The sequence below is a fragment of the Nonomuraea endophytica genome, from assembly GCF_014203235.1.
Lineage (GTDB): Bacteria > Actinomycetota > Actinomycetes > Streptosporangiales > Streptosporangiaceae > Nonomuraea > Nonomuraea endophytica.
Map to the genome: position 1 here is coordinate 1 of NZ_JACHIN010000023.1, position 57,671 is coordinate 57,671.

General features: G+C 71.3%; 42 protein-coding genes (1 of these 42 running past the window's edge). 27 read left to right on the forward strand and 15 right to left on the reverse strand.

The features are described from left to right. The first annotated feature begins 962 nt into the window (after nt 1-962). Together aceE and HNR40_RS48900 are read left to right on the forward strand one after the other, a co-directional pair. Nucleotides 963-3,710, forward strand: coding sequence for a pyruvate dehydrogenase (acetyl-transferring), homodimeric type (gene aceE / locus HNR40_RS48895; RefSeq protein ID WP_184974331.1), 2,748 nt, complete (start codon nt 963-965; stop codon nt 3,708-3,710). Nucleotides 3,711-3,880: 170 nt separating this feature from the next. Beyond that, nucleotides 3,881-5,368, forward strand: a complete 1,488-nt coding sequence (locus HNR40_RS48900) for an alpha/beta hydrolase (RefSeq protein WP_184974332.1) — start codon at nt 3,881-3,883, stop codon at nt 5,366-5,368. A gap of 120 nt (nt 5,369-5,488) precedes the next feature. On the opposite strand, the gene HNR40_RS48905 is transcribed toward HNR40_RS48900, so the two are convergent. The 3 genes from HNR40_RS48905 to HNR40_RS48915 all read right to left on the reverse strand — a co-directional run bounded on the left by HNR40_RS48905 (nt 5,489) and on the right by HNR40_RS48915 (nt 7,745). Further along, complete coding sequence (locus HNR40_RS48905) at nt 5,489-5,851, reverse strand: VOC family protein (protein WP_221341756.1); 363 nt, start codon at nt 5,849-5,851, stop codon at nt 5,489-5,491. 77 nt (nt 5,852-5,928) lie between these two features. Then, a complete protein-coding gene (locus tag HNR40_RS48910; RefSeq protein ID WP_184974336.1) occupies nt 5,929-6,657 on the reverse strand; it encodes a helix-turn-helix transcriptional regulator in 729 nt (242 codons plus the stop codon). Between the two features lie 68 nt (nt 6,658-6,725). Further along, entirely contained in the window at nt 6,726-7,745 is a 1,020-nt protein-coding gene (locus HNR40_RS48915; protein ID WP_184974338.1) for a PHP domain-containing protein, read from the reverse strand. 157 nt (nt 7,746-7,902) lie between these two features. Between HNR40_RS48915 and HNR40_RS48920 the strand changes: the two genes are divergently transcribed. From HNR40_RS48920 to HNR40_RS48965, 10 genes are all read left to right on the forward strand, one after another. Next, complete coding sequence (locus HNR40_RS48920) at nt 7,903-8,235, forward strand: hypothetical protein (RefSeq protein WP_312896823.1); 333 nt, start codon at nt 7,903-7,905, stop codon at nt 8,233-8,235. Nucleotide 8,236: 1 nt separating this feature from the next. Then, nucleotides 8,237-8,419, forward strand: a complete 183-nt coding sequence (locus HNR40_RS48925) for a hypothetical protein (protein WP_184974342.1) — start codon at nt 8,237-8,239, stop codon at nt 8,417-8,419. Between the two features lie 4 nt (nt 8,420-8,423). Then, nucleotides 8,424-9,569, forward strand: a complete 1,146-nt coding sequence (locus tag HNR40_RS48930) for a glutathionylspermidine synthase family protein (protein ID WP_184974344.1) — start codon at nt 8,424-8,426, stop codon at nt 9,567-9,569. A 1-nt stretch (nt 9,570) separates the two neighbouring features. Continuing rightward, the gene (locus tag HNR40_RS57695; protein ID WP_184974346.1) at nt 9,571-10,002 is read left to right on the forward strand and encodes a DUF350 domain-containing protein; all 432 of its coding nucleotides are present in this window, start codon (nt 9,571-9,573) and stop codon (nt 10,000-10,002) included. A gap of 64 nt (nt 10,003-10,066) precedes the next feature. Further along, nucleotides 10,067-11,191 carry a PucR family transcriptional regulator gene (locus HNR40_RS48940; RefSeq protein WP_184974587.1) on the forward strand — a complete coding sequence of 375 codons (1,125 nt, stop codon included), beginning with the start codon at nt 10,067-10,069 and terminating at the stop codon, nt 11,189-11,191. A gap of 103 nt (nt 11,192-11,294) precedes the next feature. Beyond that, a complete protein-coding gene (locus tag HNR40_RS55775) occupies nt 11,295-12,191 on the forward strand; it encodes an ACP S-malonyltransferase (protein WP_184974348.1) in 897 nt (298 codons plus the stop codon). Beyond that, the gene (locus HNR40_RS48950) at nt 12,188-13,144 is read left to right on the forward strand and encodes a beta-ketoacyl-ACP synthase III (RefSeq protein WP_184974350.1); all 957 of its coding nucleotides are present in this window, start codon (nt 12,188-12,190) and stop codon (nt 13,142-13,144) included. The genes HNR40_RS55775 and HNR40_RS48950 overlap by 4 nt, the downstream gene beginning before the upstream one ends. Nucleotides 13,145-13,236: 92 nt before the next feature. Beyond that, nucleotides 13,237-13,473, forward strand: coding sequence for an acyl carrier protein (locus tag HNR40_RS48955; protein WP_184974352.1), 237 nt, complete (start codon nt 13,237-13,239; stop codon nt 13,471-13,473). A 38-nt stretch (nt 13,474-13,511) separates the two neighbouring features. Beyond that, nucleotides 13,512-14,744, forward strand: coding sequence for a beta-ketoacyl-ACP synthase II (fabF, locus tag HNR40_RS48960; RefSeq protein ID WP_184974354.1), 1,233 nt, complete (start codon nt 13,512-13,514; stop codon nt 14,742-14,744). 10 nt (nt 14,745-14,754) lie between these two features. After that, the gene (locus tag HNR40_RS48965) at nt 14,755-16,179 is read left to right on the forward strand and encodes an acyl-CoA carboxylase subunit beta (RefSeq protein WP_184974356.1); all 1,425 of its coding nucleotides are present in this window, start codon (nt 14,755-14,757) and stop codon (nt 16,177-16,179) included. Between the two features lie 211 nt (nt 16,180-16,390). Here the strand turns inward: HNR40_RS48965 and HNR40_RS48970 are convergent, their stop codons facing one another. After that, nucleotides 16,391-16,885, reverse strand: a complete 495-nt coding sequence (locus tag HNR40_RS48970) for a DUF3145 domain-containing protein (RefSeq protein WP_184974358.1) — start codon at nt 16,883-16,885, stop codon at nt 16,391-16,393. Nucleotides 16,886-17,060: 175 nt separating this feature from the next. On the opposite strand from HNR40_RS48970, the gene HNR40_RS48975 reads away from it, so the two are divergent. The 4 genes from HNR40_RS48975 (at nt 17,061) to HNR40_RS57700 (ending at nt 21,877) form a co-directional block, all read left to right on the forward strand. After that, nucleotides 17,061-18,065: a S8 family peptidase gene (locus tag HNR40_RS48975; RefSeq protein WP_184974360.1), complete on the forward strand. Its 1,005-nt coding sequence runs from the start codon at nt 17,061-17,063 to the stop codon at nt 18,063-18,065. An 82-nt stretch (nt 18,066-18,147) separates the two neighbouring features. Continuing rightward, a complete protein-coding gene (locus HNR40_RS48980) occupies nt 18,148-18,681 on the forward strand; it encodes an RNA polymerase sigma factor (RefSeq protein ID WP_184974362.1) in 534 nt (177 codons plus the stop codon). Continuing rightward, nucleotides 18,678-19,124, forward strand: a complete 447-nt coding sequence (locus HNR40_RS48985) for a hypothetical protein (protein ID WP_184974364.1) — start codon at nt 18,678-18,680, stop codon at nt 19,122-19,124. The genes HNR40_RS48980 and HNR40_RS48985 overlap by 4 nt, the downstream gene beginning before the upstream one ends. A gap of 179 nt (nt 19,125-19,303) precedes the next feature. Beyond that, the gene (locus tag HNR40_RS57700) at nt 19,304-21,877 is read left to right on the forward strand and encodes a CHAT domain-containing protein (RefSeq protein ID WP_184974366.1); all 2,574 of its coding nucleotides are present in this window, start codon (nt 19,304-19,306) and stop codon (nt 21,875-21,877) included. Between the two features lie 196 nt (nt 21,878-22,073). Here the strand turns inward: HNR40_RS57700 and HNR40_RS48995 are convergent, their stop codons facing one another. The 4 genes from HNR40_RS48995 to HNR40_RS55785 form a co-directional block, all read right to left on the reverse strand. Beyond that, on the reverse strand, nt 22,074-22,889 hold the full coding sequence (locus HNR40_RS48995; protein WP_184974368.1) for a sulfurtransferase: 816 nt from the start codon (nt 22,887-22,889) through the stop codon (nt 22,074-22,076). Then, on the reverse strand, nt 22,886-24,013 hold the full coding sequence (locus HNR40_RS49000) for an alkaline phosphatase family protein (protein ID WP_184974370.1): 1,128 nt from the start codon (nt 24,011-24,013) through the stop codon (nt 22,886-22,888). Before HNR40_RS49000 ends, HNR40_RS48995 begins: the two co-directional genes overlap by 4 nt. Before the next feature lie 399 nt (nt 24,014-24,412). Continuing rightward, a complete protein-coding gene (locus tag HNR40_RS49005; RefSeq protein ID WP_184974372.1) occupies nt 24,413-25,003 on the reverse strand; it encodes a DUF5998 family protein in 591 nt (196 codons plus the stop codon). A gap of 313 nt (nt 25,004-25,316) precedes the next feature. Beyond that, nucleotides 25,317-28,244: a GNAT family N-acetyltransferase gene (locus tag HNR40_RS55785; RefSeq protein WP_312896824.1), complete on the reverse strand. Its 2,928-nt coding sequence runs from the start codon at nt 28,242-28,244 to the stop codon at nt 25,317-25,319. A gap of 156 nt (nt 28,245-28,400) precedes the next feature. Between HNR40_RS55785 and HNR40_RS49015 the strand changes: the two genes are divergently transcribed. The 7 genes from HNR40_RS49015 (at nt 28,401) to HNR40_RS49045 (ending at nt 41,129) form a co-directional block, all read left to right on the forward strand. Beyond that, nucleotides 28,401-29,294 (forward strand): carbohydrate kinase family protein, encoded by an 894-nt coding sequence (locus tag HNR40_RS49015; protein ID WP_184974375.1) that lies wholly within the window; start codon nt 28,401-28,403, stop codon nt 29,292-29,294. Nucleotides 29,295-29,684: 390 nt separating this feature from the next. Then, on the forward strand, nt 29,685-31,694 hold the full coding sequence (locus HNR40_RS49020; RefSeq protein WP_184974378.1) for a hypothetical protein: 2,010 nt from the start codon (nt 29,685-29,687) through the stop codon (nt 31,692-31,694). A gap of 8 nt (nt 31,695-31,702) precedes the next feature. Continuing rightward, entirely contained in the window at nt 31,703-33,757 is a 2,055-nt protein-coding gene (locus HNR40_RS49025) for a hypothetical protein (protein WP_184974380.1), read from the forward strand. An 11-nt stretch (nt 33,758-33,768) separates the two neighbouring features. Continuing rightward, nucleotides 33,769-35,916 carry a hypothetical protein gene (locus HNR40_RS49030; protein ID WP_184974382.1) on the forward strand — a complete coding sequence of 716 codons (2,148 nt, stop codon included), beginning with the start codon at nt 33,769-33,771 and terminating at the stop codon, nt 35,914-35,916. Beyond that, entirely contained in the window at nt 35,913-38,084 is a 2,172-nt protein-coding gene (locus tag HNR40_RS49035) for a hypothetical protein (protein ID WP_184974384.1), read from the forward strand. The genes HNR40_RS49030 and HNR40_RS49035 overlap by 4 nt, the downstream gene beginning before the upstream one ends. A 13-nt stretch (nt 38,085-38,097) precedes the next feature. Then, nucleotides 38,098-40,332, forward strand: coding sequence for a hypothetical protein (locus HNR40_RS56905; protein ID WP_184974386.1), 2,235 nt, complete (start codon nt 38,098-38,100; stop codon nt 40,330-40,332). After that, nucleotides 40,329-41,129, forward strand: a complete 801-nt coding sequence (locus tag HNR40_RS49045) for a hypothetical protein (protein WP_184974389.1) — start codon at nt 40,329-40,331, stop codon at nt 41,127-41,129. The genes HNR40_RS56905 and HNR40_RS49045 overlap by 4 nt, the downstream gene beginning before the upstream one ends. On the opposite strand, the gene HNR40_RS49050 is transcribed toward HNR40_RS49045, so the two are convergent. Together HNR40_RS49050 and HNR40_RS49055 are read right to left on the reverse strand one after the other, a co-directional pair. Beyond that, nucleotides 41,080-42,297, reverse strand: coding sequence for a hypothetical protein (locus HNR40_RS49050; RefSeq protein ID WP_221341758.1), 1,218 nt, complete (start codon nt 42,295-42,297; stop codon nt 41,080-41,082). The two genes, HNR40_RS49045 and HNR40_RS49050, sit on opposite strands and share 50 nt — an antisense overlap. After that, a complete protein-coding gene (locus HNR40_RS49055) occupies nt 42,294-43,394 on the reverse strand; it encodes a HesA/MoeB/ThiF family protein (RefSeq protein WP_184974391.1) in 1,101 nt (366 codons plus the stop codon). Before HNR40_RS49055 ends, HNR40_RS49050 begins: the two co-directional genes overlap by 4 nt. 228 nt (nt 43,395-43,622) lie before the next feature. Here HNR40_RS49055 and HNR40_RS49060 point away from each other — a divergent pair, with 228 nt between their 5' ends. Further along, nucleotides 43,623-46,448, forward strand: a complete 2,826-nt coding sequence (locus tag HNR40_RS49060) for an AfsR/SARP family transcriptional regulator (protein WP_184974393.1) — start codon at nt 43,623-43,625, stop codon at nt 46,446-46,448. Nucleotides 46,449-46,511: 63 nt separating this feature from the next. Here the strand turns inward: HNR40_RS49060 and HNR40_RS49065 are convergent, their stop codons facing one another. The 3 genes from HNR40_RS49065 to HNR40_RS49075 form a co-directional block, all read right to left on the reverse strand. After that, a complete protein-coding gene (locus tag HNR40_RS49065) occupies nt 46,512-48,596 on the reverse strand; it encodes a RecQ family ATP-dependent DNA helicase (RefSeq protein ID WP_184974395.1) in 2,085 nt (694 codons plus the stop codon). Nucleotides 48,597-48,763: 167 nt separating this feature from the next. Next, nucleotides 48,764-49,669: a glycerophosphodiester phosphodiesterase gene (locus HNR40_RS49070; RefSeq protein WP_184974397.1), complete on the reverse strand. Its 906-nt coding sequence runs from the start codon at nt 49,667-49,669 to the stop codon at nt 48,764-48,766. A 77-nt stretch (nt 49,670-49,746) separates the two neighbouring features. Continuing rightward, nucleotides 49,747-50,241: a beta-class carbonic anhydrase gene (locus tag HNR40_RS49075; protein ID WP_184974399.1), complete on the reverse strand. Its 495-nt coding sequence runs from the start codon at nt 50,239-50,241 to the stop codon at nt 49,747-49,749. A 138-nt stretch (nt 50,242-50,379) separates the two neighbouring features. On the opposite strand from HNR40_RS49075, the gene HNR40_RS49080 reads away from it, so the two are divergent. Together HNR40_RS49080 and HNR40_RS49085 are read left to right on the forward strand one after the other, a co-directional pair. Next, nucleotides 50,380-50,688 carry a hypothetical protein gene (locus tag HNR40_RS49080; protein ID WP_184974401.1) on the forward strand — a complete coding sequence of 103 codons (309 nt, stop codon included), beginning with the start codon at nt 50,380-50,382 and terminating at the stop codon, nt 50,686-50,688. 40 nt (nt 50,689-50,728) lie between these two features. Next, a complete protein-coding gene (locus HNR40_RS49085) occupies nt 50,729-51,115 on the forward strand; it encodes a VOC family protein (RefSeq protein ID WP_184974403.1) in 387 nt (128 codons plus the stop codon). Here the strand turns inward: HNR40_RS49085 and HNR40_RS49090 are convergent. Both HNR40_RS49090 and HNR40_RS49095 read right to left on the reverse strand, forming a co-directional pair. Continuing rightward, the gene (locus HNR40_RS49090) at nt 51,112-54,147 is read right to left on the reverse strand and encodes a glycoside hydrolase family 3 N-terminal domain-containing protein (RefSeq protein ID WP_312896825.1); all 3,036 of its coding nucleotides are present in this window, start codon (nt 54,145-54,147) and stop codon (nt 51,112-51,114) included. The two genes, HNR40_RS49085 and HNR40_RS49090, sit on opposite strands and share 4 nt — an antisense overlap. A 120-nt stretch (nt 54,148-54,267) precedes the next feature. After that, the gene (locus HNR40_RS49095; protein ID WP_221341759.1) at nt 54,268-56,778 is read right to left on the reverse strand and encodes a DNA gyrase/topoisomerase IV subunit A; all 2,511 of its coding nucleotides are present in this window, start codon (nt 56,776-56,778) and stop codon (nt 54,268-54,270) included. An 85-nt stretch (nt 56,779-56,863) separates the two neighbouring features. Between HNR40_RS49095 and HNR40_RS49100 the strand changes: the two genes are divergently transcribed. Then, a protein-coding gene (locus HNR40_RS49100; RefSeq protein ID WP_184974407.1) for a TauD/TfdA dioxygenase family protein crosses the window boundary here: on the forward strand, nt 56,864-57,671 show its 5' portion. It continues 17 nt past the right edge of the window; the window shows 808 of its 825 coding nt (coding positions 1-808); its start codon is at nt 56,864-56,866; the stop codon falls past the right edge of the window.

Here is a 57,671-nt window from a genome sequence, read left to right on the forward strand (position 1 = left end):
GTTCAGTTCTGTCGTCACAAACAGATCTTGGACACCCTCACTGCATGCCCGCAGCCGATCAACGAACCTCAGCCCTTGGAATCAACCATCTAGCTGCCCAAGCTGGCTCCCGGGGCTTCGGTGGGCCGACTGGGCGCCGTACAGGGGCGCCGGGCTCCGCCGTACCCCATCTCACCGACGCGGCGCCTGACAAGCGCAGGGGTGGCGCGACGCGCCTCGCCCGCCGCGCACGTGGGGGTGGCGGGCCCTGCGCGCGGCGCCCAGCCCGCACGTGGGGTCGCGCCCGGCGCACAGCGCCCGCAGGGGCTCGGCGCGTGGGCCCGCCCCGCGCGTGGGAGCGCGGCGGACGCGGGGAGCGCGGCGAGCGGGAGGCGCGGCACGTGCCGGAGGAGCGCCGCGTGCGGGGGCGCTGGGATCGCGCGGGGGCGCGGGTTCGCGCGGAGGGCGCGGCGCGCGCGGGGGCGGGGTGCGCGCGGGGGCGGGGTGCGCGCGGGGGCGGGGTGCGTGGGGGCGCGGTGCGTGCGGGGGGTTGGGGTGGGACGTCGGACCGGTTGTGGGGGTTCGAGGGGGGGCCTGATCGGGGCACCAGTGGTTCCCCAGGCTCGCGCTATCTCCCAGGGGTAGACAGGAAGGGTGCGTCCACCACCACGGTGTTGGTTTTGGGCGGGCGGCGGACCGGAAAGGGGGTGTTCTAAGCTCTGCGCGGATACCCGGTGAGGGCCATACCGAATCGGGGTGGCAAATCGGGAAATCTCGTAGCTTTTCTAGTCTTGTTAAATTGGCATGCCGATGTAACCTGTGGTGGCGATTCGTCCTACCATCGGTGGTCTAGGCCACCCCTTGGGTCCCTGCCAGCAGGGACGTCCTGGTTACTCGTGAGTAGAGATGCACTTTCTACGGCAAGCGACCAGGATGGAAGGCGACCCACGACCCAGACATCAGACCTCGGAAGGCGAGACCCAGTGGCTTCCGGACGCCAGCGTTTCTCGATCATCAGCGACGGCCTACCCAGCCAGCTGCCTGATGTCGACCCCAGCGAGACCAACGAGTGGCTCGAGTCGCTCGACAACGTCGTCAAGGCGGAGGGCCGCACCCGCGCCCGCTACCTGATGCTCCGCATGCTGGAGCGCGCCCGCGAGCACCAGGTCGGCGTGCCGGGCCTGCGCAGCACCGACTACCTCAACACGATCCCGCCGGAGCGCGAACCCTGGTTCCCCGGCGACGAGCACGTCGAGCGCCGCATCCGGGCTTACATCCGGTGGAACGCGGCGGTCATGGTCTCCCGTGCCAACGCGCGCACCAACGTGGGCGGCCACATCGCCACCTACGCCTCGGCCGCCTCCCTGTACGAGGTGGGCTTCAACCACTTCTTCCGCGGCAAGGACCACGGCGAGTCGGGCGACCAGGTCTTCTTCCAGGGACACGCCGCGCCGGGCATCTACGCCCGCGCCTTCCTGGAGGGCCGGCTCAACGAGGCCCAGCTCGACGCGTTCCGCCAGGAGCTGAGCCACGGCTTCCACGGCCTGCCCTCCTACCCGCACCCGCGGCTCATGCCGGACTTCTGGGAGTTCCCGACGGTCTCCATGGGTCTGGGCCCGATCAGCGCGATCTACCAGGCACGGTTCAACCGCTACCTGCTCAACCGCCAGATCAAGGACACCAGCCGCAGCCACGTCTGGGCCTTCCTGGGCGACGGCGAGATGGACGAGCCCGAGTCGCTCGGCGCGATCGGCCTGGCCGCGCGCGAGGAGCTCGACAACCTCACGTTCGTCATCAACTGCAACCTGCAGCGCCTCGACGGCCCGGTACGCGGCAACGGCAAGATCATCCAGGAGCTGGAGTCGTACTTCCGCGGCGCCGGCTGGAACGTCATCAAGGTCGTCTGGGGCCGCGACTGGGACCCGCTGCTGGCCGCCGACGTCGACGGCGTGCTGGTCAACCAGATGAACACGACGCCTGACGGCCAGTTCCAGACGTACTCGGTCGAGTCGGGCGAGTACATCCGCGAGCACTTCTTCGGCGGCGACCCGCGCCTGCGCAAGATGGTCGAGCACCTGACCGACGACGACATCCGCAAGCTGTCGCGCGGCGGCCACGACTACCGCAAGGTCTACGCGGCGTTCAAGGCGGCCCGCGAGCACGTCGGCCAGCCGACGGTCATCCTGGCCCAGACCATCAAGGGCTGGACTCTCGGCAAGGACTTCGAGGCGCGCAACGCCACGCACCAGATGAAGAAGATGACCAAGGCCGAGCTCAAGGAGTTCCGGGATCGGCTGTATCTGCCGATCCCGGACTCGGCCCTGGAAGGCGACCTGCCGCCGTACTTCCACCCGGGCGAGAACGACCCGGAGATCGAGTACATGAAGGAGCGCCGCGCGGCGCTCGGCGGGGTGCTGCCCAAGCGGGTCCTGCGCGCCAAGCCGGTCAGGCTGCCCGGCGACGAGGTCTACCAGCAGTTCTCCAAGGGTTCGGGCAAGCAGCAGGTGGCCACCACGATGGCCTTCGTCCGCCTGCTCAAGGACCTCATGCGCGACAAGGAGATCGGCAAGCGGTTCGTGCCGATCATCCCGGACGAGGCGCGCACGTTCGGCATGGACGCCATGTTCCCGAGCGCCAAGATCTACAACCCGCACGGCCAGACCTACGAGGCCGTGGACCGGGAGCTGCTGCTGTCCTACAAGGAGTCGGAGCAGGGCCAGATCCTGCACGAGGGCATCAACGAGGCCGGTTCGATGGCCTCGGCCACGGCGGTCGGCACGTCGTACGCCACGCACGGCGAGCACATGATCCCGATCTACATCTTCTACTCCATGTTCGGCTGGCAGCGCACCGGCGACCAGATGTGGCAGATGGCCGACCAGATGACGCGCGGCTTCCTGCTGGGCGCCACCGCCGGCCGCACCACGCTGAACGGCGAGGGCCTGCAGCACGAGGACGGCCACACGCCGCTCATCGCCTCGACGAACCCGGCCGCCGTCTCCTACGACCCGAGCTGGGCCTACGAGACCGCGTACATCGTCAAGGAGGGTCTGCGCCGGATGTACGGCGAGGAGCAGGAGAACGTCTTCTACTACCTCACCGTCTACAACGAGCCCTACATCCAGCCCGCCGAGCCGGCGAACCTCGACATCGAGGGGCTGCTCAAGGGGCTTTACAAGTTCGCCGAGGGGCCGCAGACGCAGGGGCCGAAGGCCAACATCCTGTCCTCGGGCGTGGCGGGGCCGTGGGCCATGGAGGCCCAGCGCCTGCTGGCCGAGGAGTGGGGCGTGTCGGCCGACGTCTGGTCGGCGACCTCCTGGACGGAGCTACGCCGCGACGCGCTGGCCTGCGAGGAGCACAACCTGCTCAACCCGGACGCCGAGCAGCGCGTGCCGTACGTCACGCAGAAGCTGTCCGGGGCGCAGGGGCCGTTCGTGGGCGTCAGCGACTACATGAAGGCCGTGCAGGACCAGATCGCGCAGTGGGTGCCGGGTGACTGGAGCTCGCTGGGCACCGACGGGTTCGGGCTGTCCGACACGCGCTCGGCGCTGCGCCGCCACTTCCACGTGGACGCGGCCTCGATCACGCTGGCCGTGCTCACGCGGCTCGTCAAGCGCGGCGAGCTCGACGGCGAGGTGCTGCGCGAGGCGATCGCCCGCTACCACCTGAAGAACGGCGTCACCGAGGCCGGTGGCGCGGAGAGCAACGACGCCGAGTCCATGGGCGTCTGACGACGATCTGGCGCTCCCGGGAAATTTTTTCCCGGGAGCGCCGTCATATTCGGCCGTCACCTTCGTGAGAGAAGATGAGGCGGCACGTTCAGGAGGGGTGCGTGCCGCCTCTCCTTTTTCGCGTATTGTGGGCTCTACTTCCCCCTTGCGACACGAGGGGAATGCCTTATATGCGCCGTGTTCTTGCCGTCGTCACGTTCTCCGTGCTGGCCACGTCCTGTACCAGCACCGCGGAACCGCAGGCCGTCGCGCCCCCGGAGAAGATCAACTGGGGTGCCTGCACGGACATCGTCCGTCCCGATGGCCAGCCGCCCGCCAAGGAAGACGCCACCCAGCAGTGCGGCAAACTGTCCGTCCCGCTCGACTACGCCAAGCCGGACGGCGACAAGCTGGACATCGCGATGATCCGCGTCCCGGCCACCGACAAAGCCAACCGGATCGGCTCGCTCCTGTTCAACTTCGGCGGCCCCGGCGGCTCCGGCGTCGACACGCTGGCCCAGGCGGCCAAGTCGTTCGGCACCCTGAGCGCCCGCTACGACCTGGTCAGCTTCGATCCCCGCGGCGTCGAGCGCAGCTCCGGCGTGCGCTGCGGCGACAGCGCGGAGATGGACACGTTCACCTCCATGAACACGCTGCCCGCCAACGCGGAGACGACCGCGGCCAGCCAGAAGGCCAACAAGAAGTTCGCCAGCCTGTGCGAACAGGACTCCGGCAAGATCCTGCCGTTCGTCGGCACCGTCAGCGCCGCCCGCGACATGGACCGCATGCGCGCCTCGCTCGGCGACGCGCAGCTCAACTACCTCGGCATGTCGTACGGCACGCTCCTCGGCGGCGTCTACGCCACCCTGTTCCCCAAGAACGTCGGCCGGATGGTCCTGGACGCGCCCCTCGACCCGACCGTCACCTTCGAACAGCGCACCCTCGTGCAGACCGCCGGATTCCAGAAGGCGTACGAGAGCTTCCTGAAGGCGTGCGTGAAGGAGGGCTGCGAGATCGGCGGCAGCGTCGAGGCGGGCAACAAGAACGTGGACCGGCTCATGACCGAGCTGTCGGAGAAGCCGATCAAGGTCGGCGACCGCGACCTCACCCAGGGCCTGGCCTCGACCGGCGTGGCCGCGGCGCTCTACTCCGAGCTGACCTGGCCCTTCCTGGAGACCGCGGTCAGCCAGGCCATGAAGGGCGAGGGCGAGGCGCTCATGTACCTCGCCGACTCCTACACGGGCCGCACGCCCGACGGCAAGTACACCACCCAGATGACCAGCTTCCCCGCCATCACCTGCGTCGACAGCGCGGAGCGCCCGGACGCGGCGACGCTGGACCGGACCGAGGCGGCGGCGCTGAAGATCTCGCCGCTGTTCGGGAGCGCGGGGGCCGGGCAGCTCTGCTCGATCTGGCCGGTGGCGGGCAGCGACGAGGCCAGGCACGTGGACGCCACCGGGTCGGGGCCCATCCTGGTGGTGGGCGGGAAGGGCGACCCGGCGACGCCGTACGAGTGGGCGCCCAAGCTCACCGAGCAGCTCAAGACCGCCACGCTCGTCACCTACACGGGTGAGGGGCACGGGGCCTACCTGTCGGGCAGCCAGTGCGTCAAGGGCATCGTGGACGGCTATCTGCTGCAGGGCACGGTCCCGCAGAAGAACGCGACCTGCGAGCGGTAGCGCATGGCCCTGGGCGCGCCGCCGTTCGGCGGGAGGCGGCGTGCCCAGGGCGGGTGGTGACCGGCGCGGCCGGCCGGGCGGGGCGGCGGGGGAAGCGCCGCGGAATGCCCGGCCGTCGCGTCAGCCCCTCTGGCGGAACACCCCGAACTGGTTGCCCGAGGTGTCCCGCAGGTAGGCGAAGTCGGTGCCCATGCCGTCGTCGATGACCTTGGTGACGACCTTGCCGCCCAGCGACTCGGCCTGAGCGCAGGCGGCCTCGACGTCGGCGACCTGGACGTGGAAGACCGCGTGGGCGGGGAAGTCGCCCTTGGTGTTGAACAGGCCGCCGGAGGGCCGCTCGGCCCCGGCGGAGCTGATCATGCGGTAGTCCATCGCGTCGCCCCCGCCGGGCGTGAACGTCCATCCGAACAGCCCGCCGTAGAAGCGCTCTGCTCCGTCGGGGTCGTCGGTGGCCACCTCGAACCAGGTGACGGTGTTATCCACGTTGTCCTCCTCTGTCTTTCGAACAAGACAACGATAAATCATGGGGGCGACAACCCTATGTCGGTGTTTTCGAATGATTAATCGATCACCGTGCCTCGGACGAGCATCTCCGGCACGTCCGTGTCGAAGCCTTCGAGCGGCCGCTCCGGCGCCTTCTCCGTCGTGACCGAGGCGGCCGAGATGCGGTCGAGGCGGAAGACCCGTACGTCGTCGCGGAGCCTGCACCAGGCCACCAGATACCAGAAGCCGCCCCGGCCGCCCAGGAACACCCCCGGCTCCACCTCACGGGTGGTCAGGGCGCCCTTCTTGTCGACGTAGTCGAGGCTGAGCACGCGCCGGCGCAGCAGCGCGTCCTCGATGGCGCGCGAGACGCCCTCGCCGCCGAGCGGCAGGATCTCCTCGGGCGGGTCGGCGGGCGCCATCAGCCGCACCCGCCGGGCCAGCTCCCTGGCCAGCTCGCCCTCGGGCCCCGGCATGGCGGCCACGACCTTGCGCAGCGCGCTGCGGGCCTGCTGGGCGAAGGGCTGGTCGTCACCGGCGCGGCTTAACGCCACGGCTATCGCGACGGCCTCCGACGGGCTGAAGTTGAGCGGCGGCAGCGACATCTTCTTGTCGATCGCGTAGCCGCCCTTGCGGCCGGTCGAGGCGAAGATGGGCACGCCGGACTCCTGCAGCGCCAGGATGTCGCGCTCGATGGTGCGCGCGCTCACCTCGAACCGCTTGGCCAGCTCCCTCGCCGAACGGGATCTGGGGGCGATCGCGCGCAGGTCTTCAACCAGGGCGTAGAGCCGATCAGTCCGGTTCACGATCTCGACGCTACGCCGCAGCACCGACAAACACGGGGTTTCCGCACGTGGGGCAGGTTCTTCTGTCCTCACCGCCAGGTGGACAGCAGCCGATCCAGCGGCCACGTGTTGACGATGCGCTCGGGCTCGATCCCGCACAGCGCCGCCCGCTCACACCCGAACCGCTGCCAGTCGAGCTGACCGGGCGCGTGCGCGTCGGAGTCGATCGAGAACAGACACCCCCACTCGTACGCCTGCCGCATCAGCCGCTTGGGCGGGTCCAGCCGGTCGGGCCGCGAGTTGATCTCCACCGCCACCCCGAACTGCCTGCACGCCTCGAACACCAGCTCCGCGTCGAACTCCGACTCCGGCCGCAGCCCGCCCCGCTTGGTCCCGGCCTTGACGATCCGGCCCGTGCAGTGGCCGAGCACGTCCACGTTCGGGTTGGCGATGGCGGTGACCATCCTGCGGGTCATCTCGTAGCGGTTCATGCGCAGCTTGGAGTGCACGCTGGCCACCACGACGTCCAGCCGCTCCAGCAGCTCGGGCTCCTGGTCGAGGGTGCCGTCGGGGTTGATGTCCACCTCGATGCCGGTCAGCACGCGAAACGGCGCGAGCTCCTCGTTGAGCCGGGCCACCAGGTCGAGCTGGCGCTTCAGCCGGGCCGGCGACAGGCCGTTGGCGATGGCGAGGCGGGGCGAGTGGTCGGTCAGCGCCAGGTACTCGTGGCCGAGCGACTTGGCCGCGGCCGCCATCTCCTCGACCGGCGAGCCGCCGTCGGACCAGTCGGAGTGGCTGTGCAGGTCGCCTTTGAGCGCGGCGCGCAGGGCGGCGGTGTCGGCGTCCAGGTCGCTGCCCTCGGTGGCCTGCAGACGCCTCAGGTAGGTGGGCGTCTGCCCGGCGAGCGCCTCGGTGACGGCCAGCGCGGTGACCTTGCCGATGCCGGGAAGGCCGGCGAGGGCTCCCGACTCGGCCAGCCGTACCAGCTCGTCGGGGGGCAGGTCGGCGACGACGGCGGCGGCGCGGCGGAAGGCGCGCACGCGATAGGTCGGCTCGCCCGCGCGCTCCAGCAGAAAGGCGATGTCCCGTAGGGCCTGCACCGGTTCCATGGGTAGACAAATACCCCAACCTGGGGCTCAAGCGTTTTGAAAGCGATGACTTATAGAGATTGAAGCGGACAAACAGCATCGATAGGCTTACTGGCCACCATAGATCTGGAGTTCGATGACCGCCCCGCCAGCCGCCCGCTCAGGTAAATCCTCCAAGGTGATCACACTGACCGTGATCGGCATCGTGTCGGTCGTGGTGGTCGGCTACTGCGCGGCTCAGGGCGACGACGACGTGACCGCCGACTGCGTCGAGGCAACCAGCCTGAACAGCGGCTCCTTCGAGGTCGTGGACGACGACTACTGCGACGACGACCACTACTCGTCGGGCGGCGCCTACCGCGCCTACCACTGGTACTACGGCGGCACCCGCAACGGCGCCCTGGTCCACGGCGGCAGCACGATCCGGCCCTCCAACGTCACGATCAGCAGCCGCGACGGCAAGTCCATCCAGCGCGGCGGCTTCGGCAGCCGCTGGAGCGGGGGCAGTTGAGGTGACCGGGCGCCCGGCCTCCCAGAACGTCCCGATCGGCGCGGTGGCCACGCTTTCGGCGCTGACGCTCGGGGCCTGTGGACAGCGGGTGTACGAGCGGTCGCCCGTGACCGTCCACGAGGACGACAAGCCGGGCCGGATCTCGCGCGACGGCTCCGGCGGGCGTACGACGGTGGGAGGCTGACGCGGTGCGACGCGAGACGGGCACGCCCCGCGACGGGTGGGAGAAGACGATCGAGAGCCAGGGCCTGGCCTACCACCGGGCCGCGCACCCGGCCGGACTGAGCCGGCCCTACTGGGACGAGTCCGCCCACTACGTCTTCACCATGGACGAGGTCCTGGAGCTGGAGTCGCAGGTCGAGGAGCTCCACCAGATGTGCCTGCGCGCGGTCGAGCACGTGGTCTCGACCGGCCGCTACGCCGACTTCGCCATTCCCGAGTGGGCGCACGAGGAGGTCGCCCGCTCGTGGGAGCGGCGTGACGATCACCTGTACGCCCGCTTCGACCTGCGCTACGACGGGACGGGCCCGGCCAAGCTGCTGGAGTACAACGCCGACACGCCCACCTCGCTGGTGGAGTCGTCGGTGGTGCAGTGGTTCTGGCTGAAGGACACCCACCCCGACGACGACCAGTGGAACTCCGTCCACGAGCGGCTCATCGACCGCTGGAAGGAGCTACGGCTGCCGCCCGGCCCCACCCACTTCGCCTGGACCAACAGGGACGAGACGGGCGAGGAGGCCATGACGCTGGCCTACCTGCAGGAGACCGCCGAGCAGGCCGGACGTGCCACCGTCGCGATCGCCATGGAGGACATCGGCTGGGACGACGCCGGCCGCCGCTTCGTGGACCTGGAGCAGCGGTGGATCCGGTCGGCGTTCAAACTGTATCCGTGGGAGTGGATGCTGGCCGACGACTTCGGCAGGCACGCGGTACGGCACGCCACCTGGATCGAGCCCCTGTGGAAGACCCTGTTGTCGAACAAGGCGCTGCTGGCGCTCCTGTGGGAGCTCTACCCCGGCCACCCCAACCTGCTGCCGGCCTACCTCGACGGGCCGCGCGAGATGTCGTCCTACATCGCCAAGCCGCTGCTCGGCAGGGAAGGCGCCTCGATGCGCATCGTGACCCCGACGGGCGGCCAGGAGACCACCGGGACCTACGGCGCCGAAGGCTACGTCTACCAGGGCTTCGAGGCCCTGCCCGTCTTCGACGGCCAGCGTCCCGTGCTGGGCGCCTGGGTCGTCGCCGACGAGTCGGCGGGCCTGGGCATCCGGGAGACCACCGGCTACATCACCGACGACACCTCCTCCTTCGTACCTCATCGGATAGCGAGCTGACGTGACCCTTCTCGAAACCCTCGCCCGCGGCGCCGGATTCATCGCCTCCTACGCCGCGCTCGGCGTCATCTTGATGATCGTCGGCTTCTACGTCATCGACCTGGCCATCCCCGGCAAGCTGAGCAAGATCATCAAGACCGACCGCAACCCCAACGCCACCCTCCTGACCACCTCGGGCCTGGCGGCGGTGGGCCTCATCGTGGCGGCCTCCATCTGGGCCTCGGGCGGCCGCCTCGTCGAGGGCCTGGCCACCACCGCGGTCTTCGGCCTGGTCGGCATCGCCGTACAGACGGTGGCGATGCTGGTGTTCGACAAGATTGTCGGCATCGAGGTGCGTGAGCTGGTCAAGGAGCCGGAGCTACAGCCCGGCGCGCGCCTGCTGGCGGTGACCCATCTGGCGATCGGCCTGATCACCGCCGTCGCGGTCATCTGAACCGACCTGGCACCCTAGAAGGGTGACGACCCGGGAAGACACCACACGGCGGCTCGAGCGCGCGATGGGCGCCCTCGGCACCGCGGCCATGGCGCGCATGGACGACCGGCTGCCCTGGTTCCGCGCGCTCAGCGCTGAGGACCGCTCCTGGGTCGGGCTGGTGGCGCAGGCGGGCATCGCCGCCTTCGTCGAGTGGTTCCAGCACGCCGACGAGAAACGCCCCACCCCCAGCATCGAGTTCTTCGGTACGGCTCCGCGCGAGCTCAAGCGGGTCATCTCGCTCCAGCAGACGGTCGACATCATCAGGGCCGTGGTCGAGGTCGTCGAGACGCAGACCGACCAGCTGGCCGCCCCCGGCGGCGAGGACCAGCTCCAGCAGGCCATGCTCCGCTACACGCGGGACGTGGCCTTCGCCGCCGCCCACGTCTACGCCCGTGAGGCCGAGGCCCGCGGCTCCTGGGACTCCCGCCTGGAGGCGCTGATCGTCGACGCCCTGGTGCGCGGCGAGGTCGACGACGGCCTCCACTCCTGGGCCGCCGCGCTCGGCTGGACCTCGTCCCCGGTCGTCGTCATCGCCGGGCGCGCCCCCGAGGGCGACCCGCGCGCGGTGATCGACGGGCTGCGCGAGAAGGGCCGCCGCATCGGCATGGACCTGCTCGCCGGGGTGCAGGCCGACCGGCTGATCGTGATCGTGGGCGGCGCCGAGGGCGTCGAGGAGGCGGCCAGGCCGGTCGTGGCCCGCTTCGGCGAGGGCCCGATCGTGATCGGCCCCGAGGTGCCGGACCTGCACGCCGCCGCCCGTTCGGCGAGCGCCGCGCTGGCCGGGCTCAAGGCCTCGTCGGGCTGGCCGGACGCGCCGCGGCCCGTACACGCCGAGGACCTGCTCGCGGAACGCGCGCTCGACGGCGACGACGACGCCAGGCGGCAGCTGGTGGAGAACGTCTACCTGCCGCTGGCCGGCACGCCGCTGCTCGACACCCTCGCCACCTACCTCGAACAGGGCACCTCGCTGGAGGCGACGGCCAGGCTGCTGTTCGTCCACCCCAACACCGTCCGATACCGGCTGAAGAAGATCACCGAACTCACCGGATACCAGCCGACCGAGGGCAGATCGGCCTTTACGCTGCAGGTCGGGCTCATCCTTGGACGCCTGTCGGAGAGCGCGGTAACCTGGCGAGCCCTAACGTAACGCAGCCGTAACCCCCACTGTAGGGTTCCTACAAAACCGCGTGGACAAAGTTCGTACGGATCTCCATCCGCGTGTCGAACCTCTACAGGGCATGGTGGATTTCGTGCTTGTACTCGTCGCTCCGGGCCAAGGCGCCCAGTCACCCGGCTTCCTCACACCCTGGCTTGAGCTGCCCGGACTCGCCGACCGCCTGGCCGCGTGGTCCGACGTCGCGGGCATCGACCTGATCGCCTACGGCACCACCGCCGGCGAGGACGAGATCAAGGACACCGCCGTCGCCCAGCCGCTGCTCGTGGCGACCGCACTGGCCTCGGCCGAGGCGCTCGGCGCCAGCCCCGACCTGCTGGCCGGCCACAGCGTCGGCGAGTTCGCCGCCGCCGCGCTCGCCGGGGTCCTCAGCGCCGAGCAAGCGCTCGACCTGGTCCGTGTACGCGCCCAGGCCATGGCCAAGGCCGCCGCCGTCACCGAGACCGGCATGACCGCCATCCTGGGCGGCGTGAAGGAAGAGGTCCTGGCCGCTCTTCAGGAGCACGGCCTGACCCCCGCCAACATCAACGGCGCCGGCCAGATCGTCGCCGGCGGAACACTCGAGCAACTCGCCGCGTTGAAGGAGCAGGCGCCGGCGCGCGCCCGGCTCATTCCGCTGAAGGTCGCCGGCGCGTTCCACACCAGCCACATGGCTTCGGCCGTGACCGCGATGCGCGAGAACGCCGCCGCGATCACCCCGGCCGACCCGCGGGTGAAACTTCTGTCGAACGCCGACGGACAGGTCGTCGCGGGTGGCGCCGACTTCGTCGAGCGGCTCATCAACCAGGTGAGCAACCCCGTCAGATGGGACTCCTGCATGGCCACGATGACCGAGCTCGGCGTCACCACGCTGATCGAGCTGCTGCCCGGCGGCACGCTGACCGGGCTGGCCAAGCGTGGCATGCGCGGCGTTCAGAACGTGGCGCTGAAGACTCCGGACGACCTCGACGCTGCCAGGGAGCTGATCAAGTGAGGATTCCCGACGCCGCACCGGGAGCCAGGATTCTGGCCTTCGGCCACTACCAGCCCGCCGGCATCGTCACCAACGACGACCTGGCCAAGACCATGGACACCAACGACGAGTGGATCCAGTCCAGGGTCGGCATCAAGGAGCGCCGGGTCGCCGGTGCCGAGGAGTCCCTGGAGGACATGGCCACCCAGGCCGGCGGCAAGGCCCTCGCGGCCAGCGGCCTGCCGGCCGACGAGATCGACCTGGTCATCGTCGCCACCTGCACCCTGGAGACCCAGATCCCCAACGCGGCCGCCATCGTGGCGCACCGCCTGGGCATCAGCTCGCCGGGCGCGTTCGACGTCAACGCCGCGTGCGCCGGCTTCTGCTACGCGCTGGCCACCGCCAGCGCCGCCGTCCGCGGCGGCGCCGCGCGCAACGTGCTGGTGATCGGCGCGGAGAAGCTCTCCCAGTGGGTCGACTGGACGGACCGCTCCACCGCCGTGATCTTCGCCGACGGCGCGGGCGCGGCCGTGGTGGGCCCGTCCGACGTGCCGCGCATCGGCCCCGTCGTCTGGGGCAGCTCGGGTGACAAGTCCGACGCGATCATCATCGACGAGCGCGACACGTTCCTGCGCCAGGAGGGCCAGACGGTTTTCCGCTGGGCGACCACGACTCTGCACCCGGTGGCCAAGGAGGCCTGCGAGCGGGCCGGGGTCGACCCGGCCGATCTGTCGGCCTTCGTCCCCCACCAGGCGAACCTGCGCATCATCGAGGCGATCGCCCGCAAGGTCGGCGCCCCTGACGCGGTCATCGCCCGCGACATCGTGACCGCGGGCAACACCTCGGCGGCCTCCGTCCCCATGGCGCTCTCGCGCATGATCGAGCGCGGGGAGGTCCGCTCCGGCGGGCTCGCCCTGCTGCTCGGGTTCGGCGCGGGGCTGACCTATGCGGGTCAGGTCATCGAGATTCCGTAGGATCCGGTACGGCTCCGCCGTACCGGCACGCGAAAGGCTTGTGCGGCGCTGCCGTACAGAATCCAAGAAAACTCAGAAGGAGAAGTAGCGACATGGCGACCGAGCAGGAGATCCTCGAAGGCCTCGGCAAGATCATCAACGAGATCACCGGCATCCCGGCCTCGGACGTGACTCCCGAGAAGAACTTCGTGGACGACCTCGACATCGACTCCCTGTCCATGGTCGAGATCGCCGTGGCCGCTCAGGACGAGTTCGGTGTGGAGATCCCCGACGACCAGCTCAAGAACCTGAAGACGGTCAAGGACGTCCTCACCTACATCCAGGGCTGAACCGCCCTCTTCCTCTGATCGACAAGGAGCGTAAACACGTGAGTGCAAACCGGGTACGTGTCGTCGTCACCGGGCTCGGCGCGACCACGCCCGTCGGTGGAGACGTCACCTCGACCTGGTCGGCGCTCCTCGCCGGTCAGTCTGGTGTGGAGACTCTCACCGAGGACTGGGTCGACCACGTCCCCGTGAAGTTCGCGGGCAAGGCGGCGGTCGACCCAGCCGAGGTCCTGCCCAGGCCCGAAGCCCGGCGGCTCGACCGCAGCGAGCAGTTCGCGCTCGTTGCCGCGCGTGAGGCGTGGCAGGACGCGGGCGCGCCCGAGATCGCTCCCGAGCGGCTCGGCGTCGTGGTCTCCAGCGGCATCGGCGGCATCAGCACCACCCTGTCCGCCTACGACACGTGGAAGGAGAAGGGCTGGAACCGCCTTTCGCCCTTCACCGTGCCGATGCTCATGCCCAACGGCCCCGCCGCGTGGATCGGCCTGGACCTCAAGGCCCAGGCCGGCGTGCACGCCACGGTGTCGGCCTGCGCCTCGGGCGCCGAGGCCATCGGTTACGCGATGGACATGATCCGCTCCGGCCGCGCCGACGTCGTCGTCGCCGGCGGCACCGAGGCCGCGATCCACGGCCTCAACATCGCCGCGTTCGCCGCCGCCCGCGCGATGTCCACGCGCAACGACGACCCGCAGGGCGCCTCGCGTCCCTGGGACCGCGCGCGTGACGGCTTCGTGCTCGGCGAGGGCGCCGGCATCGTGGTCCTGGAGTCGGAGGAGCACGCCCGCGCCCGCGGCGCGCGCGTCTACGCCTACGCCGCCGGCGTCGGCTACTCCGCCGACGCCCACCACATCACCCAGCCCGAGCCCGACGGCCGCGGCATCATCCAGGCGATGACCCAGGCCCTCGGCGACGCGGGCGTGAGCGGCCTGGACGTCAAGCACATCAACGCGCACGCCACCTCGACGCCCGCGGGCGACGTGGGCGAGGTCGTGGCCATCGCCAAGGCGATCGGCACCCACCCGCTGGTGACCTCGACCAAGTCGATGACCGGTCACCTGCTCGGCGGCGCCGGCGGCATCGAGTCCGTCTTCACGATCAAGGCCATGCGCGACCGCATCGTGCCGGCCACCATCAACCTCTCCGACGTCGACGACGGCATCGAAGTGGATCTCGTCTACGGCCAGAACCGCGCGCTGCCCGAAGGCGACATCGCCGCGGTGAACAACTCGTTCGGCTTCGGCGGCCACAACGTGACCGTCGTGTTCGCTTCGCACTGAGGAGTTCTCGATGACCGTGCTGGACAACCGGGTGGTGACGCATGGCTCCGATTCGGAGCCCGCTGATCCGCGCGACCCCTTCGTCCGTCTCACCGCACTCCTCGACGAGGGTTCGCTGCGGTTGATCACTCCTCAGGACAAGAGCGGCGTTCTGGCCGCCATGGGCCGCGTCGAGGGTGTCCCCGTCGTCGCGTTCTGCAGTGACGCCCGCTTCCAGGGCGGCGCGATGGGCAGCGAAGGCTGCGAGCACATCGTGCACGCCTACGACGTGGCCGTCCGTGAGCGGGTGCCGGTCCTCGGGATCTGGCACTCCGGTGGTGCGCGACTCGCCGAAGGCGTCGAGTCGCTGCACGCCGTCGGCCGGGTCTTCTTCGCGATGACCAAGGCCTCAGGCGTCGTCCCGCAGATCTCCGTCGTGGTCGGCGCCGCCGCCGGCGGCGCGGCCTACGGGCCCGCGCTGACCGACATCGTCATCCTGGCCGACCAGGGCCGGATCTTCGTAACCGGCCCGGACGTCGTCCGCAGCGTCACCGGCGAGGACGTCGACGCCGCCGCGCTGGGCGGCCCCGAGCCGCACAGCAAGCGCAGCGGCGTCGTGCACGTCGTCACCAAGACCGAGACCGAGGCGTACGTGAAGGCCCGCGAGCTGGCCTCACTCCTCGGCCACCAGGGACGGGTTCGCATGTCGAGCGTGGAGGAGGTGGACTTCAGCACGCTGCTGCCGGAGTCCCCCCGCCGCGCCTATGACGTCAAGCCGCTGGTCAACGACCTGCTGGACGAGCCGGGCGTCGAGCTGCACCCGAAGTGGGCGCCGAACGTGGTCACCTCGCTGGGCCGCCTGGGCGGCCGCACGGTAGGCGTGGTGGCGAACAACCCGCTGCGGCTGGGCGGCTGCCTCGACGCCACCTCTGCCGAAAAGGCCGCCCGATTCGTCCGCATGTGTGATGCTTTCGGGGTGCCGCTGGTCGTCCTCGTGGACGTCCCCGGCTACCTGCCCGGCGTCGGCCAGGAACACGACGGCGTGGTCCGCCGCGGCGCCAAGCTCCTGCACGCCTTCGCCGAAGCCTCCGTCCCGCGCGTGACTCTCGTGACCCGCAAGGCGTACGGCGGGGCCTACATCGCCATGAACTCCCGCGCCCTGGGCGCCACCAAGGTCTTCGCCTGGCCGACCACCGAGATCGCCGTCATGGGCCCGGTGGCCGCCATCCGCGTGCTCAAGCGCCGCGAACTGGCCGCCGCCTCCGACGAGGAACGGCCCGAGTTGGAGCAGCGGCTGGCCGAGGAGCACAAGAGGCTCGCGGGTGGCCTCGACCGGGCCCAGGACCTGGGCGTGATCGACGAGGTCATCAAGCCGGAGGAGACCCGCGGCGCCATCGCCAAGCTCCTCGCCCAGGCCACTCCGGCACGAGGGGCCCACGGGAACATCCCGCTGTAGCGGGTCCTGGCCGGGAGTAGCGGCGCCCTGGGGCGGAGCCTGTCGGCCGATCTGGTCGCTCGTGGTCATGACGTGGTCGTCGTGACCCGGCGGCTTTCGGGCGGCGGGCCCTACCGGATGGTGGGGTGGGACGGCGACCTCGCGTCCGAGCTGGGCTTCCAGTTACAGCACCCACCCTGAACCAAGCCCTGACCGGCCTGCTCCGGCCTTCCTAGACGGCGGCATGGAGCCAGCGGACCGGGGCGCCGTCGCCGGCGTAGCGGAACGGTTCGAGTTCCTCGTCCCACGGGCGGCCGAGCAGGAGGTCGAGTTCGTCCTCCAGGACCGTACGGCCCTGCGCGGACTTCATCATCGCCGCCCGCAGCCGGTCCTCCGGGATCATGATGTCGCCGGAGGCGCCGATCACCGCCGTGAAGGCGCCGAGGGTCGGGGTGTAGGCGTGGCGGGAGCCGTCGATGCCGGGCGAGGCGTCCTCGGTGCACTCGAACCGGATCCGCTGCCAGCCCATGAGTGAGGAGGCGATGGCCGCGGCGAAGCCCGGATGGCCTTCCCACTCCGCCTGTGCGCGGACGGAGTTGGGCGCGGCGGGTTGCGGCGTCCACGTCAGGTCTACGGGCACGCCAAGGATACCCGCGACCGCCCATTCAATGTGCGGGCACAGCGCAGGCTGAGCCGAGTGGACGTACAGCACGCCACGAGCAGACACCGGACCTCCCGTTTCGGTACGAGGTGCGCCTTCCCCAACGGCCTCGTCCCAGGATGATCACAAGTGACTAGGGAGAGACTACCGTCGGTCGCAATCCGACACCAGAGGGGGGCCATACCAAGTTGTTGCGGCGGTGGCACGTGACACCGCGCCCGGCGCGGAAAGATACCCGCTCATGGACATGCAATCTGCCGGGCAGGCCCTCATCCGGCCAGGTCAGCTCCTTGTCGACCGCGGCGCGACATCGGCGGCCGGCCGCTGGACGCAGGCCGTGGCGGAGGCCGACGGCGTGTGCGTCCTGCGCTTGACGCCGGGGGTGGATCCGTGCGAGCTGGCCCTGGACCTGCGCGGGCGGGGGCACCGGGCCTCGCCCAACCACGTCTTCGCCGGGCAGCCGTTGTTCTTCGGCGGACCGGCCTCGCGGCCGTTCCCGGCCGAGCCGGTGCCGTTCAGGCCGGGCGAGGAGCGCTCTCCCGTCGTGGTCGGGCTGCTGGACACGGGCGTGGCGCCGCACGCGTGGTGGTCGCGCGCCGAGTGGTACGGCGAGCTGGGCAAGGAGGCCGCCGACGCGAGCACGGGCAACCAGGCGGGACACGGGACGTTCATCGCCGGACTCCTGGTGCGCCGCGCGCCCGGCGTGGCGCTCAAGGTCTGCCGGGTGCTGGACGGCGACGGGCTCGGCGACGAGGCGGGCATCGTGCGGGCCCTGCACCGGCTGCGCTCGGCGCCGCGGCCCGTGGGGGTGCTGAACCTGTCGTTCGGCGGCCACACCTTCGACGACCAGCCGCCGCCGATGCTCGCCGACGCGCTGGGCGCGCTGCCGGACACGGTGGCGGTCGCCTGCGCCGGCAACACGGCCTGCGACCGCCCCTTCTGGCCGGCGGCGCTGCCGTCGGTGATCGGCGTGGGCGCGCTGGACGCCGGGGAGGAGCACCGCTCGCCGTTCTCCGCCCACGGACCCTGGGTGGACGCCTGCGCCAGAGGCGAATGGCTGGCGAGCAGCTATCCGGGTTTCGAGGGATACGCCACCTGGAGCGGCACATCCTTTGCCACGGCTCTGGTGGCGGGAGCGGTGGCCGCGCTGGCTCGGGAGGCGCCGGCCACGGAGGCGGCGGGTCAGATCTTGGCCGGGGACCGGCAAATTCCTGATCTGGGAGTCGTGGTTCCCGCGAGTCTGTAGAGTTTACGCTCAGTCCTCAGGTCAACACGAAGGGCGATGTGAGGGCTCTTCGTGACGCAGCGTCCGGGCGGAAGGAGGTCGTATGGGCGACCCGCGTGCGGTAGCGGAGTTGCTCGCAGCAGCGACCGACGACGACCGGATGGCCTGGGACGAACTCGTGGCCAGGTTCACTCCGCGCATGTGGTCAGTCGTCCGGGCCTGCGGGCTCAACGACGCCGATGCCGCGGATGCCGTCCAGGGTGCCTGGCTGCGCCTTGTCGAAAACCTCCACACCATCCGTAATCCCGCCGGACTGGGTGCCTGGCTGACAACCACAGCCAGGCGCGAAGCGCTGCGCGTCCTCCGCAGGGAGCTTGTTCCGCTCCCGCATGACATCGCGGAGGATTCGGATCCGGCGGCGGCCATCCTGGAAGCCGATGCCCACCGCCTGCTCTGGCAGGCCATCTCCTCACTCAATGAGCCCTGCAGAACGCTCCTGACTCTGATGGCGCACCGTGTCGGTAATCAGCAGTCAGCCGTTCGGCTCGGGCTTCCATTAGGCAGCATTGGGCCGAGTCGAGAACGCTGCCTAAAAAAACTGCGCACCCTGATCTCACCTGAGGAGACGGTGCAATGAGTAACGACGACTACCTCCTGGCGGCGCTAAGGCTCGCCGCAGGGAACGATCCCGTTCCCAATCACGTATCCGCAGCCGCAAGCGAGGCCTACTCGCTTCGGATCCCACATGTGGTGACCGCCGCATCCATCGAGTGCGTCGCCATGCGGACCGTGCGGGGGGTGGCAGGTCCGACAACAGTGCGGTTCGCCACCGACGACGTCACCTTCGACCTGGAGCTCACTGTGAACGACGGGCTCATCGATGTGGCAGGGCAGATCCTGCCGTATCCGGGCGAAGGCAGTCATGTCGATGTGCGAACTCCGCACATGACCATGAGCCGGCAGCTGGCCGGAACAGGGCAGTTCGCCGTCACGGGAATGCCCCCCGGCTGGTTCAACGTCGTCTGTCATCGTCCGGGCAAGCCGCCCGTGGCGACCAGGTGGCTGCGTATCCGGCCATGACCTGAGATATCGCTGTTGTACCGGGGCGGCGGAGCCACCGCCGTCCCACAGCGCGCCGTCTCACCTCCACCTCGACCTATCTCAGCACTCCACCGGGCCGCAGCATGACCGCTGAGCAGGCAGACTCCGCTATCTCCCCAGACTCCACGACCAACATCCTCGCGGCAGCCGAGGCCGCCGTGTCCAGATCCGTGGTCGACCCCGAGCAGGCGCTCGCCGCCGGCCGCCTCGTGCTGGTCGCGGCCGAGCACACGGGCGCCGTCGAGGCGGCCGTGGTCGCTCTACGCGCCATGGGCCTGGCCGCCCGTGAACTGGGCGACCTGCAGGCCGCCGAACGGCACCTGCGCAAGGCCATCGCCACGCCCGCGGCGCCGCCGCAACGCGTGGCGCAGGCCAGGCTCTCCCTCGTCACCGTGCGCACCGAACGCGGCCATCCCCTGCAGGCGCTGCGCGTGGCCGCCCTCGCCTGGGCCTACCTGTGCCCGCTCGACCGCGCCAAGCTCGACACGCAGCGGGCCGTCGCCTTAGCCCACCTGGGCCGCTATCAGGAGGCCATCGCCGCCTGCGACCGTTCCCTGGAGACGCTCGCCACCGCCCCCGGCACCGTCGACGACCGCCGGTTCCTGGCCGGTGGCCTGCTCAACCGCGGCCTCGTGCGCGCCTACCGAGGCGACTGGCACCGCGCCACCCAGGACATCACCGCCTGCCTGGAGATCTCCCACGCCGCCGGGCTGGCCCACCTCACGCGCCTGGCCGCCGCGAACCTGCCCTTCCTCGCGGTACGGCGCGGCGACCTCGCAGCCGCCTTCGCCCACTACCGGGCGGCCGAGGAGACGCTGTTCGGGTACCCGGAACGCCTGGCCACGATGCGGGCCGACTTCGCCGGCGCACTGCTGGCCGCGCACCTGCCCGGGGAGGCTCGGGCGTTGCTGAGCCTCGCCGTACCCGAGCTGGAGGCTTCTGGCGCGCACGTCGCGCTGGCGGAGGCGCGGCTGAAGCTGGCGCAGGTCGAGCTCCTCACCGGCGACCCGCGGCGCGCCGCCGAGGTCGCCGCGCAGGCCGCGGCCGAGCTCGTCGCGCAGGACCGTGAGTCGTGGCTGCCGCTGGCCAGGGAGGTGGAGCTGCGATCCAGGCTGACGCTCGGGCCCGTCACGCCCGCGCTGGTGCGGGAGCTGACCGAGTGCGCCGACGCGCTGGAGTTCGGTCCCGCCTGTGCCGTGGCCGCGGCGGCGCTGCGGCTGGCGGCCGCGGAGGCGGCGTTGTCGATCGACGATCATCCAACGGCCTCCGAGCAGCTCGGCTACCTCACGGCGCAGTGCCGGCGGGTGCGGCCGGCGGAGGGGATTCCGCTGGCGTCCAAGGCGCAGGCGGCGCATCTGGCGCAGCCTTCGCCCACGCCGCCGCTCATCCGGCAGCACGCCCTGGCGCTTGAGGCGGCTTTGCAGGAGGACTCGGCGGGTGCGTTCCGCGCGGTGCGGGACGGGCTGGCCGAGGTGGGCGGGCAGGTCGAGTCGCTGGACGATCCGGCGTTGCGGGCGCACGCGGCTCGGGCCGGGGAGCGGCTGGCGGCGTTCGGGCTGACGCTGGCCGTGCGGGGCGGACGGGCCGAGGAGGTGTTCGAGTGGAGCGAGCACTGGCGGGCGGTCACCGGGCAGGCGCCGGGCGGGGGTCGGGAGCGGGGACTGCCGGGTGTCGAGGCCGCGTCCAGTGACCGGTCCGATGAGGGTTCTGAGGCGCGGACGTGGATGGCCGGGGCCGAGCGTGCTCTGGGGGGTGTCGACGAGGCGGCGGGGTGGTTGCGGAGAGTTCGGGAGAACCTGGGCGGGGCCGCGCTGGTGGAGTACGTCGTCGACCAAGGGGCGCTGCTCGCCGTCGTGGTGACCGCCGAACACGTGCGGATGCGGCGGCTGGCGGAGGTGTCCTCGCTGGGTGAGGCGGTGGTGCGCCTCCGGTATGCGATGCGGCGGGCGGCGCTGGGCGACTGTCCCGGGGCCGGAGGCGACGCGGTGTCGTGCGGGCAGGAGGTGGACCAGATGATGTTCCGGCCGCTGGCCGAGTGGATCGGGGACCGGCCGCTGGTCGTCGTCCCCGCCGGGCCGCTTTACACGCTGCCCTGGTCGGCGCTGCCGTACCTGCGTGGGCGGCCGGTGACCGTCGCGGCCGCCGCGCTGTCGTGGCTGCGGGCCCGCACCGCGCCACGCCCCGCCCGCGCGGCGCCCGTCGTGGCCGCGACCGCCGGTCCTGACCTGCACGAAGCGCCGGAAGAGGTACGGCAGGTGCTGACCTGTCACCCCGGCGGACACGAGATCGAGGCCCGGATCGCACCCGTGCTGCGGGCGCTCGCCGAGGTGGACGTCTTCCACGTGGCCGCGCACGGCGTCTTCCAGGCACGCAGCCCGCTGCTGTCCAGCATCACCCTGGCCGACGGCCCGCTCATGGCCTACGACCTGCTCGGCCTGGACCACCCACCGCGCCTGGTGATCCTCTCGTCGTGCGACGCCGGAATGGCGCGCGCCCCCTGCGAGGGCGCGCCGCTGGGGCTGGCGGGCACCTTCCTGGCACAGGGTACGGCGTGCGTCGTCGCCGGCATGGTGCCGGTGCGGGACGAGGAGGCGCTGGCCGTGATGACCTGCTTCCACGAACTCCTGGCCGCCGGCCACTCGCCCTCCAGAGCCCTCGCCGAGGCGACCGCGAAGACCGGTGTAACCGCCTTCGCCTGCTTCGGCGCCGGCGACCGCCCCCTGACCACCTGAACCCACCGGAAGCCCGCCTTCCTCTCCCCCGGAGGCCGACCGGGTAGTTGGGGGTGGTGACGGCCCTGCGGCAGGGGCCTGGCATCGGGAAACCCACTGGGCCACGCGGCTGGTGGGGCCTTCTGCCAGGCTCTTCGGGTGGTTGCCCGGCTGCCCACGATCACGCCCCCGGCTGGTCCAGCCGGGGGGTGGTGGGTTAGGCGGTGGCTATGGGGTGGGTGGGGTTGGCTACCCAGTTGGACCAGGAGCCGACGTAGAGGGCGGCGGGGTAGCCGGCCAGGTGCAGGGCGAGTACCTCGTGGGCGGCGGTGACGCCGGAGCCGCAATACGCGCCCACCGGGGTGCCGTCGGTCACGCCCAGTGCGGTGAAGCGGGCGTCCAGGTCCGAGGCGGCCAGGAAGCGGCCGTCGGCGGTGACGTTGTCGGTGGTGGGAGCGCTGACGGCGCCGGGGATGTGGCCGGCGACCGGGTCGATGGGCTCCACCTCGCCTCGGTAGCGCTCGGCGGACCGGGCGTCCAGCAGGACTCCGGTGTTCGCCAGCGAGGCGGCTTCGTCGGCGGTGAGGACGGGCATGCCGCCGGGCACGGCGGTGAAGTCGCCGGGCGTCGCGGTGGGTTCGTCCTTGACGATCGGCAGGCCGAGGGCGTCCCAGGCGGGCAGACCACCGTCCAGGACCTTGACCTGGTCGTGGCCGAAGTAGCGCAGGCACCACCAGGCGCGGGCGGCGATCGTGGAGCCGGCGTCGTCATACACGACCACTGGCTTGCCCCGGGTGACGCCCAGGCGGCGCATGGCGTTCTGGAAGTGCTCGGCGGACGGCAGCGGATGCCTTCCCCCGGCGCCGGGGGCGGCGGCCAGGTCGGCGTCGAGGTCGCAGAAGAGCGCTCCGGGCAGATGACCCTCGCGGTAGCGGTCGATGCCGGGCGGCCCGCTGATCCCGCCGCGCACGTCCAGCAAGGTCACGGCATCGCCTGGCTCGGCCAGCTCGGCCGGGGTGATGAGCGGGCTCATCTGCTGCTTACCTCCAGAAGTGGTATGAGTTGTTCGGCGGTGGTCATCGAGCCGTGGTAGCCCGTGAAGGCCGCCTCCAGCTTGTGGGCGGTGTTGATGATCGCCAGGTCGGAGTACGGCACGGCCACCACGTCACCGATGCGCTCGATCCACTCCGTCTTCACCTTCGGCCCGAACCAACCGGCGTCGACGGCCTCCTGCCTCGACACCACCCATGCCCGCCCGGCAAGGGTCTCACGCCAGGCGTCGAGGACGGCGTGCGCCGCACCCGGTTCCGTATACACGTGTCGCGCCCGCGCCTCCCCGCCCAGCATCGCGACACCCGCCGACAGTTCGGGCGTCTGGTCGGCCTCGATCTTGTCGCGGGCGTTGACCATGCCGTGGTCGGCGGTCACATACAGGGCGCCTCCGGGAGGCAGGGCGGCGGCCAGGCGTTCGGCCAGGCGGTCGACGATGGCGAGCTGGTCGAGCCATTCGGGGGTGCCCCAGCCGGTGAGGTGGCCCATGGCGTCGAGGTCGCCGTAGTAGACGGTGACGTGGGCACGCGGCTCGGCCAGGGCGGCGGTGGCCGCTTCGACCCTTTCGTCCACGGTGTCGGCGCCGAGGTAGCGCATCCCTCGGTAGACGGCCTCGGTCAGGCCGGTTCCCTCGAACATGGCGGGCGCCACGTAACTGCAGGTCACCCCGGCTGCGGCGGCGCTCTGGTAGACGGTGTCGGCCGGCTGCCAGGTGAGGGGGTCCATGACCTGTTTGTCGGGCAGGGTCCAGCGCAGGCAGTTGAACAGGTGCCCGGCGCCGGGCACGGCCAGCATGAGGCCGAGCATCCCGTGTTCACCGGGCGGCAGGCCGGTGCCGAGTGAGCAGAGGCTCGTGACCGTCGTGGCCGGGAAACCGGCGGTCAACACCCTTTTGGTGGCGCTGGACAGGAAGGGCGCGGTCTCGGGATGGGCGGCCAGCAGTTCGGCGCCCAGACCGTCGACGAGGAACAGACAGACGCTGCGGGCAGGCTCCAGCCCGAGCACGTTGCCGTCGCCCACACCGAGCGCGGCCATCAGGGAGCGCGGCAGATCCGGCAACGACGACCCACCATAACCGGGCACCAGCGGAACAGCGTCCAGACTCATGACCAGATCCTAATAACACCCACAAACCAGGGCATATCCCTGCGCCTCAGGCAAATCCCATAAACCACCCGAACCCGGTCAATCCCAGGAGCATCCAACCCCTGGACACGGCACCCGCAAGGGGCCCGGTCAAGCGTGTTGGTGGAGGGGTGTGGCCTTAGGTGGGCAAGGGCGGAGTCGTCACGGCGGGATGTCTCGAGCGTTCACTACCGGCCGTGAAGGGCGCGCGCCATCGCGGCGGGTGGGGCAAGCTGGCACCGCCGTAACAGAAAAGCCGCCGTAACAGAAGCCGCAACAGGCCGCCCTAACAGAAGCCGTAACTGAAGCCGCAACAGGCCGCCGTAACAGAAGCCGTAACAGGCCGCGACAGAAAGAGTCCCCCGAAACGAAAACGCGCGCCTAAGACGAGGCGCGCGCCGTGGCTTCGGACAGGGTCTTGGCGAACGCCAGGACGTGGGACACCGCCTCGGGCCCGTCGGCGGCCTCGCTGACGCGCAGGGAGAGGTCGTCGGCGGTGATCGCGCCCGTGTAGCCGTGGTCGGCGTCGCAGTTCTCGTCGCCGCAGGTGGCGGGTTCGAGATCGACGTGGGAGATGGCGCCCCAGCCGATCGTCAGCGTCACCTCGGTCGGCGGCACGCCGGGAACGTAGGACGCCGGGTCGGGGACCACCCTGGTCACGGCGACGGACTGCACGCGGCTCAGGCGCACCGCCTCGGTGGTGGTCGAGGCGTGCGAGGCCGAGACGCCTTCGACGGCCGGATGCTCGTCGGTATGGCAGACGAGCAGGCGCGAGGCGGACAGCACCAGCACGGTGACGTGCCTGCGCACCTCCATGGCCGGGTCGAACGTGGCCTCGTGATGGACCACATAGGCCGTCACGGCCTCCTTGCCCAGCGCGGATTCGACCGCATCCGTGACGAGGTCGGGGTAGTAGCCGCTGCGCTCGATCGCCTCACGCAGACCCGCGGCTGAGACTCGGGTTTCCCTCATGGGTCCATCCTGCCAGGGCTCGGCAATGCTCTCACCCACCGGACAGACCACCTTATACCCCGCCCTGTCCCTACTTTCCCTATTACGGCCGCCACCGCGTTCCGGTGATGCTCGGTCCTTTGGTTACGAGCCGCCCTTTCCCTTACGGCCGGCCCCGCCCACCCCCACCCGCCGACCATGGCGGGGGACATTCCAGGGTCACGGCAGGCAGGCCGCGCAAGCGCACCACCGCGACGCGCGCCCCATAACCACCCGACCGCGCCCACCCTCGCCCACCCGAACCACCCGTTCGTGAGACAACCCGACCCCGTGGTCAGCCCAGGCGGCGGGGGCCGCCGTCTTGGCGGGGGCCGGGTGGGGTCTTGAGTACCGCTCTGGCGCCCAGGACGATGACCTCGCTCTCCCCCACCAGCACCTGGTCCAGATCCAGCCGGGCGACCTCCGGCAGGTCGTGGGCCAGGCGGCCGACGCGTACCAGCAGGTCTTCCAGGGCTTCCACCGCCACCGGCGGGTAGCCGTACTCGCCGAACAGCAGCGGCGCCGCGCGGACGGACCGGATCAGTCCCGCCGCGTCCTCCGCCGTCAGCGGCGCCAGCCGGAACCCCTCGTCCTCCAGCAGCCGGGCGGTCACGTCTCCCAGGCCGAACGAGACGACCGGGCCGAACGCCGGGTCCTCGGCCACTCCCACCACGGTGGGCACCGCGGGCTGCGGGACCATCCGCTGCACCGCCAGCTCGACGTCATCGCCATATTGTCCGGCCAGTTCGGTGTAGGCGCTGCGGACGGTGTCCGGTCCGCCGAGTCCGAGCCTTACGGTCCCGGCCCGCCTGGCCGCGTCCGCCCCGGTCACCTTGACCACCACGGGCCACCCGAGCAGTTCGGCCGCCTCCGCCGCCTCGTCGGGCGAGCGCACGATCGGCGCCGGCCACACCGTGATCCCGTAGCAGGCCAGCAGCTCGGTGGCATCGATCTCCACCGGCCCCGCCCCGGCCTCCTGCACCGGGAAACCGCCTGCCTCGAAGCCCTCCCGATCACCCTGCTGCCCGGCCTGAAGACCGACGGCCTCCGGGCCGACAGCGTCCGGGCCGACAGCCTCGGGGCCGACAGCCTCCGACGCGCGAGCCTCTGCGCGGCCTGCTTCGGACCCGTCGCTCTCAGAGACGGCCGCCTGGGAAGCGTCGGTGTCAGAGGCGGACGCCCGGGGTGGCTCGGGGTGGGCGCTGTCTGAGGCGGGTTCCGGAATTGCGGATCCGCTGGGCTCGGGCGCGTCGGATTGGGGGGCGTCGGTCTCGGGAGTGGGCGGGTTGAGGTGGTGGGCTATGAGGGTGTGGGCGGCTTCCGGGTTCAGGTCGGGGAGTTCGGGGGGTGTGCCGGCGGGATGCGCCAGCCAGGCCGAGTACCTGACCACGTGGGCCAACGCCCGGACCGCCTCTTCCGGGGCCGCGTAGGACGGGATGGAGCCTCTGGCCGGGGTTCGGCCCACGCGGAGGTCGGGGTGCATGCCCAGGTGGCCTTCGAACGTGGCCAGGACGGGCTTGCCGGTGTCCTGGGAGACCTTCAGCAGTTCGGCGGCCACTCCGGCGGTGTCGCCGGGGATCGGTGGCATGTAGATGACCACGGCCGCGTCCACCTCGTCGGCGGCCAGCACGTCGGCGAGAGCAGTGCCGAACTCGGAAGGGCCGGCTGAGGCGCCTAGGTTGACGGGCGGGCGGGGCTCCAGGCCGGCGTCGGCGCTGGCGTGGACGGCGAGCAGGCCCATCGCGTCGGAGTTGGTGACCAGGCCGACGCGCGGGCCCGCAGGCAGCGGCTGGTGGGCCAGGAGCTGGCCCACGTCGAAAAGCTGGATGAGGTCGTCGACGCGGATGAGCCCGGCCTGGGCGAACAGGGAGCTGATCGCGGAGTCCGGCAGGCGCAGGGCCCGCGCGGAGTGGCCCACGGGGGTGCCGCCGCTCTTCACGGCCACGATGGGCTTGCGGCGGGCGATGCGCCTGGCCAGGCGGGTGAACTTTCTGGGGTTTCCGAGGGATTCGAGGTAGAGGAGGATGACCTCGCTGGCCTCGTCCTCCTCCCAGTACTGCAGGAGGTCGTTGCCGGAGACGTCGGCCCGGTTGCCGGCCGACACGAACGACGAGATGCCCATCCCGCGCTGGGCGACCCGCTGGAGCAACGCGGTGCCGAGCGCGCCCGACTGGCTGAAGAAGCCGACCCGGCCGCGGCCGGGCAGGGTGGCGGCGAGGGTGGCGTTCAGGCGGGTGGCTGGGTCGGTGTTGGCGATGCCGAGGCAGTTGGGGCCGACGACGCGCAGGCCGTAGGAGCGGGCGATGGTGGCGAGTTCGTCCTGTCTGGCCCGTCCGCCCGCGCCGGTCTCGCCGAAGCCGGAGGAGACCACGACCAGGCCGTGCACGCCCTTCTCGGCACACTCCTTCACCACGTCGAGAACGCTCTCCGCGGGCACGGCCACGACCGCCAGATCCACCTCGCCGTCGATGGCGCCCACACTGGGGTACGCGCGCACGCCGGCCACCGCCCGCACCTCGCGGTGCACCGGGTAGACGGGGCCGGTGAAGTCGGCGGCCAGCAGGTTGCGCAGGACGGTCTGGCCGACGCCGCCGGGTTCGCGCGAGGCGCCGATGACCGCGACGGAGCCGGGCGTGAGCAGGCGTTCGATGGAACGCGCCTCGGCGCGGTGCTCGCGGGCGGCGGTCACCTCGGCGGAGGTCTCGGTGGGGGCGAGGTCGAGCGTCATGCGGACCACGCCGTCGGCGAAGCGGCTCTGCGCGGTGTAGCCGGCCTGGCGCAGCACGCCCATCATCTTCATGTTGGCGGGCAGCACGTCGGCGATGAACGTCTCGATGCCGTTCTCACGGGCGGTGGCGGCCAGGTGTTCGAGCAGGACGGAGGCGACGCCGCGGCCCTGGTGGGCGTCCTCGACGAGGAAGGCCACCTCGCCCTCGGTGGCGCCGACCCGGTCGTAACGGATGACGGCCACCATCTCCGTGCCGATCGTGGCGATCAGGGCGACCCGGTTGGTGTAGTCGACGTTGGTGAACCAGGCCACTTCCTTGTCCGACAACTTCGGACGCGGGCCGAAGAAACGGAAGTAAATGGATTCGTCGGACAGCCGCGAATAAAAGGCGAGAAGCCGGTCGGCGTCGGCCGGGCGGATCGGACGCACGTGCGCGGTGCCACCGTCGGCCAGCACGACGTCGGCCTCCCAGTGGGCCGGATACTGTGCATCCACAGTCCCGAGCGTAGACCCGCATCCCAGATGCCAAGACCGTTGGACAACGCTTGTGCATCGACTGGGCACCTGTGTCCGGTCTCCGCCCACGGGCAGGCCGAGAGCTGTTAGTTTTGCGGCGGCAGGCATAGCGAGAAGACGCAAGGTGGTGGCCTCATGACGCGGGTCGTCGTGGTGGGCGATCTCATGACCGACGCGGTGGCGCGCGCCCGTTATGCGCTCGCCAGAGCCAGCGACACACCCGCGATCGTGACGATGCACGGCGGCGGATCCGGGGCGAACATCGCCTCCTGGCTGGCCGTGGAAGGTGCCGAGGTGGCCTTCATCGGTCGCAGGGGCGCCGACATCACCGGCCGCAACCGCGACATGGAGCTGATGGGCTACGGCGTGGACGCCCGGCTCGTCATGGATCCCGAGCGGCCGACGGGCACCTGTGTGGTCCTGGTGACCCACAAGGGCGAGCGGACCATGCTCTCCGACCCCGGGGCCAACGCCGCCCTGTCGCCGGAGGACCTTCCCCGTGACCTGTTCAGCGGAGGTAGCCATCTCCATCTGTCCGGCTACACGCTGATCAACGAGGGTTCCCGCGACGCCGGTCTGGCAGCCCTGGACATGGCACGGCGCGGCGGCATGACGATCTCGATCGACTGCTCCTCCTCCGCGCCGCTGGAGCGCACCGGGGCCGAGCCGTTCCTGGAGTGGACGAACGGGGCCAAGCTCCTGTTCGCCAACGCCGACCAGGCCAAGGTCCTGACCGGACGCGACGACCCCGAGGCCGCCGTCAAGGTGCTCACCGCGTGGTTCCCGCAGGTGGTGATCAAGCTCAACGCGGACGGCTCGCTCTGGTACACCAACGGCCGCCCCGACCCCGTCCGAGCCGCCGCCGAACCGGTCGACCGCATCGTGGACGGCACCGGCGCGGGTGACGCCTTCACGGCCGGCTTCCTGCCGCCGTGGCTGGCCGGCAAGCCCCCGTCGGAAGCTCTGGCCGCAGGCAACCGCCTGGCCGCCAAGGCCATAGTCCACCTGGGCGCCCGCCCCCGCCTCTAACCCCGCACACGCAGGCTCCCGCCCCGACAAGCCGAGGCACGACCGCGCCACAAAACGCGCGTGGAAGCCGCATGCCGACAGCTTGGGTGGCCGCCGCATGCTGGCAGCTCGGTGGCCGCCGCGTGCCGACAGTTCGGGTGGCCGCGTGCCTACAGCTCCCGCGTGCCTACAGCTCTCGCGTGCCTACAGCTCCGTGGGTGGGTCCGGTATCGGTGGGCCGCCCAAGGGGTGAGCGGGCGCGCGTCTCGGCGGGTCAGCGGTGAGGCGGAGGAGCGTCCCCCTGGAGCGGAAATAGCGCGCCAACGCACAAGAGGTCCGCAAAGCGCAATCAAGGCACCTGAGTACCCCCTACTCAGGCGAAGGGGACGGGCGGGGCGGAGCATCGGCTGCATGACAGCGGCTGAATTCTCGCGCGCCCAGGACCGCTTCCGCATCCCGAGGGCGCGGCGTTTCGACTGGCTTGATCCCGTGGGCCCGCCGCTCCGTCGCTTCCCCGACCGTGATCGGCGGTTGCCGCTGGTCTGGCCGGACCCGGTCATCCCCGAGTGGCCGGACTTCTGGCCGATCAATCCGCGCGGGTTCCCGCCGCTCCAACCCCCCTCCGGCACGGAACGGCACGAGCTGACCATCCCGGTCTCCCCCACCGACACCCCCGGCGACGACACCCTGTACGAGAGCGCCGACGGCTCCACCACCCTGTTCCTGCCCCGCTACGACCTCGCCTTCGACCAGGAGGAGCCGCGCATCCTGACCGCGGACCGCGCGGGCACGCCGACGCTGGTCGTGGTGGCCGTGCGGGTTCCGACGGGGCTGAGCGAGCTGCCGCACGAGCTGTCGGTCTCGTTGCGCTACCGGGTGCCCGAGCTGACCGGCGGCTCGGTGGTGGTCGAAGTGGACTTCCCGGCGGTCAGGCTGAGCGACGGCGGCGCGGTGGTCTCGGCCGAGCTGCCGCTGACCGGCCCCGGCCTGCGGCAGCAGCTGCTGGCGGCGATGAGCTCACTGGAGGCCCGCGCGACGGTCGTCGTCAAGCGCGGCATCACGGTCGCGGTGCCCAACCCGATGCTGCTGATCGAGCCGCCGCCGCCCCAGACCTACCGCGAGGTGGCGCTGCTGCTGGAGTGCGTGGCCGGGCCGAGCCCGCTGCTGCTGTCGGACGCCCAGCGTGTACGGCTCGGCGGCGGCACCACCCCGACCGGTGTGCAGGGGATGCGCCGGCTGCGCGTTCAGCACGAGGGCCGGGGACATTCGTTCTGGCAGGACCCGGCCAGGCCCGAGCACTTCTACTTCCTCCCGGACCGGTTCCTGCTGGGCCGCCTGCCCGGCACCGGACGCCGGCCCGCGCTGAACATCCGGGCGACCAGCGCCGCGCGGGAGGAGGACGTGCGGGTCACGGTCGAGTTCATGGCCAGGCCGGTCATCTCGACCGAACGGCTGGCCGCGGCGGAGCCGGTGCTGGCCGAGGAGGCCGGGCGGATGGGTGCGAGCGCGCCGATCCGGATGGAGATCCTGCCCGACGCCCAGCCGATGCTGCGCCTGGCCCTGCCGCAGGACGGGGCGGCGCCGTCCGGGCTGACCGAGCGGCCGAAGGCGCAGGTGGGCCTGGAGCAGGGCGTCACCCACGCCGAGACGTTCACGCTCGATGACTTCAGGCTCGTGCACGCGGCCTTCTTCGGCGCCTCGCTGAACGTCATGAACGGCGAGGTCAGGGTCGGCGCGGGCGGCGGCCAGCCGGAGGACGTGGAGCTGGAGCTGCGCCTGGACAACACCGCCGGCGACGTCCTGGAGCTGGTGCCGCTGACCGCCGCGCCCAAGCGCGTCACCGCCCGGCTGGTGAACGCGATCGAGAGCCCGGTCCGGGTGGACCGGCTGAAGGCCGTGGCCGTCGCGGCCGGTCGCCGGATTCCGCTGACCGTCGAGGGCGGGCCGGCGGGCAAGCTGCTGGCGCCGGGCGAGGAGCTGGAGATCGCGCTGGTCCCGGCCGAGCCGCTGCCGGACGCCGGCGCGTACACGATCGTGCTCGACCAGTCGGGCGTGTCGGTGCAGGTGGACAAGGAGGCGGTCTGGAATGCCGTCTTCGACGACAGCGCCAAGCCGCGCCTGAGCCGGGAGGTGAGCGTGGTGGCGGTGCCGGCGATGTTCGGCGACCCGTCGGGTGACCGGGTGGCGTTGTTCGTGGTCTCGATCGTGGGCGCGCAGGGGTCGGTGCAGCTCAGCGAGACGGAGCTGAAGGCCACGACGCTCGTTCACGTGCCGGTGAGCTCGCTGCTGACCGGCGCCCCGATCCCGCCGCTGCGCTACAGGACCGAGACCATCTGGCAGTCCGGCCTGGTCGGCGTCAGCCAGGTGCGCGAGACCGACGCGACGATCCTGCCGCCGATCAAGACCCGTCCGAACGCGTAGGAGGAGCGATGAGCGTGCTGCAGGGGCTGCCCGACCTGGGCGCCCCCACCGGCTCCGGGTTCGCGGCGTTCGGCCGGGACGGCCTGATCGTCTCGGTGCCCGACCGGCTGGAGCTGACCCGCCGCGACGGCGTGCCCGAGCTGATGGTGTCGTTGGAACGTTCCCTGGCCTTCCCGCCGTCCGGGCTGCTTGAGCTGGCCTTCAACGCCTTTTCGTCCACGCCGGGGGTGCCCGCCGACCTGCGTGAGAGCGTGCTGGAGCTCTCGGTCGTGCTCGGGCCGATCTCGCCGCCCGCGGTGCTGGCCGCCGACCAGCTCCTGGGCGCGCGGCTGGCCATCGCGCTGATGCCGGAGGCGGCGCAGGTCATCGCGCGGCTGATCGAGGACGCCACCCTCCCGATCGACGCCGCGGTACGGCTGGCCGTGCGGGCCGTGGCCCCGCGGGCGGCGTTCGAGACCGTGGTGGACCCCCGTGACCTCGCCACCCGCCTGGCCGCCCGCCTCGGGACCGGCGCCAGGGTCACCCGTCCCGAGCTGGTCCTGGCGCTGGCCGACCTGCTCGGCGCCGGCCCGGACGCGGCCGAGGAGCTGGCGCTGCGCGCGGGGGCGCTGGTGGCCGAGCCCGCTCCCGGCGCCACCCTTGACCTGGTCCTGCGCGTACCCGCCGAGGTGGCCCCCGGCTCGGTGCGCCTCGACCTGGCCGAGCCGGCCGCAGTGATCGCCCACCGGGTGCTGTCCTTCGACCCGTTCGCCGCCGCGCGTGAGGTGGCGGGCGGCTCGCTGGACCGGCACGTGCGGCTGATCACCCTGCCCGGGCTGCCAACCGGGCAGGTGCCGGTCCACGTCTCGGCCAACCTGCCCGAGCCGGTCACCGACCTGCCCGCGCTCCTGGCGGACGTGCGGTTACCCGCCGCCCCGCCCAAGCGGCCGCATCCGGTCTCCGGCAGCCTGGCGCTGGATGGAGCCGGCCGTACCGGAACGCTGACGCTGACGCTCGCGGCTGGCGAGCTGCCGTCGGGCGAGGCGCGACTGCGGGCGCTGATGTCCACGGGCGAGGAGGTCGAAGGGCCGTGGCGGCCCTTCGACCGGCGGCAGATCGTGCTGGACCGCGACGGCTTCCCGCTGCCGCTGCGGGTGGTGCTGGCCTCCGACGCGCTGCTGGCGCTGGCGACGGTGGACGTCGTCAGGCAGTCAGGTCGTACGGCGGGGCGGCTCGCACCGGGCACGCCCACGCTGGCGGTGCCCGATCTGCCCGGCGACCCGGTGGCCAGGCTGGTCATCCGGCCGCTGGGCCGGGGCCGGGTGCTGGAGCTGCCGGTGGACGACCAGCAGCGGCTCGACCTGGACCCGGCGGTGCTGCCGGGGTTCGGCGGGCACCGGGCGCGGCTGGTGGCCCTGCGTCCGCCGGTCACCGTCGAATGGGCGCCCGAGGCGGAGACGGAGGTGCGGCGGGTCCCGCTGAGCGTGGCGCGGCCCGAGGCGGAGATCGGGTGGACGGCGGACTCGCCGTTCCGGCCGGGCATGCGCTGGCGGGTGGCGCCGGGGCCGTGGTCGGAGCCGGTGGACGGGCCGGTCATCACCGTGGACCAGGCGGCCCCGGTCGTGGTGGACGGCGTCGAGCTGGTGCCCGACCGGCGGGATCCGAGCGTGTGGGTCTATGTGCCGCCGGGGCCGTTCCTGGACCGCGAGCCCAGCCTCCTGGTGGCGGGCGACACGGCGTTCCTGCAGCTCACCAGCCGGATCGACCTGCCCGAGGCGGCGAAGGCGGCGCTCCTTGGCGCACTGGCCGGGCGGGCCGGGCAGGTACGCGCGCTGCCGGTCGAGGTGCCGCGCGTGGCGCTGCAGGTGAAGGAGTCCGACACCTGGCAGGACGTGGCCACCGGCGGCAGCTCGGGGTCGCCGCCCTGGCGGACCGCGCTGTCGGCCGTGCTCAACCCGTCGCAGGCGGAGGCCGTGAAGGCGGCGTTGTCGGGGACCGCGGGGCGGGCGCGCCTGGTCGCCGAGCTGATCGAGGCGGACATCGTCCGCGTCCAGAGCCGCGATCTCGCGGATCTCATCAAGTAGGGAGAAAGTCCATGCTGTTGTTGCTCGAATCCATCCAGACCGCCGACGCCACCGTCTACCGCGACAGCGACAACCCGCTGAAGTTCTACGTCCTGCCGGAAGACCCGACCATGCGGATGGAGAACGGCCGGCCGGTCTTCAAGTACCTGATCTACCGGACGCTCAAGCCCCTGCCCAACGGGGCCAACGGCGCGGCGCTGGTGTTCATGGACGTCGAACTGGCGCTCAACCCGACCCAGATGAGCGCGCTCGCGGTCGAGCTGGCCGAGAAGGTCACGGCCGAGCGCGGCCCCGGCGCCCAGCCCGTGGATCCGAAGGCGATCGTCCTGAGCAAGCCGGAGTTCACCGCCGGCTCCGTCACCGTGGACATGCTCGCCAACTCCGGCAACCTGGTCCAGCGTGTCAACCACGCGGGCAAGCCGTCCATGTACGGCAACAACATCGTGGCCATCTCGGCCGAGCTGACCGAGTTCGGCGCGGCGATCTTCGAGGGCGCGATGAAGACCGGGGGCGCCGGCGGCGTGAAGGTCACCTACGACCTGTCGTTCGCCGCGCGGCTGCCCGAGGTGAGGGCCACGGGCCACTGGACGGCCAGCAAGTTCTACAGCTTCGTCCAGCAGGTCGACTTCGAGGAGAACTTCTGGTCCGAGGACGACTTCACCGAGAGCGTCGACGAGATCTTCATCAACTCCGAGTCGCGCGTCGTGGACATCGACCCCGGCGTGCTGCCGAGCGACCACCCGGTACTCGGCACGGTCAGGGAGATGATGACCCAGCACCTCGACGAGGCCATCAAGCGCAATCTCATCGAGGCCATCCCGCCCGAGAGCCGCGACTTCTCCAAGGTCCGTGACGCCGACTTCGAGAACATCAAGCGCAGCGTCATGGTCAACAAGTCGTCGGACGTGTTCATCCAGTTCAGGGAGAAGCAGGTCACGACCGTGACCAAGGGCCCGCAGGCCAACGTGAAGTCGATCGCCGAGATGGGGCTGGACTTCAAGGACTTCTCCCAGGAGGTGCCGGCCGACCATCCGTTCCTGCGCCAGCTCAACCTCACCATCCAGGTCAACGCCGAGTTCGAGGTGCTGCCGATCTTCAGCGTGGACGTGACCATCGACTTCCCGCCACACACCGCCCAGCACGGGGTCAGGACCTTCACGTTCAAGAAGGCCGACGACGTGGGCAAGTTCGACGCGTTCCTCGACGGGCAGCCGAAGAAGTTCAAGTACCGCTACGTCGTCAACTACAAGGGCGAGAGCCGTACGTTCACCAGCCCGCTCATCGACCACGAGGGCGACGACCTTAAGATCAACATCGATGACCTCGGGCTCTGGATGGTCGACGTCGAGATCGGCGACATGAACTTCGACCAGGTCACCAAGGCCGTCCTGACGCTGCGGCACCCGGAGATCGCGCCGGGCGACCGGCCGGCGAAGACGTTCCAGATCGACAAGAACTTCACCAAGCAGAGCGTCAAGGCGGTGCTGCTGCAGCCCGCGCAGCCGTATGGCGGGTCGCTGAAGTACTTCATGAAGGACGGCAGGGAGTTCGTCCGCGAACTGGCCGGGCTGACCGACAAGACGTTCATCGTGGACGACCCGTTCTCCGCCAACAAGACCATCCAGGTACGCAGCCGGGGCGACTTCGAGCGCTCCATCGACACGATCTTCATCGACTTCGACTACAGCGAGACGGGCAACGCCTTCCAGCAGACCCCGTCGGTGATCATCGACAAGGGCAACCGGGGGGTCAACGTCACCTTCCCCGTCATCGACGAGGCGAACGGCAAGCTGACCTACCGGGCGATCACCACCTTCCGCGACGGGCGCGTCTCCGACCCCGGCCCGAAGGTGCTGACCGAGCGGACGCTGGTGGTCGGCGAGCAGGCCAACATCCTGAGCGTCACCGTGCTGCCCGACCTCATCGACTGGACCAGGGTCAAGCTGGCGACGGTGGAGCTGACCCACGGGGCCGAGAGCGAGACGTTCGTCTTCCGCAAGGGCGAGGCCACCGAGCGGACCTGGGAGCTGGCGCTGCCGGACGGGGAGAAGAAGGAGTACCGCTGGTTCGCGAAGTTCTTCATGGAGACCGGGGACCCGATCACCGACAGGTCGCCGGAGCCGGTGGACGACGAGAAGCTGGTCGTGGAACTGCCATGATCATCGAGGCTCCGCCGTACTTCATGATCGACGGTGTCACCGTGATGCGGGACCACGTCGACCCGCGCCAGTTCTACTACCTGCCGCTGTCGCCCTCCTTCCGGATGGAGGGCGGCGTGCCGGCGTTCAGCCTGCTGAAGTTCTTCTCCACCTCGGGGACGGGCGGCTTCGCCGACTTCGACGTGCACCTCGGGCTGAGCCCTCAGCAGTTCGGGCAGGTACGCGCGGAGGTCAAGCGGCTGGCCGGGCTGGCGGCCGAGCCGAGCCTGGCGCCGCTGCCGGTCTTCGACGGCGGCGTCACGCTCATGCTGTTCGGCCAGCAGAGCGGCGGGAGCGGCGGATCCTTCGTCAAGGCGATCAGGCACGGCGGCAAGCCGTCACTGTTCGGCGACAACAACGCGGCCTTCTCCGTCGAGCTCGACGCGCGCGGCGTGGAACTGCTCGACCAGGCGATGGAGCTCGCGCTGTCGCCCATCGGCGTCGTCTACCAGCTCGACTACCTGGCCTTACGCCCCGCCTACCACGTACGGCTGAGCATCGACTGGAGCCGGACCCAGGAGATCCTCGACGAATCGTTCGGCCAGGAGGGCCTGTTCACCTCCTTCCAGATCCAGGACGTCATGGAGAAGCTGGAGGAGCAGCGGGCGATCGTGTTCGAGGTCGACACCACGGTCCCCGAGGACACCGACTCCGGCACCTTCGCCGCCCGCAGGGACGCCGCCGCTGCCCGCGCCCGTGACATGATCACCGACGCGTTCTTCGAGAGCTCGCTGGACCCGCTGCGCGAGCCGCCCGACGGCTGGGACCGGGCCCGCGAGGTGGTCCGCTCGTTCTCCCCCGCGCGCAGCACCCCGCTGGGCGTGTTCAGCTACAAGAAGACGCACTTCACCCGGATCGACCGCAAGCGCCTGGACGTGAACATGTCCGAACGCTCCACGGTCCGCCGGACGATCTACCCGCAGGGGCACCTGAGCGGGTTGTTCCGGGAGAGCGGCGGCGTGGACCGGGCCAAGCACGTCAAGGTGATCAACGCCGACCATCCGTGGTTCCAGCGGCGCCGGGTCAGGGTCATCTCGCACGCCGACTTCGCCAAGGACCCAGTGCGGTCGATGACCGCCTTCCTCACCTACCGGGGCGAGGTCAAGAGCGTCCACCTCGACCAGGGCCGTCAGGAGGACACCGTCGAGTGGCTCTCCCACGTCGAGGACGGCAAGCTGATCGAACCGGTCGACCTGCGCTTCGCCGTGGACCTCCACCCCGACCCGACCGGTGAGCGGCCGCACCGGCTGGAGTCGGAGACGACGCAGGTCACCGGCGAGACGGCGCCGATCCAGCCGCGGGCGCTGTTCGCCCAGGAGCAGATCCCGGTGCTGACCCGCGCCTCGTTCCCGTGGGAGCGCTACCCGCTCGTCCAGGTGGAACTGCGCTACGACGACCCGGGCCACGGCATCCGCCAGCACGACGTCCTGCAGCTCACGCAGGGCCACCCGTCGGACAACTGGGAGCGGTTCCTGGTCGGCGAGCCCGCCGGGCCGGTCATGGCGCGGATCACCTACCGGGCCGCCGACAACCGCGACCGGGTCACGCCGCTCGCGCCGGTCACCCAGCCGCTCATCGACGTGCCCGACCCGTTCCCCGCCCGGCTGCGGGTGACGCTGACGCCCGTCCTGGACTGGACGCGGGTGGAACGGGCCTTCGTCGACCTGTCGTACGAGGACCCGGCCAACGGCATCCGGATCGGCGACTCGATCGAACTGGTGCAGGGGCAGCAGCCGAGGCAGTTCGTCGCCGACCGCCTGGACGTGACGGTCGAGCGGGTCGCATACCGGGTCACGATGCTGATGCGCGACGGCAGCGTGGTCAAGGCGCCGCGCTCCAGCACCCTGCGCTCCCAGATCTTCGTCGGCCCGCGCGGCCAGCGGGCGATCGCGGTGCGGGCGCCCGGCGACTTCGACGGCGTCAAGCGGATCGAGGTGGCGGCCAGGACGCCCGGCGGGTTCTCCGACGCGTTCACCTTCGAGTCGGGCGGCGCCAGCGCCGTCTTCGACTACGAGTTCACCACCCAGGCGGACGACTTCTACGAGCTCAGGGTCGAGCGCTTCTTCACCAACGGGCTCAAGTCCACGCGCGACTGGCAGGTGCACGACACCGACGCCGTCGTCGTCTGACCTGGAGGTCGGGATGTTGCAGCTTGGGTCGCAGACGTTCGAGGTCGACGGGGTCACTGTGTTCCGCGACCATGCCGATCCGGACCAGTTCTGGTATCTGGCGACGGAGGTGGTGCTGCGTACCCGGTCGGACGGGCGGGCGGCGTTCAGCTTCCTGCAGTACCGGCCCGACGTGAAGGACGCGGGGATCGAGGGCGGCGGCTTCCTCATGCTGGAGACGGCGGTGAGCCTGCCCGCGGCCACCCGGAGCAAGATCATGGGTCAGGCGCAGGCGCTGGCGCCGAACCCCCGGCTGGCGGCGGCGCCGGTGGAGTCCGGCAGCGTGCGGTGCCTGGCGCTGAACCTGGAGGGACCCGGCGGGACCACCGCGCCGCCCGGGGCGTTCGCGCCGGTGACGCGGATCATGGGGGCGGCCAAGCCGTCGCTGGTCGGGGAGGAGACGGCGGCCTTCTCGCTGGTGCTGGACGAGGCCGGGGCGACGATCCTGGAGGCGGCCTTCGCCAACGGGCTGACGCCGATCGGGGTGGTCTACGACCTGACGTACTCGGCGCTGACCCCGGACCTGCACGTGGAGATCACCGCGGACCTTGACCGGGTCTACACGCATTTCTCCGCCGGGCTGGAGGCGCAGATCTACTGGCTGCGGGTGGGGATCGACGCCGGGTTCGAGGAACTGGTCGCGAACGGGGCCATCAAGATCAAGGTGATCGACTTCGAGGGGACCGGGGACCAGGCCGAGAAGTGGGCGCTGGATTTCTTCAAGACCGACCTGCTGTCGAAGTGGTTCGAGCCGTCGTTGTCGCTGGGCAAGCTGCAGGGCCCGACGCAGCCGGAGGGGCTGGACGCCATCTTCGAGCGGGCCAAGAAGCTCATCAAACCAGGAAGCCCATCCGGAGGAGGCACCCCACCTGGGGGAACACCACCCGGAGGCACTCCCCCAGGCGGCACCCCGCCCGGGGGCACTCCGCCGGGCGGCCACCCGCCCGGAGGCAGCCCGCCCGGAGGCAGCCCTCCTGGAGGGAGCCCTCCTGGAGGCACGCCACCCGGAGGCAGTCCGTCTGGGGGCAGCCCGCCCGGGGGCAGCCCGCCCGGGGGCAGCCCTCCTGGGGGCAGTCCGCCCGGGGGGACGCCGCCGCCACCGCCACCTCCGCCGCCGGGGGGTGCGCCCAGCCCCCAGGAGAGTGCCGGGGCGTCGATCCCGGCGCTGGTCTCCTTCAAGCTCAAGGTCCTCCGTCAGGAGGAACGCAAGAAGGTCACCCTCGTCTTCGAACGCCGCAAGGCCGTCAAGCGCACCTACGCCCCGCAGGGCTTCGTCGGCCTCCTGCTCGACGACCTGGCCGACAAATCTTCGTACTTCCTCAAGGTCGACCTGGCCGACTCCTTCTTCAAGAAGATCGACGTCGACGTGGCCACACCCGTGAACTTCGCCGACATCGGCCTGTTCGCCACCGACGTGGCCATCGAGTACGGCGGCGACGGCCCCGAGGACTTCCGCCTCACCCAGGCCGCCCCTGGACCGGCCCGTTTCACCACGTTCCTGAACGCCGCCCGCGACCTCGACTTCACCGTCGGCATGGAGCACCACTTCCACGCCAACTCCGGCTGGATCGGCGAGAAGCTGTCCTACCAGGTCCCGCCCCGCCGTACCAAGGACCGCACGCTCAAGGCCGACCCCCAGGACGACCTCGGCTTCCTCAAGCTGGAGATCTTCCCGAACCGCATCGACCCCGGCATCGTCGACGCCGTGGACGTGGACCTGCGCTACGACGACGGCCACACCTTCCAGCGCCGCGACATCTTCCGCGTCCGCCCGAAGGACGTCGCCCAGCAGTGGCGCCTGCGCCTGACCAGGCCCGCGGAGCGGTCGTGGACCGCCCAGCTCACCCACCACCTGAGCGACGGCACCACCCGCGTCACCCCGGCCTTCTCCGGCGACGCCTCCTTCCTGCCGGTCAACGACCCCTTCCCCGACTCCCTCGACATCCTCGCCCTGCCCCTGTTCGAGCCGGGCACGGTCAGGATGGCCTTCCTGGAGGTGGAGTACGACGACCCGGCCAACAACTACCACCGGCGCGCCCGCCTGGAGGTCCCCGGCGCCGCGGTGAGCCCGCTGCCCCTGCGCGTCGCGCTCATCGACCCCGGCCGGCGCGAGTTCCGCCACCAGATCACGATCATCCGCCAGGACGGCGCGCTGATCCGCCACCCGCAGGTCCGGGGCGTGGACACCCTGATCGGGATCCACCTGTGAAAGCGGAACTGCGCGCGATCGCCGGCCACGACCTGCCGCCGCCGCTGGACGACGTCCTCGACCGGCTGGCGGCCGGCCGCTGGCCGGAGGTGATGTGGCGGTGGAGCCGCCTGACGCCCTCGGGCTGCCCGGTGGAGCTGACGCCGGGACCCGACGGGCTGAGCTGGGCGGCGGAGGTGGCGCCGCCGGAGTTCCCCGACTCCGACCGGCTCGGGGAGGTGCTGCGCGTGCTGGAGGAGGCCGGGCAGCCCTGTCTGGAGCCGTTGCCGGGTCCGGTGGCGTCGGCCAGGTTCGGCGCGTGGATCGGGGGCAAGCCCGACGGGCGGCTCAAGGTGTACGCGGAACTCGCGGACGGCCCGCCGTACCCCATGCCGGAGCCGATCGCGGCGGTGGTGGCGAGGCTGCCGGTGGGCGCCCGCCCGCGCATGGCCGGGGCGGAGCCCAAGACGGGCAAGACGGAGCTGTACTTCCGGCTGCCGATGCTGGAGGACCCGCTGGATCTGCTGCCGGTGCTGCTGGAGAGCGGCCACGAGGCGGCCGTGCGCGCCCTGGAGGAACACCTCCCGGGCGGGCTCGGCCGCCTGCGCGGCCGGCGGCTCGGGCTGAGCGTCGCCTGGCACAGCGGGTCGCGGGGCAGGCCGCGGCTGGCGCTGTTCGCCTCTGCCAGAACGCTCTTCCCTGAGGAACCCGAGCCGCGCCCCGGCGTTCGCCGGGGCCTGGTCACGCTGGGCCTGGACCCTGAGGGCCTCAGCCTTCCTGTGGCTGTGGCACTCTCGCCCGTCCCCGCGCGGCCCTGAGCCGTCCTGCCCAGTGGACCACGGCCATCGCGGCGGCGAGCGTCTCGGGGCCGAGCAGCAGCGTGGCGCAGAGGAGCCGGTACCAGAACGTCGCGGTGAGCGGGCCGAGCGCGAGCCCCTCGGCGGTCCATTCCAGGACGGTGACGACGACCGGCAGCAGCAGGAACCAGAACCAGGCCAGCACCCCGGCGAACCCGGCCAGCCACACCCACCGGAACCACTTGGCGGCGCGGATGTCGGCCGGGGCGGCGGCGGCCAGTTCCTCGGCCTGGGCCGGGGTCAGCCGGCCGAAGGCCCGCCGCAGCATGAGCGACTTGACCTCCCACAGGTTGCGGCAGCCGAGCCAGTTGACGAGGACGGCGTAGAGGTCGGTGCGCATGAAGATCATGCACTGCCAGAGCAGGCCGGTGAGCTTCACGAAGACCCAGACGGCGAGAGTGGCGTCGACCGGCTCCGGCGGGCCGGTCAGCCGGATGCCGAGCAGGATGGCCAGGGTGACGACGTCGATGGCCATGCCGCCGAGCAGCGGCCCGTAGCGCCGCCGCCGGGGCACGCTCCACACCTGGGTGAGGTCGGTCTCGAAGACCAGCAGCATCATGCGCCGGTCCACGCCGAAGCGGGACCTGATGCCGATCGCCCGCGCGGCCAGCCAGTGCCCGGCCTCGTGCAGCGCCATCGACGCCATCGAGAACGGCACCAGCAGCAGCGCGCTCAGCCCGATGTCGGCCATCACGAACGCGTCCTCGCCCGGCTTGGGGAAGAGGCGAGGTTCGAGAACGAAGACGGCCAGGCAGAACACCGCGCAGGCGGCGTAGATCGTCCAGGCGACCGGGCCGAAGAACGGCCTGACGTGCTCCTCTCGCACTCCGGCGAGCCAGCGTCTGCCCTGGATGGGGGCGGTCTTGGGCGCCTCCTGTTGTTCGCCGTCGTCGACGAAGCCGAGTTCTTGCAGGACTTCGACGAAGGAGGGTACGTCCACGGGTTCGCCGGCGAACGCCTCGGCCTCCCGCGCGGCCTCCTCGGTGGTGGCACCGCGCTGCAGGGCGGTGATGACGACGCCGCCGACCGCGGGGATGGTGATGAAGGTGCCGGACTCGGGGTCGCCGACCAGGACCTCCTCGCCTTCCTCGACGAGGCTCAGCGGGCGCAGCCGTACGGTCTGGGTCATGGGGTGCCTCTCCGCGGGGCGAGCGCGCAGGCCGGACAGTCGGGATCGGTCGGGAAGGGTTCCCACACCGGCACCAGGCCGGTCCTGAGGTCGAGCATCACGCGCGCCCCCGCGGCCCGAGGCGGCTCGAATCCGGTCAGGTAGCGCAGTGCCTCGTAGGCGATGAGTGAGCCCATCTGCGCGGCGATGGGGCCGATGAGCGCGTTGTTGAGCTGGAGCCCCTGGCTGAGCCGCTGGGCGACGCCGCCGGAGGTGGGTGAGCTGGGATCGGGCCGGTCGGACTCGTCGCACAGCAGGCACGGGCTCGTGCCGGGGTCGACGGAGCAGTACATCAGCTGCGTACGGCCCATGCCGCCGCCCACGAGCGGGATGCCGGCGCGCAGGGCCGCCTCGTTGACCCACAGGTGGGCGCCGGGTTCGCCGTCCAGGCCGCCCGCGATGAGGTCGACGCCGTCGGTGAGGTCCTTGAGGTCCTCGGGTCCGGCGATCCACCGGTCGACGGCGCGTACCTCGATGGCGGGGTCGTACTCGCGCACCCACTCCGCGGCCCGCTCGACCTTGGACCTGCCGATGTCGGCGTGGCGGTAGAGGAACTGGCGGGCGAAGTTGCGCGGGGCGACGTCGTCGCGGTCGACGATGGTCAGTTTGCCGACGCCGAGGCCGGCCAGCGACTGCACGACCGAGGATCCCCCGCCGCCGGCCCCGAGCACCAGCACGTGGGAACGGCGCAGCTTGCGCATCATCTCGGCCCTGGACACGCGCAGGCCGGAGAAGGCGCCCAGGAAGGTCATGGTGGAGAAGTGGCGTTCGTCGGCTTCGGGGTCGCCGAGCCAGCGTTCAGCTGCGTCCTCCAGCAGCCCGAGCGAGTCGAGCCCGTCGAGTCCGTCGGCGACGTCGTCCTCGCTCAGCTCGACGCCACGCGCCCGCAGCGCGGCCGACAGCCCGGCGGCGGTGGCGGGGCCCTTGGCCAGTTCGTCGAGGAGGGCGGCGACCTGGCCGCCGGGGTCGGCGAGCGTCAGCGCCTCCCGGGGATCGTGTACCAGGACGAGATCCTCGCCCAGGGACTCCCAGGCGCATTCCTTCAGAACGACTCGCACAGCCTCTCCTCGAAGGACGGTCGGAGCGGATCGGGCGAGGTAGCACCGTCCTCGCCCGATCCCGGTGAATCAGGCGTCCTTGACGGTGGCCTTGACGGCCTCGACCTTGCGAACCTCGATCTTCATGCGAACCTCCCTTCCCCGCGTCTCTACGTGATCAAGAGTCCTGTGCAGCGCCACAAAAACGCCATAAAGTCACCACTGACCCCTCTATAACTGGAGGTTCATGTGGAATTCGGTATCCTCGGACCTCTTCTCATTTCCGGCGACAGCGGCTCCGTGCAGCTCCGCCGCAAGCCCCGCGCCGTGCTCAGCGCGCTGCTCCTGCACCCCAACCAGATCGTCTCCAGGGACCGGCTCATCGCCGCCGTCTGGGAGCGGCCGCCGCGCTCGGCCGTGTCCAACCTGCAGACCTACGTCTCCCAGATCCGCCGCGCCGCCATCGACGTGGAGACGTGCGAGCCCGGCTACCGCCTGCACGCCGATTCCGGCCGGCTGGACCTGCTGGCCTTCGGCGAAGCCGTGCGGGCGGCCCGTGAGCTCGCCGCCCGCGACGACCTGGCCGCCGCGCACGGGGAGTTCCAGCACGCCTTCCGGCTGTGGCGCGGCCGCCCCGCCGAGGACGCGCCGCTGGCACGCACCCTCGCCGCCCGCATCGCCGAGCTGGAGGAGCAGGCCGACCGCGCCCGCGCCGACTGGACAGACGTACGGCTCGCGCTCGGCCTCCACCAGGAGCTGATCACCGAGCTGTACGCCCAGCTGGAGTCCGACCCCCTGCGCGAACGCCCCTGGCGCCAGCTCATGCTCGCCCTGCACGGCGCCGGCCGCCGGGCCGAGGCGCTCGACGCCTACATGCGCGCCCGCAAGGTCCTCGTCGACGAGCTCGGCGTGGAGCCGGGCCCCGAACTGCGCGAGCTGCACGGCGCGCTGCTCGCCGGCGACCAGGCCCACCCTCCGGTACGGCGGGCCGCCCCCGCCTGGACCGGCCTGTGCCAGCTCCCCGCCGACCTGGGCGACTTCGTGGGCCGGGCGGCCGAGCTGACCACCGTGACCTGCGCCCTGGGCACGGGCGGCTCCGCCCCGGCCATCGTCGTCGTCTCCGGGCCGCCGGGGACGGGCAAGAGCACGCTTGCCGTACACGCGGCTCATCGGGTGCGTGAGCGCTATCCGGACGGGCAGCTGTTCGCCAGGCTCGGCGGCATGGACCCCGGCGACGCCCTTGCCGAGCTGCTCAAGGCGCTCGGCGTCGACGGCGAGATGCTGCCGGCGGCGACGGAGGACCGTGCGGCGATGTACCGGGCGCGGGTCGCCGACCGGGCGGTGCTGGTCGTGCTCGACGACGCCCGCGACGAGCTTCAGGTGCAGCACCTGCTGCCGGGCACGCCGCGCAGCGCGGTGATCGTCACCTCCCGCGGCCCGCTGGCGGCGCTGCCCGGCGCGACGGCGGTGCCGCTGGAGGTGCTGCCGTTCGAGGAGGCGCGGCGGCTGCTGGCGGGGATCGCCGGGCGCGACCGCGTCGCCGCCGCCCCGGACTCGGCCGAGACGATCGTGCGGGTCTGCGGGCGGCTGCCGCTGGCCATCCGCATCGCCGGGGCGCGCCTGGCCACCCGGCCCGCGTGGTCGCTGACCGACTTCGCCGAGCGCATCGCCTCGGCCAGCCTCGACGAGCTGCGCTACGGCCGCCTCGATGTGCGCAGCACGTACGCGATGGGGTTCGCGCCGCTGTCGGCAGCGGCCCGGCGGGCGTTCCTGATGTTCGGGGTGACCGGGCTGGACAGCGTGGCCGACTGGTCGATGCGGGCGCTGCTCGGCCAGCCGCCCCGCCTGGCCGACCAGGCCGTCGAGGACCTCGCCACCGCCGGCCTGATCACCGCCAGCGAGATCGACGGCGCCGGGCAGGCCCGCTACCGGATGCACGACCTGCTGCGCGACTTCGCCAGGGAACTGGCCGTGGACGGGCAGGCCGACGCCCTGCGCCGCCTGTCGCAGGAGTCGCTGGAGCGCCTGATGGCCGCCACCACCGAGCTGCCGCTGCCCCTGGTGCCCCCGGCGCCGGACGCGCTGCCCCGCACCCCGCCCGCCGGGCCGCGCCGCCGCGCCTGGCTGCTGGCCGAGCGCAAGACGCTGCTGGCCGTAGCGCAGGCCGCCGCCCCGCCCATGGCCGCCCGGCTGGCCGAGGTGATCACGCCGTTCCTGACCATCCGCGGCTTCCACGACGACGCCGACCGCCTGCTCAGCGCCGTCAGCGCGGTCGCCGACCGCAAGACCGCCCGCCGCCTGCGGCTCATGCGCGTCGACGTCGACCTCGACCGGGGCCGCCCCCGCGAGGTCATGGCCGAACTACGCGAACTCCTGGCCGCCTCCGAAGCCGACGGCGACCAGCACGAGGCCGCCTACGCCCTCACCATGCTCGGCACCTGCGCCGCCGCCGCGGGCGACCTCGGCCGCGCGCTCGCCCACACCACCCTCGCCGCCGACCGCTTCCTCGAGTACGGCGACACCAACGGCCTGGCCAACGCCTGGATCGCCATGTCCGTCATCCACCTGCACCAGGCCCGCTGGGCCGAGGCTGCCGAGGTGTGCGAACTGGGCCTCGTGCTGACCGGCGGCGCCCAGAACGCCCAGTACCACGCCGAACTCCTGCGCGGCCTCGGCATCGCCCGCTTCGAGATGGGCCAGGTCGAGTGCGCCATCGAGCACTACGAGGAGAGCCTGCGCCTGGCCCGCGAGCTCGACTGGGCCAAGGGTGAGCGCATGACGCTGCGCCGCCTGGGCGAGGCGCACGCGGCGCTCGGCCACTTCGAGCAGGCCACGGAGATGCTGGCCGAGTGCGGCAGGATGTTCGCCGCGGCCGGGGACGTGCACGGGGAGGCGCTGACCGAGTTCGCGCTCGGCGAGACCTGCCGGTGGCGCGGGGACGAGCAGGCCGCCCTCGGCCACTTCCTGAGCTGCGCCGCCCTGCTCGGCCCCCTGGGCGAGCCGACCTGGCGGGTGCGCACGCTCAAGGAGATCGCCCGCTCCCGCGCCGCCCTGGCCACCGCCGGGCGCGCCTAGGAGCGCCGCCCTGGCCACTGCGGGGCGCGCCTAAAGCGCTGCCCCGGCGACAGCGGGGCGTGCCTAGGACGTGGTGGCCAGGACGAACGGCAGCACGGCCGGGGCGCCGGCGTGGCGGATCAGGGCGGCGCCCAGGGTCACGGTCCAGCCGGTGTCGACCCGGTCGTCGACCAGCAGCACGGGACCGCCGCACGCGGCGATCGCGGCCCCGAGCTCCTTGGGCATCGCCAGCGTCGCCCGGATCGCCTGCACCCGCTTGGCGCTGTTGAACTGGCTGCCCGGCGACCCCGCGCGGTAGCCCAGCTCGCCCAGGTAGGTGAGCCGGCCGACCTGCGCCAGCCGTTCGGCGAACCCGCGCACCAGCGCCGGCCGCGAGGCCGACGGCACGCTGACCACGGCCACCGGCCGCTCACGCCACTCCCACGCGGCCAGCACCTGCACCACGGCCTTGAACATCTCGTCGGAGACCGCCGCGTCGCCTCCGGCGAACAGCTCGCGCAGCCGGTTGCCCCACCCGATGTCGGTCAGCCGCCCGAGTGCCCGCCCCGGCTCGGCGCCCAGCTCGGGCTTGATCCGCCCGGACAGGTCGGACAGGCCGGTCGGCCACTGCTTGCGCGCCTCGATCTCCACGCCGGGCCGCCCGAGCCGCTGGCGGGCGGTCTCGACCGCCTGGGCGCCGATCTCGGCCGAGCGGTGCTGCCCGGTGCAGTTGTCGCAGCGCCCGCACGGCTTGGCGGCCTCGTCGTCGAGCAGCTTGCGCAGGAACTCCTCGCGGCACTCGCCGGTGCTCTGGTAGGCGAGCATGGCGTCCTGCTCGGCCTTGCGCTCGGCGGAGATGCGGGAGTAGCGCTCGGCGTCGTAGTCCCAGGGCTCGCCGGTGGCCTCCCAGCCGCCCTTGACCCGGTGCACGGCGCCGTCGACGTCGAGGACCTTCAGCATCATGTCCAGGCGGCTGCGGCTGAGGTCGACCCGGCTCTCCAGCGCGGGCGTGGACAGCACGCCTCCGCTCTCCTCCAGCGCGGCCAGCGTCGCGCGTACCTGCTGCTCGGGCGGGAAGGCCAGCGAGGAGAAGTAGGCCCAGATGTCGCGGTCCTCGGTGCCGGGCAGCAGGATGACCTCCGCCCGCTCGACGCCGCGCCCGGCCCGGCCGACCTGCTGGTAGTAGGCGACGGGCGACTGCGGCGCGCCGACGTGGATGACGAAGCCCAGGTCGGGCTTGTCGAAGCCCATGCCGAGCGCGCTGGTGGCGACCAGCGCCTTGATCTTGTTGGTGAGCAGCGCCTCTTCGGCCGCCAGGCGCTCGGCCGGATCGGTCTGGCCGGAGTAGGCGGCCACCTCGTGGCCCTGCTCGCGCAGGTAGCCGGCGATCTCGTGGGCGGCGGCGACGGTCAGCGTGTAGACGATGCCGGAGCCGGGCAGCTCGTGGAGGGTCTGCGCCAGCCAGGCCAGCCGCTGCTCGGCCGTGGGCAGCTTGACCACGCCGAGGTGGAGGCTCTCGCGCTCCAGCGGCCCGCGCAGCACCAGGGTCTGCTCGCCCATCTGCTCGGCGACGTCGCGGGTCACGCGCGCGTTGGCGGTAGCCGTCGTGGCCAGCACCGGGATGCCGGGCGGCAGCTCTTCGAACAACGTCGCCAGCCGCCGGTAGTCGGGCCGGAAGTCGTGGCCCCAGTCGGAGATGCAGTGGGCCTCGTCGACCACGACGAGCCCGGCGCTCTCGGCCAGTTCGGGCAGCACGTTGTCGCGGAAGTCGGGGTTGTTGAGCCGTTCCGGGCTGACCAGCAGCACGTCGACCAGGCCGTCGGCGACCTGCTCGTAAATCCGGCCCCATTCCTCCGGGTTGGCGGAGTTGATGGTGACGGCCCTGATCCCGGCCCGCTCGGCGGCGGCGATCTGGTTGCGCATGAGCGCCAGCAGCGGCGAGACGATGACCGTGGGCCCCTCGCCGAGGTCGCGCAGCAGCCCGGTGGCGACGAAGTAGACCGCCGACTTGCCCCAGCCGGTGCGCTGGACGACCAGCACCCGCCTGCGGTCGACGACGAGCGCCTCGATGGCGGACCACTGGTCGTCCCTGAGGCGCGCGTGGTCGCCGGCGAGCGCCCTGAGTCGCTCTTCGGCCTCTTCGCGCAGCGCGGCGGTGTCGTCAAACATGCTGTCCTTGTTACCAGTACGCGCCGACGAAATCACATCGACTCCTCATTACGGCCCAGCCCTCCCACCCCACCCGCCGCACGGGGCGGGCCCCCGTCCAGGGAGACGCTCCTCCGGCGAGACGGGGCGGGCCGCCGTGACGCGCGTCCCGCCGGCCCCCCAAGTGGTCAGAGCAAGGGCACGACAGGCCTGGTCACCAGCGGCAACCCGGTCCCCACCACGGGAGTGGGAGCAGGCGCCGGAGCCGTGGGAGCGGGCGCCGGTGGCGGGCAGGCCCGCCGGCCGCCCGGCGGCCGGTTCGTCATGGACACCAGTTCGGGCGGCGCGGTGAAGCACACGTGGGTCTCCAGCGCCCGCCGCAGCGCCTTGGGCCGGTTGGTGATCAGCCCGTCGACTCCGGCCGCGACGACCCGGCGCAGGGCCGGGCGCCGGTTCACGGTGAAGGCCAGCACCTTGAGACCGAGCCGGTGCGCCCGGCGCACGTAGGCGGGGGTCATGGCGCGGTGTTTGACGCTCACGTACTCGGCGTACTCGGCGATGTCGGTCAGCTCGGCCTCGGCCGGCGACCTGCTGAGGACCGCCCGCTCGCCCCTGGCCTGGAACCTCTTGATGAACTGCCAGTCGAAGCTCTGCACGATCGTCAGCGGCGGCGCGAGCGCCATCAGCCCGGCCAGGCGCTCGGCCACCTCGGGCGCGTCCTCGGGGTGCTTGACCTCCAGCAGCAGCCCGGGGCCGTCCTTCATGGCCTCCAGCACGCCGCGCAGCGTCGGCACCCGCTCCCCGGCGAACTTCTGGTCGAACCAGGACCCGGCGTCCAGCTTGGTGATCTCCTCCAGCGTGAAGTCCCGCACCCGCCACGGGGCGCGGTCGGGGAAGACCTGTTCGACGTCGGTGGTGCGGGCCAGCGACGCGTCGTGGATGACCACGAGGTGGCCGTCCCGGGTCTGGTGGACGTCCAGCTCGTAGAGATCGGCACCGGCGGTGCCGGCGGCGCGGAAGGCGGCCAAAGTGTTCTCCGGCGCCACCTTGGGAGCGCCTCGATGGGCCACGATCAGCGGGTCCGGATCAAACATGATCCCTATTCGAGCGCATCCGGCGATCTTTGTCCGGTAGGACATGCCGTAGCGGTCGAATAGGGCATTTGTCCAGGTCAGAGCTCCACGGGCTGCAACTTCCCGGTGTGGACGTCGTAGATCGCTCCGCCCACCGGCAGCGGGTGCGGGAAGAACGGGGTGGTCCTGATCCGGGTCAGGTCGTGGCGCAGGGCCGCCTGCTGGTCGGGGACGGTGTGGAACTCCAGGCTGCGCGTGTCCACGCCCTGCCGCTGGGCGAGGGCGTGCACGTCGTTGTCGGAGACCTTGGACATGCCGCAGTCGGTGTGCGGCATCACCAGGACGCGCTCGACGCCCAGGAGGAAGACCGCCAGGACCAGGGTCCGCAGGACGTCGTCGGTGACGCGGGCGCCGGCGTTGCGCAGGATCTTGGCGTCGCCCGGCACCAGGCCGAGCAACCCCAGAGGGTCGATGCGCGAATCCATGCACGTCACCACCGCGAGCCCGCGGGCCGCGCGACCGGTGAGGTCGGAGCCGGTGAAGCCGGCGGCGTACTTGGCGTTGTCAGCCAGCAGGTCGTCGAACTCACTCATGAATCAGATGATGCCGCACGCCCGTTTCCTGATGGTTTCCGGGGTACCCGGCAGACCCGAGTTGGCGAACATCCCACGATCACCCCTTACTCTTTGTGATGATGTCGTAGCCACACGTGAGTGATTGAGAAGGTTGCCGTGAGCCGGTCAGAAACCCTCGCCGCCTATCTGCGTTCGCAGGCGCGCCGCCGCCTCGACCGGGTGGAGTCCAACGACGACGGCAGGAACGCCCGCGGCGCGCTCGCGCTCTTCGACGCCGCCGCGTACGCGGCCAGCCTGCCCGACGACGACCCGTTGATCGCCATGCTCGACAAGGCCGGCTGCTACGGCCCGCTCGGCTGCGAGGACTTCGACCCCGGCGAGGCCGGGGCCCGGCTGATCCGCGACTGGGAGACCGGCGAGCCCCACGAGCTCCTGCTGGCCCTGCCCGCCACTGTCACCGCGTGACCCAGGTGTCGCGCGCCCCGGATGAGGTAGAAGTCTGGGCATGACAGGCATCGCCAGATTCCGCACCACCGTGCTCGACTGCCCCTCGCCCATCGAGCTGGCCCGCTTCTATTCGGAGCTGCTCGGCTGGCGCATCGTCAGCGAGGAGGACGAGACCTGGGTGGTGGTCACCGACGGCGGCCCGCCCGCCCGGCTGGCCTTCCAGCTCGCCGACGACCACCAGCCGCCGGACTGGCCCGACCCGGCCCGGCCCCAGCAGTTCCACATCGACGTCACCGTCGACGACATGGACCTCGCCGAGGAGCAGGTCCTGAAGATCGGGGCGCGCAAGCACGAGCACCAGCCGAGCGAGGACGACACTTTCCGTGTCTACCTCGACCCGGCCGGTCACCCGTTCTGCCTGTGCGTGGGCGAGACCTCGGACTAGCCGCCGAGCAGCTTCACGGCGCCGGTCAGGTCGCCCGTCGCGAGGGCCTGGTCGGCCAGCGCCTGCGCCGCCGGGTCGTGCCCTGCCGCCTGCGCCAGGTCCCTGGCCACCGAGACGAGCGCGTCGCCGTGCGCGAAGGTGTCGGTGCGCGACCTCTCCAGCAGCGCGGCGGCCACACCCAGCGCCCGCAGCACGGTACGGCTGTCGCGCACCGACCCGTCGGCGTTCCAGTGGCGCTCGGGCAGCACCGCGCCCAGCACGGCCGCGGCCGCCCTGGACAGCCCGTCGCCCCTGCTCAACTGCTCACGCACGGCGGCCAGCCGCGTACGCGCCCGATCGGTGCGCAGCCCGAACCCGTAGGGGAACATCGGACGGTACACCGCGTCGCCCACGTTGATCGGCACCTGCTCCATCGAGGCGGGCCAGGTGAAGGGCAGCCGTCCCGTGTACGGCACCGCGCCGAACAGCGGATCCGACACCCCGGCCCCCTCGGTCCCGGGCAGCCAGGCGGCCACGACGGCTTCGACGCCCGACAGGTCGCCGAGCAGCAGCGGCCGTCCCGACACCACCACGACGACGCAGCGCATCGCGCCGCAGACCGACGCGACCGCCGCCTTGTCAGCCGCCGACAGCTCCAGCGTGCGACCCTGGCGTCCGACGTCGCCGACGCCCTCGGCGTACGGCGTCTCGCCCACGACCACGACGCCCACGTCATGGCCGGCGGTCGGGGCCGAGGCGTCGGCCGAGTAGGTGACGGCGGCGGCCCGGCCGCGGATGCCGTCCAGGATGGTCGTGCCCGGCGTGATCGGTCCCGAGGCGCCCTGCCAGCTGATCGTCCAGCCGCCGGACTGGTTGCCGACGTCGTTGGCGTTGGACCCGGCCACGTACACCTTGGCGGTTCTGGGCAGCGGCAGCACGGCGCCGTCGTTCTTCAGCAGGACCTGCGACTTGGCGGCAGCCGTACGGGCGACCGCTCGATGGCCGGGCGAGCCCACGGCGGCGAGGCCCGAGCGGTCGGCGAAGGGCCGCTCGAACAGTCCCAGCCGGAACTTCTGCGTCAGGATGCGGCTCACCGCGTCGTCCACGCGCGCGAGCGTGACGCGGCCCGCGGTCACCTCGGCGGTGAGCGCGGCCACGAACTGCTGGTAGGCGTACGGCACCATGATCATGTCGAGTCCGGCGTTGATCGAGGTGCGCACGTCGGACGGGTAGTCGCCGGGGATCTGGTCGATCCCCGCCCAGTCGCTGATCACGAAGCCCTTGAAGCCGAGACGGCCCTTGAGCACGTCGGTGATCAGTTCGCGGTGGGCGTGCATCTTGGTCGGGCCGACGCTGGAGAAGGACGGCATGACGCTGCCCACGCCCCGTTTGATCGCCTCGACGAACGGCGCCAGGTGGATGGCCTCCAGCTCCTGCCGGGTCCCGGTGAAGACGCCCTGGTCGATGGTGTAGTCGCCGGTCGTCGACGTGCCGTAGGTGGTGCCGCCGTCGGCCACGAAGTGCTTGGCGGTGGCCAGCACGCCGTGGTCCTGAAGGCCGTCCACGATCGCGGCCATCCGTCCCACCAGCGCCGGGTCCTCGCCGAACGACTCGTAGGCGCGTCCCCACCTCTCGTCGCGCGAGACGCACAGGCACGGCGCGAAGTCCCAGGGGATGCCGGTCGCCTTGACCTCCTTGGCGGTGATCTCACCAGACTTCTCCACCAGCGCCGGGTCGCGCGTGGCGCCCATGCCGACGTTGTGCGGGAAGATCGTCGCGCCGATCACGTTGTTGTGCCCGTGGACCGCGTCCACGCCGTAGATGAGCGGAACCTGCAGCCGGGTCTGCTGAGCGCGCAACTGGAACGCGTCGATCATGTCGGCCCAGCCCTTGGGCGTGTTCACCGACGGCGTCGAGCCGCCGCCCGACAGCAGCGACCCGAGCAGGTATTCCGCGATGTCGTCCTGCTTGCTCAGCGCGCCGCGCTCGGCCTGCGTCATCTGCCCGACCTTCTCGGCCGGCGTCATGCGCCCGAGCAGGTCACGCACCCGCTCCTTCACGCTCCTGCGCTTGTCGAGGTACGGCAGGCCGTGCGCGTTGACCACGATCGCGGGCTCGTCGGCGGGCGGCCGGACGCCCTCGCCCGACAGCACGACCGGGATCGTCTCGGCGACCTCGGCCTGCCGGTCGCCCAGCGTCCTGACGGTGAACGCCTTGGCCGTGCCGGAGGCGGTGCCGGCGGGGAAGGCGAGCACGCCCTCCACCGGGGTGTAGTCCTCGCCGGGGGTGGCGGTGCCCGTGCCGGTCTTGTACGTCACGTTGGCGTCGGCGGGCAGCGGCTTGCCGTCGGAGGTGGTCACGGTGACCCTGACCTCGGCGCCGCCCTTCTCGTTCACGGGGTAGACCGGGGCGTCGGTGCTCAGCCTGACCGGTCTGGGGGGCGCGGTGCCGTACACCTGGACGTCGTCGAAGACGAGGGTGCCCGCGGCGGAGGGGAAGCGGATCGAGTAGCCCCACATCGCGATCAGGTCGAGCTCGCCGTCGGTGGGGGCGCCGCCGGGCTGGTAGTCGCCGCGCCGCACGAAGTCGGCGAACGGGACCTGGATCTGCCGCCAGCCCGCCGTGTCGTCGGTGAAGGACGACTCGAACAGCTCGGCGCTGCCCGCGCCGGCGCCGCCGTCCTTGAGCTCGAAGAACACCCGCTGGCCCGAGGCGGTCCCCTTGACCCAGAAGGAGAAGCCCGAGTAGGGCGCCCAGTCCTGGGTGGCGGCCAGGTCGTGCGACCAGCCGCCCCATTGGCTGACGGTGTACTCGGCGTTCAGGGCCCGGTTGGTGGTCTCGGCGCCGGGCCGCTCGGGCGCGGCGGCGATGGTCAGCCGGGGCGTGGAGGCCGCGTCGTTGCCCCACGGGTAGACGCCGGCGGGGACGGTGTCGGACTCGAAGTCGGTGACGTCGAACGGCTCGGCGGCCGCCTGCGCGGGAGTGGCTAAGAGCGTGGCGCCCAACAGGGCCAGGAGTGCGAGAAAGCGCGTTCTGCGGCGGTGCGGGGTCACGACGCCCTCCAGGATCTCGGTGAGACCCCATAGTGACCCGAATCGCCTAGCCCGGCTAGAGAGCGCTCTCTGCGTTTTCTGAGCGGGCTTCGCCCTCGGCTGAGGGCGAAGCCGCTCTGATCAGAACAGCTCTTCTCCTCCCGCCTGGGCGGCGGGCTCCGTGGCGGGCGGGAGGTCGGCGGCCAGGGAGCCGCCCACCGCGCCGATCGTGTGGGTCAGGCGCAGGCCGGAGCCGTCGCGGCGGCTGATCTCCTCGGGCAGCGGGATGGGCTTGCCCGTCGCCGAGACCGCCTTGGCCGGGGCCGGGCCGACCCAGGCGAGCAGCAGGACGTCCTCGCCCTTCAGGAAACGCTGGGCGCGCACGCCGCCGGTGGCGCGGCCCTTGGCCGGGAACTCGGCGTAGTCGGAGACCTTGCCGCCGCCCACCTGGGTGCCGGGCAGCGCGGTGGCCGATCCCGCGACCGTGACCACCTGGGCCGGTCGGGACGGGTCGACCGCGCCGAAGAAGATGACCCTGGCGTCGCCGTCGAGCCTGATGCCCGCCATGCCGCCCGCCGGCCGGCCCTGGGGGCGTACGGAGGAGGCGGAGAAGCGGAGCATCTGCGCGTCGGAGGTGACGAAGACCAGGTCGGCGTCCTCGGAGTCGAGCTCGACGGCCCCGATCACCTGGTCGCCGTCCTTGAGCGTGATGACCTCGAAGTCGTCGCGGTTGCCCGGATATTCGGGCACGACCCGCTTGACCACGCCCTGCGCGGTGCCCAGCGCGAGTCCGGGGCTGTCGGGGTCGAGCGAGCCCAGGCCGACGACGCTCTCGCCGGAGCCGAGCGTGATGAACTCGGCCACCGGATGCCCGCCGGACAGCGACGGCGGATTGGCCGAGGGCGGCAGCGTGGGCAGGTCGGCCACCGCCACCCGGACCATGCGGCCCTCGGAGGTGACGACGCCGACGCTGCCGAGCGCCGTGCTCCGCACCGCCGAGACCAGCACGTCGTGGGCGCTGCGTTCACCTTCGCCGGACAGCGCCGTGGCGTCCGGGGTGCGGGCCAGCAGCCCGGTGGACGACAGCAGCACCAGGCACGGGTCGTCGGCGATCATCAGCGACGCCACCGGCGTGCGGGCCACTCCGGCCGACTCCAGCAGCACCGTACGGCGCGGCGTGCCGTACTTCTTGGCCACCTCGGCCAGCTCACTGGAGACCACCTGACGCAGCCGCGCCTCGGAGCCGAGGATCTCGCTGAGCTCGGCGATCTCCGCGCTCAGCCGCTCCTTCTCGCTGTCGAGCTCCAGCTTGTCGAAGCGGGTCAGGCGGCGCAGCGGCGTGTCGAGGATGTAGGAGGCCTGGATCTCGGTCAGCTCGAAGACGTCCATCAGGCGCTGGCGGGCCTGGGCGGAGTCGTCGGAGGAGCGGATGACCTGGATGACCTCGTCGATGTTGAGCAGCGCGATAATGAGGCCGTCGACCAGGTGCAGGCGCTCCTGGCGCTTGCGGCGGCGGTATTCGGAGCGGCGGCGCACGACCGTGATGCGGTGGTCGACGTAGACCTGGAGCAGCTCGCGCAGGCCCAGCGTGCGGGGCTCGCCGTCGACCAGCGCCACGTTGTTGATGCCGAAGGTCTCCTCCATCGGCGTCAGCCGGTAGAGCTCCTCCAGCACGGCCTCGGGCACGAAGCCGTTCTTGATCTCGATGACCAGGCGCAGGCCCTTGTGCCGGTCGGTGAGGTCCTTCAGGTCGGCGATGCCCTGGAGCTTCTTGCTGGTCACCAGGTCCTTGATCTTGGTGACCACGCGCTCGGGGCCGACCGCGTAGGGCAGTTCGGTGACGACGATGCCCTTGCGGCGCGGGGTGATCTGCTCGACGGTGCACTTGGCGCGCATGCGGAAGGTGCCGCGGCCGCTCTCGTAGGCGTCGCGGATGCCCTGCAGGCCGATGATCGAGCCGCCGGTGGGCAGGTCGGGGCCGGGCACGTACCTCATCAGCTCGTCGAGCGAGGCGTCCGGCTTCTTGATCAGGTGGCGGGCCGCGGCGACGACCTCGACCAGGTTGTGCGGGGCCATGTTGGTGGCCATGCCGACGGCGATGCCGGTGGTGCCGTTGACGAGCAGGTTGGGGAAGGCGGCCGGCATGACCGTGGGCTCGGTCTCCTGGCCGTCGTAGTTGGGCTTGAAGTCGACGGTGTCCTCGTCGAGCGACTCCACCATGAGCATGGCGGCGGGAGCCAGCCTCGCCTCGGTGTAACGCATGGCGGCCGGCATGTCGTCGGGCGAGCCGAAGTTGCCGTGGCCGTCGACGAGCGGCAGCCGCATCGAGAACGGCTGCGCCAGGCGCACGAGCGCGTCGTAGATCGCGGAGTCGCCGTGGGGGTGGAGCTTGCCCATGACGTCGCCGACGACGCGCGAGGACTTGACGTGCCCGCGGTCGGGGCGCAGCCCCATCTCGCTCATGGAGTAGAGGATGCGGCGCTGCACCGGCTTCAGACCGTCGCGCGCGTCTGGGAGCGCGCGTTGGTAGATGACCGAGTAGGCGTACTCGAGGAAGCTGGTGCGCATCTCGGAGGAGACGTCGATGTCGACGATCCTCTCCTCGAAGTCCTCCGGAGGCGGGGTCGTGGTGCGTCGGGCCATGTCGAACATTTTGACGGAGGATCGGGGGTGTCCGCGACTCAATGGCCAGACGAGTATCTTGACCAAGCAATTGCTTGGGACGTACGTTCAGGCCATGATTGAGTTTCACCCTGTGACCAAGCACATCGGCGCCGAGGTGACCGGGGTCGACCTGCGCAAGCCGCTGGCGCCGGAAGAGGTGGCCACGCTCCGCGAGGGCTGGCTGCGCCACCTCGTGCTGTTCTTCCGCGACCAGCACATCGACGACGACCAGCACCTGCAGTTCGCGCTGAACTTCGGCACGCTCAACCATCCGGCGTTCAAGAAGGACTCCAGCAGCCCGATCCACGTGCTGGACCAGACCGATCCCAAGGGCGAGGGCGGCGACGAGTGGCACAGCGACAACACCTTCGAGCCCACGCCGCCCATGGGCTCGCTGCTGCGCTGCGTCCAGCTGCCGAGCGTCGGCGGCGACACCTGCTGGGCCAACACCTACCTGGCCTACGAGACGCTGTCGCCGTCCCTGCAGCGGCTGTGTGACGAGCTGACGGCCGTGCACGACATCACGATGTCGATGAAGAAGGCGATCTCCAAGGGACACCCCTTCGACCTTGAGGAGATCCAGGCCAAGTGGCCGCCGATCGAGCGGCCCGTCGTGCGCACCCACGCCGAGACCGGGCGCAAGGCGCTGTTCGTCAACCGGGCCTCGACCACCCGCCTGGCCGGGCTGACCGACCGCGAGAACGAGGCGCTGCTGCCGCTGCTCATCGACCACATCCGCTCGCCCGAATACCAGGTACGCCTGCGCTGGCGGCCGGGCACGATGGCGTTCTGGGACAACCGGCCCACCCAGCACTACGCGGTGGCCGACTACACCGAACGCCGCCGGATGCACCGGGTCACGGTCAACGCCTTCCCCGAAC

Coding starts and splice junctions, on each gene's coding strand:
- HNR40_RS49085 (WP_184974403.1), top strand. CDS start 50,729: ATGACAGGCATCGCCAGATTCCGCACCACCGTGCTCGACTGCCCCTCG.
- HNR40_RS48900 (WP_184974332.1), top strand. CDS start 3,881: ATGCGCCGTGTTCTTGCCGTCGTCACGTTCTCCGTGCTGGCCACGTCC.
- HNR40_RS48995 (WP_184974368.1), bottom strand. CDS start 22,889: ATGAGCCCGCTCATCACCCCGGCCGAGCTGGCCGAGCCAGGCGATGCC.
- HNR40_RS48940 (WP_184974587.1), top strand. CDS start 10,067: ATGGGCGCCCTCGGCACCGCGGCCATGGCGCGCATGGACGACCGGCTG.
- HNR40_RS49075 (WP_184974399.1), bottom strand. CDS start 50,241: ATGAGTGAGTTCGACGACCTGCTGGCTGACAACGCCAAGTACGCCGCC.
- HNR40_RS49025 (WP_184974380.1), top strand. CDS start 31,703: ATGAGCGTGCTGCAGGGGCTGCCCGACCTGGGCGCCCCCACCGGCTCC.
- HNR40_RS49095 (WP_221341759.1), bottom strand. CDS start 56,778: ATGTTCGACATGGCCCGACGCACCACGACCCCGCCTCCGGAGGACTTC.
- HNR40_RS49000 (WP_184974370.1), bottom strand. CDS start 24,013: ATGAGTCTGGACGCTGTTCCGCTGGTGCCCGGTTATGGTGGGTCGTCG.
- HNR40_RS48965 (WP_184974356.1), top strand. CDS start 14,755: ATGACCGTGCTGGACAACCGGGTGGTGACGCATGGCTCCGATTCGGAG.
- HNR40_RS48955 (WP_184974352.1), top strand. CDS start 13,237: ATGGCGACCGAGCAGGAGATCCTCGAAGGCCTCGGCAAGATCATCAAC.
- HNR40_RS49005 (WP_184974372.1), bottom strand. CDS start 25,003: ATGAGGGAAACCCGAGTCTCAGCCGCGGGTCTGCGTGAGGCGATCGAG.
- HNR40_RS49015 (WP_184974375.1), top strand. CDS start 28,401: ATGACGCGGGTCGTCGTGGTGGGCGATCTCATGACCGACGCGGTGGCG.
- HNR40_RS48915 (WP_184974338.1), bottom strand. CDS start 7,745: ATGGAACCGGTGCAGGCCCTACGGGACATCGCCTTTCTGCTGGAGCGC.
- HNR40_RS49020 (WP_184974378.1), top strand. CDS start 29,685: ATGACAGCGGCTGAATTCTCGCGCGCCCAGGACCGCTTCCGCATCCCG.
- HNR40_RS49030 (WP_184974382.1), top strand. CDS start 33,769: ATGCTGTTGTTGCTCGAATCCATCCAGACCGCCGACGCCACCGTCTAC.
- HNR40_RS48985 (WP_184974364.1), top strand. CDS start 18,678: ATGAGTAACGACGACTACCTCCTGGCGGCGCTAAGGCTCGCCGCAGGG.
- HNR40_RS48975 (WP_184974360.1), top strand. CDS start 17,061: ATGGACATGCAATCTGCCGGGCAGGCCCTCATCCGGCCAGGTCAGCTC.
- HNR40_RS48980 (WP_184974362.1), top strand. CDS start 18,148: ATGGGCGACCCGCGTGCGGTAGCGGAGTTGCTCGCAGCAGCGACCGAC.
- HNR40_RS56905 (WP_184974386.1), top strand. CDS start 38,098: ATGTTGCAGCTTGGGTCGCAGACGTTCGAGGTCGACGGGGTCACTGTG.
- HNR40_RS49070 (WP_184974397.1), bottom strand. CDS start 49,669: ATGTTTGATCCGGACCCGCTGATCGTGGCCCATCGAGGCGCTCCCAAG.
- HNR40_RS49035 (WP_184974384.1), top strand. CDS start 35,913: ATGATCATCGAGGCTCCGCCGTACTTCATGATCGACGGTGTCACCGTG.
- HNR40_RS49065 (WP_184974395.1), bottom strand. CDS start 48,596: ATGTTTGACGACACCGCCGCGCTGCGCGAAGAGGCCGAAGAGCGACTC.
- HNR40_RS49050 (WP_221341758.1), bottom strand. CDS start 42,297: ATGACCCAGACCGTACGGCTGCGCCCGCTGAGCCTCGTCGAGGAAGGC.